The 56,963-nt window shown below is 75.8% G+C and carries 50 protein-coding genes and 1 riboswitch (1 of these 51 running past the window's edge); of the genes, 25 read left to right on the top strand and 25 right to left on the bottom strand.

Translation table 11 applies throughout. The annotated features are described in order from the left end of the window. A protein-coding gene (locus D0Z06_RS21535) for an alpha/beta fold hydrolase (RefSeq protein WP_233517877.1) crosses the window boundary here: on the top strand, window positions 1-2,388 show its 3' portion. 513 nt of this gene lie to the left of the window's left edge; 2,388 of the gene's 2,901 nt are visible here — the last part of the coding sequence; its start codon lies beyond the left edge, outside the window; it ends in the stop codon at window positions 2,386-2,388. After that, entirely contained in the window at window positions 2,385-3,257 is an 873-nt protein-coding gene (locus D0Z06_RS21530; protein WP_117379588.1) for an ABC transporter permease, read from the top strand. The genes D0Z06_RS21535 and D0Z06_RS21530 overlap by 4 nt, the downstream gene beginning before the upstream one ends. Window positions 3,258-3,318: 61 nt before the next feature. Here the strand turns inward: D0Z06_RS21530 and D0Z06_RS21525 are convergent, their stop codons facing one another. Next, window positions 3,319-4,140, bottom strand: coding sequence for an HAD family hydrolase (locus D0Z06_RS21525; protein WP_117379587.1), 822 nt, complete (start codon window positions 4,138-4,140; stop codon window positions 3,319-3,321). A 59-nt stretch (window positions 4,141-4,199) separates the two neighbouring features. Beyond that, window positions 4,200-4,316, top strand: a riboswitch (SAM riboswitch). 12 nt (window positions 4,317-4,328) lie between these two features. On the opposite strand from D0Z06_RS21525, the gene thrC reads away from it, so the two are divergent. The 3 genes from thrC to groL all read left to right on the top strand — a co-directional run bounded on the left by thrC (window position 4,329) and on the right by groL (window position 8,202). Then, a complete protein-coding gene (gene thrC / locus D0Z06_RS21520) occupies window positions 4,329-5,630 on the top strand; it encodes a threonine synthase (protein ID WP_199522465.1) in 1,302 nt (433 codons plus the stop codon). A 200-nt stretch (window positions 5,631-5,830) separates the two neighbouring features. Then, window positions 5,831-6,031, top strand: coding sequence for a cold-shock protein (locus D0Z06_RS21515; RefSeq protein ID WP_091218572.1), 201 nt, complete (start codon window positions 5,831-5,833; stop codon window positions 6,029-6,031). A 542-nt stretch (window positions 6,032-6,573) separates the two neighbouring features. Beyond that, on the top strand, window positions 6,574-8,202 hold the full coding sequence (gene groL, locus D0Z06_RS21510) for a chaperonin GroEL (protein WP_117379586.1): 1,629 nt from the start codon (window positions 6,574-6,576) through the stop codon (window positions 8,200-8,202). A gap of 221 nt (window positions 8,203-8,423) precedes the next feature. On the opposite strand, the gene D0Z06_RS21505 is transcribed toward groL, so the two are convergent. Both D0Z06_RS21505 and D0Z06_RS21500 read right to left on the bottom strand, forming a co-directional pair. After that, window positions 8,424-9,845 carry a glucose-6-phosphate dehydrogenase gene (locus D0Z06_RS21505; protein ID WP_117379585.1) on the bottom strand — a complete coding sequence of 474 codons (1,422 nt, stop codon included), beginning with the start codon at window positions 9,843-9,845 and terminating at the stop codon, window positions 8,424-8,426. A gap of 161 nt (window positions 9,846-10,006) precedes the next feature. Next, the gene (locus tag D0Z06_RS21500) at window positions 10,007-11,929 is read right to left on the bottom strand and encodes a fibronectin type III domain-containing protein (protein ID WP_147332102.1); all 1,923 of its coding nucleotides are present in this window, start codon (window positions 11,927-11,929) and stop codon (window positions 10,007-10,009) included. A gap of 188 nt (window positions 11,930-12,117) precedes the next feature. Between D0Z06_RS21500 and D0Z06_RS21495 the strand changes: the two genes are divergently transcribed. Next, entirely contained in the window at window positions 12,118-12,888 is a 771-nt protein-coding gene (locus tag D0Z06_RS21495; protein WP_117379583.1) for a DUF72 domain-containing protein, read from the top strand. Between the two features lies 1 nt (window position 12,889). Here D0Z06_RS21495 and D0Z06_RS21490 read toward each other — a convergent pair whose 3' ends face one another. Then, on the bottom strand, window positions 12,890-13,888 hold the full coding sequence (locus D0Z06_RS21490; RefSeq protein WP_117379582.1) for a Gfo/Idh/MocA family protein: 999 nt from the start codon (window positions 13,886-13,888) through the stop codon (window positions 12,890-12,892). A 37-nt stretch (window positions 13,889-13,925) separates the two neighbouring features. On the opposite strand from D0Z06_RS21490, the gene D0Z06_RS21485 reads away from it, so the two are divergent. Beyond that, complete coding sequence (locus tag D0Z06_RS21485; RefSeq protein WP_117379581.1) at window positions 13,926-14,216, top strand: DUF4031 domain-containing protein; 291 nt, start codon at window positions 13,926-13,928, stop codon at window positions 14,214-14,216. Here D0Z06_RS21485 and D0Z06_RS21480 read toward each other — a convergent pair. The 3 genes from D0Z06_RS21480 to D0Z06_RS21470 all read right to left on the bottom strand — a co-directional run bounded on the left by D0Z06_RS21480 (window position 14,167) and on the right by D0Z06_RS21470 (window position 16,576). Next, window positions 14,167-14,802, bottom strand: coding sequence for an HD domain-containing protein (locus D0Z06_RS21480; RefSeq protein ID WP_117379580.1), 636 nt, complete (start codon window positions 14,800-14,802; stop codon window positions 14,167-14,169). The genes D0Z06_RS21485 and D0Z06_RS21480 overlap by 50 nt on opposite strands. Then, window positions 14,799-16,070: an ArgE/DapE family deacylase gene (locus D0Z06_RS21475; protein WP_117379579.1), complete on the bottom strand. Its 1,272-nt coding sequence runs from the start codon at window positions 16,068-16,070 to the stop codon at window positions 14,799-14,801. Before D0Z06_RS21475 ends, D0Z06_RS21480 begins: the two co-directional genes overlap by 4 nt. 269 nt (window positions 16,071-16,339) lie before the next feature. After that, on the bottom strand, window positions 16,340-16,576 hold the full coding sequence (locus D0Z06_RS21470) for a DUF6458 family protein (protein WP_117379578.1): 237 nt from the start codon (window positions 16,574-16,576) through the stop codon (window positions 16,340-16,342). 255 nt (window positions 16,577-16,831) lie between these two features. Between D0Z06_RS21470 and D0Z06_RS26795 the strand changes: the two genes are divergently transcribed. Beyond that, on the top strand, window positions 16,832-16,960 hold the full coding sequence (locus D0Z06_RS26795) for a hypothetical protein (RefSeq protein ID WP_255419369.1): 129 nt from the start codon (window positions 16,832-16,834) through the stop codon (window positions 16,958-16,960). Between the two features lie 101 nt (window positions 16,961-17,061). Beyond that, the gene (locus tag D0Z06_RS21465) at window positions 17,062-20,040 is read left to right on the top strand and encodes a helix-turn-helix transcriptional regulator (RefSeq protein ID WP_117379605.1); all 2,979 of its coding nucleotides are present in this window, start codon (window positions 17,062-17,064) and stop codon (window positions 20,038-20,040) included. A 226-nt stretch (window positions 20,041-20,266) separates the two neighbouring features. On the opposite strand, the gene D0Z06_RS21460 is transcribed toward D0Z06_RS21465, so the two are convergent. Beyond that, window positions 20,267-22,048: a DEAD/DEAH box helicase gene (locus D0Z06_RS21460; RefSeq protein WP_117379604.1), complete on the bottom strand. Its 1,782-nt coding sequence runs from the start codon at window positions 22,046-22,048 to the stop codon at window positions 20,267-20,269. Between the two features lie 341 nt (window positions 22,049-22,389). Between D0Z06_RS21460 and D0Z06_RS21455 the strand changes: the two genes are divergently transcribed. Then, on the top strand, window positions 22,390-23,589 hold the full coding sequence (locus D0Z06_RS21455) for an aminotransferase-like domain-containing protein (protein WP_199522464.1): 1,200 nt from the start codon (window positions 22,390-22,392) through the stop codon (window positions 23,587-23,589). Between the two features lie 48 nt (window positions 23,590-23,637). Here the strand turns inward: D0Z06_RS21455 and D0Z06_RS21450 are convergent, their stop codons facing one another. Both D0Z06_RS21450 and D0Z06_RS21445 read right to left on the bottom strand, forming a co-directional pair. Continuing rightward, window positions 23,638-25,323, bottom strand: coding sequence for a DNA repair helicase XPB (locus D0Z06_RS21450; protein WP_117379576.1), 1,686 nt, complete (start codon window positions 25,321-25,323; stop codon window positions 23,638-23,640). A gap of 31 nt (window positions 25,324-25,354) precedes the next feature. Then, complete coding sequence (locus D0Z06_RS21445; RefSeq protein WP_117379575.1) at window positions 25,355-27,625, bottom strand: helicase C-terminal domain-containing protein; 2,271 nt, start codon at window positions 27,623-27,625, stop codon at window positions 25,355-25,357. Window positions 27,626-27,690: 65 nt separating this feature from the next. On the opposite strand from D0Z06_RS21445, the gene D0Z06_RS21440 reads away from it, so the two are divergent. From D0Z06_RS21440 to D0Z06_RS21430, 3 genes are all read left to right on the top strand, one after another. Next, on the top strand, window positions 27,691-28,227 hold the full coding sequence (locus tag D0Z06_RS21440) for a hypothetical protein (protein ID WP_117379574.1): 537 nt from the start codon (window positions 27,691-27,693) through the stop codon (window positions 28,225-28,227). Window positions 28,228-28,314: 87 nt separating this feature from the next. After that, entirely contained in the window at window positions 28,315-28,536 is a 222-nt protein-coding gene (locus D0Z06_RS21435) for a hypothetical protein (protein ID WP_117379573.1), read from the top strand. Continuing rightward, window positions 28,533-30,188, top strand: coding sequence for an AMP-binding protein (locus D0Z06_RS21430; RefSeq protein ID WP_117379572.1), 1,656 nt, complete (start codon window positions 28,533-28,535; stop codon window positions 30,186-30,188). Before D0Z06_RS21435 ends, D0Z06_RS21430 begins: the two co-directional genes overlap by 4 nt. A 21-nt stretch (window positions 30,189-30,209) precedes the next feature. On the opposite strand, the gene D0Z06_RS21425 is transcribed toward D0Z06_RS21430, so the two are convergent. Continuing rightward, window positions 30,210-31,028: an endonuclease/exonuclease/phosphatase family protein gene (locus D0Z06_RS21425; protein WP_233517876.1), complete on the bottom strand. Its 819-nt coding sequence runs from the start codon at window positions 31,026-31,028 to the stop codon at window positions 30,210-30,212. 5 nt (window positions 31,029-31,033) lie between these two features. Between D0Z06_RS21425 and D0Z06_RS21420 the strand changes: the two genes are divergently transcribed. Beyond that, window positions 31,034-31,627, top strand: coding sequence for a nucleotidyltransferase family protein (locus D0Z06_RS21420; RefSeq protein ID WP_117379570.1), 594 nt, complete (start codon window positions 31,034-31,036; stop codon window positions 31,625-31,627). 81 nt (window positions 31,628-31,708) lie between these two features. Then, window positions 31,709-32,104, top strand: a complete 396-nt coding sequence (locus D0Z06_RS27290; protein ID WP_117379569.1) for a cold-shock protein — start codon at window positions 31,709-31,711, stop codon at window positions 32,102-32,104. 199 nt (window positions 32,105-32,303) lie between these two features. On the opposite strand, the gene D0Z06_RS21410 is transcribed toward D0Z06_RS27290, so the two are convergent. Together D0Z06_RS21410 and D0Z06_RS21405 are read right to left on the bottom strand one after the other, a co-directional pair. Continuing rightward, window positions 32,304-32,786 (bottom strand): DUF2771 family protein, encoded by a 483-nt coding sequence (locus tag D0Z06_RS21410; protein ID WP_117379603.1) that lies wholly within the window; start codon window positions 32,784-32,786, stop codon window positions 32,304-32,306. Beyond that, window positions 32,783-34,171 carry an MFS transporter gene (locus D0Z06_RS21405; RefSeq protein ID WP_233517875.1) on the bottom strand — a complete coding sequence of 463 codons (1,389 nt, stop codon included), beginning with the start codon at window positions 34,169-34,171 and terminating at the stop codon, window positions 32,783-32,785. The genes D0Z06_RS21410 and D0Z06_RS21405 overlap by 4 nt, the downstream gene beginning before the upstream one ends. 339 nt (window positions 34,172-34,510) lie before the next feature. Between D0Z06_RS21405 and D0Z06_RS21400 the strand changes: the two genes are divergently transcribed. Further along, window positions 34,511-35,302: a DUF3027 domain-containing protein gene (locus D0Z06_RS21400; protein WP_117379568.1), complete on the top strand. Its 792-nt coding sequence runs from the start codon at window positions 34,511-34,513 to the stop codon at window positions 35,300-35,302. A gap of 403 nt (window positions 35,303-35,705) precedes the next feature. On the opposite strand, the gene D0Z06_RS21395 is transcribed toward D0Z06_RS21400, so the two are convergent. Beyond that, complete coding sequence (locus D0Z06_RS21395; RefSeq protein ID WP_117379567.1) at window positions 35,706-35,927, bottom strand: DUF2530 domain-containing protein; 222 nt, start codon at window positions 35,925-35,927, stop codon at window positions 35,706-35,708. A gap of 103 nt (window positions 35,928-36,030) precedes the next feature. Here D0Z06_RS21395 and D0Z06_RS21390 point away from each other — a divergent pair, with 103 nt between their 5' ends. From D0Z06_RS21390 to thpR, 5 genes are all read left to right on the top strand, one after another. Further along, entirely contained in the window at window positions 36,031-37,545 is a 1,515-nt protein-coding gene (locus D0Z06_RS21390) for an NCS2 family permease (RefSeq protein WP_117379566.1), read from the top strand. Window positions 37,546-37,582: 37 nt separating this feature from the next. Then, window positions 37,583-38,017, top strand: coding sequence for a MarR family winged helix-turn-helix transcriptional regulator (locus D0Z06_RS21385; RefSeq protein WP_117379565.1), 435 nt, complete (start codon window positions 37,583-37,585; stop codon window positions 38,015-38,017). After that, window positions 38,014-39,375, top strand: a complete 1,362-nt coding sequence (locus D0Z06_RS21380) for an MFS transporter (RefSeq protein WP_117379564.1) — start codon at window positions 38,014-38,016, stop codon at window positions 39,373-39,375. The genes D0Z06_RS21385 and D0Z06_RS21380 overlap by 4 nt, the downstream gene beginning before the upstream one ends. Window positions 39,376-39,450: 75 nt before the next feature. Beyond that, window positions 39,451-39,843 carry a hypothetical protein gene (locus D0Z06_RS21375; protein ID WP_117379563.1) on the top strand — a complete coding sequence of 131 codons (393 nt, stop codon included), beginning with the start codon at window positions 39,451-39,453 and terminating at the stop codon, window positions 39,841-39,843. Next, window positions 39,840-40,409 carry an RNA 2',3'-cyclic phosphodiesterase gene (gene thpR, locus D0Z06_RS21370; RefSeq protein ID WP_117379601.1) on the top strand — a complete coding sequence of 190 codons (570 nt, stop codon included), beginning with the start codon at window positions 39,840-39,842 and terminating at the stop codon, window positions 40,407-40,409. The genes D0Z06_RS21375 and thpR overlap by 4 nt, the downstream gene beginning before the upstream one ends. 7 nt (window positions 40,410-40,416) lie before the next feature. Here the strand turns inward: thpR and D0Z06_RS21365 are convergent, their stop codons facing one another. Both D0Z06_RS21365 and D0Z06_RS21360 read right to left on the bottom strand, forming a co-directional pair. Next, the gene (locus D0Z06_RS21365; RefSeq protein WP_117379562.1) at window positions 40,417-42,207 is read right to left on the bottom strand and encodes a peroxidase family protein; all 1,791 of its coding nucleotides are present in this window, start codon (window positions 42,205-42,207) and stop codon (window positions 40,417-40,419) included. Between the two features lie 178 nt (window positions 42,208-42,385). Next, complete coding sequence (locus tag D0Z06_RS21360; protein WP_117379561.1) at window positions 42,386-43,354, bottom strand: aldo/keto reductase; 969 nt, start codon at window positions 43,352-43,354, stop codon at window positions 42,386-42,388. Between the two features lie 28 nt (window positions 43,355-43,382). Between D0Z06_RS21360 and D0Z06_RS21355 the strand changes: the two genes are divergently transcribed. Next, complete coding sequence (locus D0Z06_RS21355) at window positions 43,383-44,243, top strand: thioesterase family protein (RefSeq protein ID WP_233517874.1); 861 nt, start codon at window positions 43,383-43,385, stop codon at window positions 44,241-44,243. Here the strand turns inward: D0Z06_RS21355 and D0Z06_RS21350 are convergent. The 4 genes from D0Z06_RS21350 to D0Z06_RS21335 form a co-directional block, all read right to left on the bottom strand. After that, the gene (locus tag D0Z06_RS21350; protein WP_117379559.1) at window positions 44,204-44,761 is read right to left on the bottom strand and encodes a TetR/AcrR family transcriptional regulator; all 558 of its coding nucleotides are present in this window, start codon (window positions 44,759-44,761) and stop codon (window positions 44,204-44,206) included. The two genes, D0Z06_RS21355 and D0Z06_RS21350, sit on opposite strands and share 40 nt — an antisense overlap. Window positions 44,762-44,820: 59 nt before the next feature. Continuing rightward, window positions 44,821-45,597, bottom strand: a complete 777-nt coding sequence (locus tag D0Z06_RS21345) for an ABC transporter permease (protein ID WP_233517873.1) — start codon at window positions 45,595-45,597, stop codon at window positions 44,821-44,823. Further along, window positions 45,594-46,397, bottom strand: a complete 804-nt coding sequence (locus tag D0Z06_RS21340; RefSeq protein ID WP_117379558.1) for an ABC transporter ATP-binding protein — start codon at window positions 46,395-46,397, stop codon at window positions 45,594-45,596. Before D0Z06_RS21340 ends, D0Z06_RS21345 begins: the two co-directional genes overlap by 4 nt. Window positions 46,398-46,499: 102 nt before the next feature. After that, on the bottom strand, window positions 46,500-47,426 hold the full coding sequence (locus D0Z06_RS21335) for an NAD(P)/FAD-dependent oxidoreductase (protein ID WP_117379557.1): 927 nt from the start codon (window positions 47,424-47,426) through the stop codon (window positions 46,500-46,502). Between the two features lie 81 nt (window positions 47,427-47,507). On the opposite strand from D0Z06_RS21335, the gene D0Z06_RS21330 reads away from it, so the two are divergent. Beyond that, entirely contained in the window at window positions 47,508-48,311 is an 804-nt protein-coding gene (locus D0Z06_RS21330; RefSeq protein ID WP_117379556.1) for a TrmH family RNA methyltransferase, read from the top strand. A 60-nt stretch (window positions 48,312-48,371) separates the two neighbouring features. Here the strand turns inward: D0Z06_RS21330 and D0Z06_RS21320 are convergent, their stop codons facing one another. From D0Z06_RS21320 to D0Z06_RS21300, 5 genes are all read right to left on the bottom strand, one after another. Further along, window positions 48,372-48,845, bottom strand: a complete 474-nt coding sequence (locus tag D0Z06_RS21320; protein WP_117379555.1) for a general stress protein — start codon at window positions 48,843-48,845, stop codon at window positions 48,372-48,374. Window positions 48,846-48,918: 73 nt separating this feature from the next. Beyond that, the gene (gene sepH, locus D0Z06_RS21315; RefSeq protein WP_117379554.1) at window positions 48,919-49,905 is read right to left on the bottom strand and encodes a septation protein SepH; all 987 of its coding nucleotides are present in this window, start codon (window positions 49,903-49,905) and stop codon (window positions 48,919-48,921) included. A 133-nt stretch (window positions 49,906-50,038) separates the two neighbouring features. Further along, window positions 50,039-51,490, bottom strand: coding sequence for a family 14 glycosylhydrolase (locus tag D0Z06_RS21310; protein WP_233517872.1), 1,452 nt, complete (start codon window positions 51,488-51,490; stop codon window positions 50,039-50,041). 262 nt (window positions 51,491-51,752) lie between these two features. Beyond that, the gene (gene serC / locus D0Z06_RS21305; RefSeq protein ID WP_117379553.1) at window positions 51,753-52,865 is read right to left on the bottom strand and encodes a phosphoserine transaminase; all 1,113 of its coding nucleotides are present in this window, start codon (window positions 52,863-52,865) and stop codon (window positions 51,753-51,755) included. Window positions 52,866-52,906: 41 nt separating this feature from the next. Next, entirely contained in the window at window positions 52,907-54,037 is a 1,131-nt protein-coding gene (locus D0Z06_RS21300) for a citrate synthase 2 (protein ID WP_117379552.1), read from the bottom strand. Between the two features lie 150 nt (window positions 54,038-54,187). Between D0Z06_RS21300 and pdxH the strand changes: the two genes are divergently transcribed. Both pdxH and D0Z06_RS21290 read left to right on the top strand, forming a co-directional pair. Continuing rightward, window positions 54,188-54,835, top strand: a complete 648-nt coding sequence (gene pdxH, locus D0Z06_RS21295) for a pyridoxamine 5'-phosphate oxidase (protein ID WP_117379551.1) — start codon at window positions 54,188-54,190, stop codon at window positions 54,833-54,835. A 28-nt stretch (window positions 54,836-54,863) separates the two neighbouring features. Next, window positions 54,864-56,180, top strand: a complete 1,317-nt coding sequence (locus tag D0Z06_RS21290; RefSeq protein ID WP_117379550.1) for an MFS transporter — start codon at window positions 54,864-54,866, stop codon at window positions 56,178-56,180. The last annotated feature ends 783 nt before the right edge of the window (window positions 56,181-56,963 follow it).

The raw sequence follows: 56,963 nt of genomic DNA, 5'->3' as shown, positions 1-56,963 counted from the left end.
CTGGCCCTGCTCGGTGCGGCCTACGACGACCGCGTGGACGCCATCGCGCCGCAGATCACCTGGAACTCGCTGACGACCGCCTTCTTCCCCTCCCGGGTGGGCGACGCGGAGCCCACCACGGTGGCCGCCGCGCCCGCGACGGGGGAGACCGGCGTCTTCAAGCAGGTGTGGGCCGGGCTGTTCTTCAGCATCGGCGGCGCGCCCACCGGGGGCCTGCTCGACGCGCTGGGCGGTGGGCCCGGGGCTCCCGGCGGCGGCCCCGGGGGTGCGGCTCCGGCCGTGGACCCGGCGTCCCTGGACCCCGCGACGGTGGAGCAGCTGCTGACCTGCGGCCGATTCCGCCCCGAGGTGTGCGCCGCCTACCAGGACGCCGCGACGACGGGCACGCTGACGCCGGAGATCGCCGCGGTGCTCGACCGGAGCAGCCCTGCCGGTGTGCTCGACCGCGTCGACGTGCCCACCCTGCTCGTGCAGGGCACCCAGGACTCGCTGTTCGGCCTCGACCAGGCCGACGCCAACGCCCGCGGCATCGCCGCCACCGGGGCCCCGGTGGCCGTCGTCTGGTACGAGGGCGGGCACGACGCCCAGGCCTCGGCCGAGACCACCGAGCGGCTGCGCGAGCGGGTCGCCGGCTGGTTCGACCGGTACCTGCGGGACGCCGGTGACCCCGCCCGGGCCGGCGACGGCGGCCCGGCCTTCGAGTTCCCCGCGCCCACCGGCGTCGCCAGCGGCCTGGCCGTGCAGGGCGGCGGCGGTCGCACCGTCACCGCCGACGCCTACCCCGGCCTGGACGGCACGGCCCCGGCCGACCGCGTCGCCGTCCCGCTGACCGGCGGCGTGCAGCCGGTCACCGCACCCGCCGGTGGCTCGCCGGCGGCGCTGACCACCTACCCGGGTCTCGGGGCGCTCACCGCGGCCCTGGGCGGCACGACGATCGAGATCCCCGGCCAGTCCGCCGCCTTCGAGAGCGCGCCGCTGGACCAGGCCGTCGAGGTCGTCGGCGCCGGCACCGTCGACCTCGCGGTCACCGCGCCCGGGGGCACCGCCACGCTGTTCGCCAAGCTCTACGACGTGGGCCCCGACGGGGTGACCACCCTGCCGGCCGGCCTGGTGGCACCGCTGGCGCTCACCGGGCTGTCGGCCGACCCCGCCGCCCCGACGACGGTGACGGTCACGCTGCCCGGCATCGTGCACCGGTTCGAGGCCGGCCACACGATGCGGGTCGTCGTCTCGACCACCGACCAGGCCTTCGCGCTGCCCGCCGAGCCCACCGTCTACGGCATCGCCCCCGTGGGGGACGGCGCCGTCCTCGCCGCCCCGCAGGTCCCCGGCGAGACGAGCGCCACCGCCGGGGTCGCCCGGTGGTGGGTGCTGCTCGGCGTCCTGGTGACGCTCGGCCTCCTCGGCTGGCTGGCGGCCGTGCTGTGGGGCCGCCGGCGCCGGCGCGTCGTCTCGCACGTCGAGCCCGACGGCGAGGACGTGCCGCTGCGCTTCACCGGCATCACCAAGGCATACAAGGACGGCTTCGTCGCCGTGCGCGACCTGTCCTTCGAGGTCCGGCGCGGCCAGGTGCTCGGGCTGCTCGGTCCCAACGGCGCGGGCAAGACCACGTCGCTGCGGATGCTCATGGGCCTGATCCGGCCGACCGAGGGGCGGATCAGCATCTTCGGGCACGCGGCCGGCCCCGGCGCCCCTGTGCTCTCCCGGCTCGGGTCGTTCGTGGAGGGCACCGGCCTGCAGCCGCACCTCTCCGGCCGGGACAACCTCCGGCTGTACTGGGCCGCGACCGGCCGCCCGGCCGAGGACGCGCACATGGAGGAGGCGATCGAGGTCGCCGGCCTCGGCGCGGCCATCGACCGGCCGGTCCGCCGCTACAGCCAGGGGATGCGGCAACGGGTCGCGATCGCGCAGGCGATGCTCGGCCTGCCCGACCTGCTGGTCCTCGACGAGCCGACCAACGGGCTGGACCCGCCGCAGATCCACGCGATGCGCGAGGTGCTGCGCTCCTACGCCGCGACCGGCCGCACCGTGATCGTCTCCAGCCACCTGCTCAGCGAGATCGAGCAGACCTGCAGCCACGTCGTCGTCATGGCCAAGGGCCAGAAGATCGCCCAGGGCACGGTGGAGGAGATCGTCGGCGCCGGGGGCGCGGTGCTCGTCGGGCTCGCCGACGGCGCCGACGCCGACCGGGCGGTCGCCGTCCTGGAGGGGCTGCCCGGCGTCGCCGCGGAGCGGACCGATGAGGGCGTCGTCGCCGAGCTGGACGGCACCAGCCGGGCGCGCGCGCTGCAGGCCCTGGTGGAGGCCGGGGTCGAGGTCGAGGCGTTCACGCCGCGCCGGCGGCTCGAGGACGCGTTCCTGGCGCTGGTGGGGGAGGAGACGCGATGACCGTGTCCGGGCACGTCCAGCCGACCGGCGCCGTCGCCGGGTACCGGCCCGAGCGCACGCTGCGGCTGTCGGTGGAGCTGCGCCGCCAGTTCAAGCGGCGGCGCACCCTCGGGGTCCTCGCGCTCATGGTGGCGCTGCCGCTCATCCTCATCGGCGCCCTCCAGCTGGGCGGCAGCGAGGAGGCGGCGGAGAACAGCCGGATCAACCTGGTCGACGTCGCCACGGCCAGCGGCCTGAACTTCACCCTGTTCGTGCTGTTCGCCACGACGTCGTTCTTCCTCGTCGTCGTGTACGCGCTGTTCTTCGGCGACACGGTGGCCGTCGAGGCGCAGTGGGGCTCGCTGAGGTACGCGCTGGCCACGCCGATCCCCAGGGCGCGCCTGCTGCGGCAGAAGTGGTACGCCGCGCTGGTGCTCTCGGTGGGGGCGCTGGTCACCCTCGTCGCCGTGGCGCTGGTGGCCGGCGGCCTCGCCTTCGGCTTCGGCGACCTGCGGACGCCGGTCGGGCTCTCCCTCGACCAGGGCGAGGCGCTGCTGCGGCTGGCCGGGATGGTCGGCTACCTCGCCGTCCACCTGCTCGTCGTCGGCACCCTGGCCTTCTGGCTCTCGACGATCACCGACGCGCCGCTGGCCGCGGTCGGCGGCGCGGTGTTCACGATGTTCGTGTTCGCCATCCTCGACCAGGTCGAGCAGCTGGGGTCGATCCGCGACTGGTTCCCCACCGCGGAGGAGTTCGCCTGGACCGACCTCCTGCAGACCCCCGTCGACTCCGGCGACCTCTTCCGCGGGGTGGTCCAGTCGCTGGTGTACGCGGCGGTGTTCACCGCGCTGGGCTTCCGCCACTTCGCCCGCCGCGACGTCACGTCGTGACCGGTTGACGGACCCCGTCCCCCCACCCCTCGCACGCTCGGGGCGGTGCCCTGGACGGGGCCTACAGGCTGGCGCGGACGGCCTGGGCCCAGCCCTCGCCCATCGCCGCGTCGGTCACGGTCGCGTTGGGGACGGCGGCGATCCGGTCGGCCATCCCGTCGACCACCGCCCCGTTCGCGGTGATGAACAGCCGGCCGACCGCCGGCGCCATCTCCAGGTCGCTGACGCTGTCGCCGATCGCCACCGCGTCCTCCGGGCCCAGGCCCCGCCGCGCCAGGTCCCAGGCGATCGCGGCGCCCTTCGAGATGCCGCGCGGCATCAGGTGGTAGACCCGCGGCGGCGCCGGGTCGGGGACCAGCGTCATGCGGGTGGTCGCCGTGATCGCCCCGTTGTCCTTGAGGGTCAGCCAGCCCAGCCCTCGGGCGGCCAGGTCGGCGTCCACGGCCAGCGGGTCCACCCGGCCGCGCAGCAGCGCGTCGGAGGTGTGCGTGGCGTGCCACGGCGCGTGCCACTCGAGCCGGCCGGGGTGCGCGGCCACCAGGTCCTCGACGACGCCGAGCTCGGCCATCACCTCCACGGGCGTGCGGCCGGCGTGCGCGGCCGGCAGCTCCCCGGCCATCCGGTGCACCCCGCGGCCGGCGTCCCAGCTGACCACCGAGCCCAGCTCGGCGATGGCGCCGTCCGCCGCGAAGATGCGCCCGGCCTCGACCACCTGCTCGAAGGTCCGGCCGCTGACCAGCACGAGGGCCACGCCGGCCCGGTGCAGGTCCAGCAGCGCCGCCGCGGGGTCGGCGGTCAGGTCGCGTCCCGCGGTGTGCCAGAACGACCCCCGCGGGCCGACCATCGTGCCGTCGAGGTCGGTGTAGACGATGCGCGCGCTCACGCGCCCATCCTCGCCGGGTCCGCGGGGACGCCGGCCGCCCGGGTAGACTCCGGCCGTTCCACTCATCCAGAGGGGCAGAGGGACACGGCCCGACGAAGCCCCGGCAACCGCCGCATCGCGGAAGGTGCCAATTCCGTCCCGCCCGGCTCGACGGCCCGGCGCGGGGAAGATGAGGAGGTAGTCGTCGCATGACCCTGACCGCTCCCGGTTCTGCCCAGGCGGACTCCAGCGCGGGTGGCCCCGTCCCCCCGTGTCCGGCCCGCGGGCTCGTCTGCCGCAACTGCGGCGCCACCTTCGGGCTGATCGCCGAGCACGCCTGCGCCGAGTGCTTCGGCCCGCTCGAGGTCGACTACGACCCCGACCTGCTCAAGGCGGTCACGCGGGAGCAGATCGAGGCCGGCCCGCAGAACATCTGGCGCTACGCGGCCCTCCTCCCGGTCGGGCAGCACCCCGCCGAGCGCGTCTCCCTCGACCCGGGCATGACGCCGCTGGTGCGCGCGGACCGGCTGGCCGCCGAGCTCGGTCTCACCGGCGGGCTGTGGGTCAAGGACGACTCCGCCAACCCCACCCACTCGTTCAAGGACCGCGTGGTCTCCCTGGCCGCCACCGCCGCCCGCCGCCTGGGGTACGCCAAGATCGCCGCGGCCTCGACCGGCAACCTGGCCAACTCGGTGGCCGCGCACGCCGCCCGGGTGGGGCTGCCCTCCTACGTCTTCATCCCCGCCGACCTGGAGCCGGGCAAGGTCGTCCAGTCGGCGGTCTACGGGCAGACGCTGGTCGCCGTCGACGGCTCCTACGACGACGTCAACCGGTTGACCAGCGAGCTCGCCGAGACCGACGAGTTCGAGGACACCGCCTTCGTCAACCAGAACGTCCGGCCCTACTACGCCGAGGGCTCCAAGACGATGGGCTACGAGATCGCCGAGCAGCTCGGCTGGCGGATCCCGGCCCAGGTCGTCATCCCGATGGCGTCGGGGTCGCTGCTGACCAAGGTGGACAAGGCGTTCCGCGAGCTCGCCGCGGCCGGCATCGTCGAGGCCACCGAGTGGCGGGTCTTCGGCGCCCAGTCGGCCGGCTGCGACCCGATCGCGACCGCCTTCGACAACGGGTGGGACGTCGTCAAGCCGGTGAAGCCGACCGGCATCGCGAAGTCGCTGAACATCGGCAACCCCGCTGACGGGCCCTACGCGCTCGACGCGGTCCGCCGCACCGGCGGCTCCGTCGGCCGGGTGGGCGACGACGAGATCGTCCGGGGCATCCGCGACCTCGCCCGCACCACCGGCGTCTTCGCCGAGACCGCCGGCGGCGTGACCGTGGCGGTGCTGCGGCAGCTGGTCGAGGACGGCCGGCTGGACCCCGCCCGGGAGACCGTCGTGCTCAACACCGGCGAGGGGCTCAAGACCCTCGACCCGCTGCAGCCGGTCGTCGGGCCCACGCACCGGGTGGAGCCGTCGCTGCGCTCGGTCCGGTCGGCGGGGCTCATCGGCTGATTGGTACAGTCGGACCCGTTCCGGAAGGGTGCCGCCTACCCCTCCGGTGTGACTCCTGCGTGAGGTCTCTCTCACCTGCGCTCCCGTGCTGTACCGTCTCGCGCGGTTCGAGTTCCACGTTCGTGTCCGACGGGCGGGAGAGCGAGTAACCCGGCCCCGGTCAGCGGGGTTCGTCCGCACGCACGAATGCAGGAGCGCACGTGGCACAGGGCACCGTGAAGTGGTTCAACGCCGAGAAGGGCTTCGGCTTCATCGCCGTCGACGGCGGTCAGGACGTCTTCGTCCACTACTCGGCCATCCAGATGGACGGCTACAAGAGCCTCGACGAGGGCCAGCGGGTCACCTTCGAGGTCGTCCAGGGCGAGAAGGGGCCGCAGGCGGACGCCGTCCGCGTCGCCTGAGCCACCCAGGTCCTCACCGAGGCCCGGTCCCCTGCAGGGGGCCGGGCCTCCGTGCTGTGCTGTGCTCTCTGTCGGCCTACCGGCCTCCACCCGCGGCCAGGTGCCGTCCCCCACCGCCGCGGAGCCGTGCGGCCGCGTCCCTCCTCGGGGACCCTCGGGCCCCGCTCGTCGGTCGCCCACCGCGGCCACGTGCCGTCCCCCTGTCGGGCGGAGCCGTGCGGCCGCTCGCCGTCCCCGTACCCGCCGTTCCGGTGGGGTGGGTGTCCGGCAGGGGGACGGCGATGGCTGGTGGGAGCCCGCCGCGCGCCGCGTGCGAGCCCGGTCACGCCGGCCGGGAACAGGCGCCGGTCACCCCCCGTTCTTGCACTCGGCAGGGTCGAGTGCCAAACTCTCGGTTGGCACTCGACAGTGCCGAGTGCCAACCAGGTCGGAACGGTGAGGCACTGGTGCGCGGACCGACGGAGCGTCCGCGGCGCCGGTGTCGTCCGTCGCGGGCGCCGGTCCCGGCCGTGCAGCGATCCATGCATGGAGGACATCACCACATGGCCAAGATGATCGCCTTCGAGGAAGAGGCTCGCCGCGGTCTCGAGCGGGGCATGAACACCCTCGCCGACGCCGTCAAGGTGACCCTCGGTCCGAAGGGCCGCAACGTCGTGCTCGAGAAGAAGTGGGGCGCTCCCACCATCACCAACGACGGTGTGAGCATCGCCAAGGAGATCGAGCTCGAGGACCCTTGGGAGAAGATCGGCGCCGAGCTCGTCAAGGAGGTCGCGAAGAAGACCGACGACGTCGCGGGTGACGGCACCACCACCGCCACCGTGCTGGCCCAGGCGCTCGTCCGCGAGGGTCTGCGCAACGTCGCCGCCGGCGCCAACCCGATGGCTCTGAAGAAGGGCATCGAGAAGGCCGTCGAGTCGGTCACCGAGTACCTCCTCTCGACCGCGAAGGACGTCGAGACCAAGGAGCAGATCGCCGCCACCGCGTCGATCTCCGCCGCCGACGCCGCCATCGGTGAGCTCATCGCCGAGGCGATGGACAAGGTCGGCAAGGAAGGCGTCATCACCGTCGAGGAGAGCAACACCTTCGGCCTCGAGCTCGAGCTCACCGAGGGCATGCGCTTCGACAAGGGCTACATCTCGCCCTACTTCGTCACCGACGCCGAGCGCATGGAGGCCGTCCTCGACGACCCGTACGTGCTCGTCGTCAACTCCAAGATCAGCTCGGTCAAGGACCTGCTCCCGCTGCTGGAGAAGGTCATGCAGTCGGGCAAGCCGCTGGCCATCATCGCCGAGGACGTCGAGGGCGAGGCCCTCGCGACCCTGGTCGTGAACAAGATCCGCGGCACCTTCAAGTCCGTCGCCGTCAAGGCCCCGGGCTTCGGTGACCGGCGCAAGGCCATGCTGACCGACATCGCCATCCTCACCGGTGGCCAGGTCATCAGCGAGGAGGTCGGCCTCAAGCTGGAGAACGCCGGTCTCGAGCTGCTCGGCCGGGCCCGCAAGGTCGTCGTCACCAAGGACGAGACGACGATCGTCGAGGGCGCCGGGGACACCGACCAGATCCAGGGCCGGGTCAACCAGATCCGCGCCGAGATCGACAAGTCGGACTCCGACTACGACCGCGAGAAGCTGCAGGAGCGCCTGGCCAAGCTGGCCGGTGGCGTCGCCGTCATCAAGGCCGGCGCCGCGACCGAGGTCGAGCTCAAGGAGCGCAAGCACCGCATCGAGGACGCGGTGCGCAACGCCAAGGCCGCCGTCGAGGAGGGCATCGTCGCCGGTGGTGGCGTCGCCCTGGCGCAGGCCACCACCGTCGCGTTCGAGAAGCTCGAGCTCGAGGGTGACGAGGCCACCGGCGCCAACATCGTGCGCGTCGCGCTCGAGGCGCCGCTGAAGCAGATCGCCGTCAACGCCGGCCTTGAGGGCGGCGTCGTGGCGGAGAAGGTCCGCGGGCTCGACACCGGCCACGGCCTCAACGCCGCGTCCGGCGAGTACGTGAACCTGGTCGAGGCCGGCATCATCGACCCGGCCAAGGTCACCCGCTCGGCGCTGCAGAACGCCGCCTCCATCGCGGCGCTGTTCCTCACCACCGAGGCCGTCATCGCCGACAAGCCGGAGAAGGCCGCCCCGGCCATGCCCGGTGGCGACGGCGGCATGGGCGGCATGGACTTCTGAGTCCACCGCTGCCGCACCGGTAGCACCAGCACCACCCAGCAGGGGCGGTCCCGCAGCGCGGGGCCGCCCCTGTCGGCGTCCGCGGGGTCCGACGTCCCCGGGGCGACCGTCGGAGGTGCCGGAGGTACAGGAGGCTTTCCCCCGTGCTGAGCGCCAGGACGGGGGGAAAGCCTCCTGTACCCATGACGGGGCCGACCGTCGGGCCGCGGCCGCCGCGGAGGTCAGCCCCGCCCGTCGCCGAGCAGCCACCCGCAGGGCTCGGCCAGCGCCTCGGCCTCGGCCGGTCCCCAGGAGCCGGGGGCGTAGCCGTGCACCGCGGGCGGGTCCTCCTGCAGCGGGGCGAACGCCCGCCAGGCCTGCGCGAGCCCGTCGCCGCTGGTGAACAGCGACCGGTCGCCGACCAGGACGTCGTGCAGCAGCGAGGCGTAGGGCGGCAGCGGCGTCCCGCCCGGGACGTCGGCCAACTCCAGCGTCGCGGTCGCCCGGGCCAGCGCGAGGTCCGGGCCGGGCTGCTTGGCCACCAGCGCCAGGTCCACCGCCCCGGAGCCGGACAGCGACAGCGACAGCACGTTGCCGTGGCCGGGCGGGTCGGTGACCGGCCCCTCCGGGACGCGCATCAGCAGGCTGACCCGCTGCTCGCTCGCGGCCATGCGCTTCCCGGTGCGCAGCACGAACGGCACGTCCCGCCACCGGTCGGTGTCCACCCAGAGCCGGGCGGCGACGTAGGTGTCGGTCCGTGAGTCGTCGGCCACGCCGTCGATGCCGGTGTAGCCGTCGAACTGGCCGAGCACCACCTCGCCGGTGTCGAGCGGCCGGAAGCAGGACAGCACGGCCTCGCGCGCCCGCCGCAGGTCGTCGGGGGCGAAGCTGGCCGGGGGCTCCATCGCCACCTCGGCGGCCAGCTGGAACAGGTGGGTGACCAGCATGTCGAGGCCGGCGCCGGTGGCGTCGTAGAACGCCGCCCGCTGGGCGACGTCGAGCTCCTCGGGCACGTCGATCTGCACCTGCGCGACGTGCTCGCGGCTCCACAGGTGCTCGAACATGCCGTTGGCGAACCGCAGCACGTGCAGGTCCTGGGTGCCCTCCTTGCCGAGGAAGTGGTCGATCCGGAAGACCTGCTCCTCGTCGAGCACGGAGAGGACCAGGTCGTCGAGCTCCCGGAAGGTCTCCGGCGAGGTCCCGTAGGGCTTCTCGTAGACGACCCGCGCCCCCTCGGCGAGGCCGTGCCGCTGCAGGCCGCGGGTGATGTCGTCGAAGGCCTCGGGGGGGACGGCGAGGTAGTGGACCAGCTGCACGTCCCCGCCGAGGTCGCCGCGGACCCCCTCCAGGACGTCGCGCAGGGTGCCGGGGTCCTCCGCGGAGAACCCGCCGCCGGCGAAGCGCAACCGGCCGGCGAAGTCCGCCCAGAGGCGCTCGGCGTCCCCGTCGCCGTCCCCCAGCGGCCCGAACTCCTCCAGCGCGGCGCGGGCGAGGTCGGTGAACTCCTCGTCCGACCGCTCGCCCCGTCCGCTGCCGATCAACCGCCAGTCCGCGGGCAGCAGGCCCTGGCCGGCGAGGTCGAAGAAGGCCGGGAGCACCATGCGCCGGGAGAGGTCCCCGGTGGCGCCGAACAGGACGAAGGCGGTGGCGGGCAGGTCGGTCACGGCGCTCCCTCGGCGGTCGGGCTGCGGTCACCGTCCCCGGTGCCCCGGCCGGCCGCCGGTCACTCGCCGCCCGGCGCGCGGACGTGCCGAGGGCCCGCCACCGACCGGTGACGGGCCCTCGGGTCGCGGTGGTCACCCACCGCCGTCCGCGCTGCGGGGGGTCAGCGCGACCGGGTCATCGCCGCGACCAGGCCGGCGCCCGAGTCGGAGACGACGGTGAACCGGTTGTCGGAGGGCAGGACCGGCCCGTTCCGGAGGTCGACCGACCAGGTGCCGTCGGCGTTGACCGGGACGTTGAGCTGGATGACCGAGCCCGAACCGGGGACGGTGCCCACCCGCAGGTGCACCCGGTTACCGGTCGTGTCGGCCGCGGTGCCCTGGATCCGGTACTCGCGCTTGTCGGCGCGGTACTGGGCCCGCGTGATCGTGACCACGTCGTTGGGCGTGACCTCCGCGCTGACCCCGTTCGCCGCGGTGCCGCCGGTGCGCAGCTCGCCGGCGAGGGCGAACACCGCGACGGTGTAGCCGGTGCCGTTGGTCAGGCCGGGGACCGTGCCGGAGGTGGCCGTCGCCGCGACCTGCGCGGTGACGGTCGGGGCCGCCGTGCCGTCCGCGGGCGCGGGGCCCGTGGCGACGATCTCGTAGCCGGTGACCGGGCTGGTGGCGCTGCCCGGCTGCGCCGCCGTCCACTCGACGGTGACCGACTCGTGGCCGGCGAGGACGCGGGTCATCGAGAAGGCCGACGGCGCGACGGCGACCGGCTCCTCCGTGCCCGGGTCGGTGGTGCCGTCACCCGGGTCGGTCGTGCCCCCACCGCCGGTGCCGCCCCCGGTGTCGGGGTTGGTCGGGTCGACCCAGGGCGTCAGGGTGCCGTCGGCGCCGAGCGTGCCGAGCTGCACGACCGGGCTCCACTGGCCGTTGGTGGCCTCGAGGATCAGCGGGTAGGCCTGGTCGGCCACCAGCCCGTGGATGATGGCGGAGTTCTCGCCGGGGTTGGCCGGCTGCCGGACCGCGATCTCCTGGCCGGTGACGGTGTCGACCGCGGCCACCCGGTACTGGGCGATCGGGTTGGCGTCGGCCGGCTGCGCCGGGGTGCTCCAGGTCAGCGTGATGTCGGTACCGCTGCGGACCGCGGCCACGCTGGTGGGGGGCACCGGGGCCTGGGACGCCGGGCCGGCCGGGCAGCCACCGAAGCCGGGGCCGTCGGCCTCCCCGAACTCGTAGAGCGAGTTGCCGAGGGCCAGCTCGCCGGCGTCGGCCATCCACGAGGTGACGACGTGCTCCCCGTCGAGCACGCGCTCGGCGTCCGCGGCCGAGTACATGCTGAAGGTGACGGAGAACTCGCCGTTCTCGGCCGTGCCGGTGACCTCGTAGCCCGGGCCGCCGTTCGGCTCGGCCGGATCCACGACCGGCGTCCAGCCGATCGCGCGCTCACCGATCAGGGTGGGCGGCGTGGAGGGGTCGGGCCGGCGCATCTCGGGGTTGACCACCTCGACGACGAACCGGTCGAGGCTGAACCGGGTGCCGAAGTCGTCACCGTAGGTGCCGCTGATGGTGACCGTGCCCTCGACGTCGCCCTCGACGTCGGTCGCCGCGAAGTCGCTGTGGGTGACCTCGGTGATCGCCGCGGAGCTGACGTAGGCGCCGTCGGTGAAGGCGGTCTCGCTGAAGCGGACCTCGACGAGGTCCCCGCCCTGGATGTTGGGCGTGACACCGGTCCAGCAGGAGCCGCCGGGGTGGTTGAACTCCAGGAAGCCGGTCGCGTCGATGACGCCCTCGCCGATGCCGACCTGCTGGCCGTTGCGGCTGACCGTCACGGTGGCCGTCTCGCCCGCCTGGTCGGCGTAGCCCTCCAGGGCCACCATGTCGCGCTTCGGGAAGATCTCGATGTTGCCGGGCCCCAGCGGGGGGTTCCCGGCCTGGGCGATGCCGGTGAGGGTCACCAGCGCCCCGGTCGCGGTGGCGGCCGCCAGGCCCCCGGCGAGGATGCGTCGGGTACGGCGCGACGGTCGCGACGCGGAGGGGTCGGTGGGTCCCGTCCCGCCCCCGCGACCGCCCGAGCCGGTCGGTCGTGTGCTCGTCATGGTCATCTCCGCGGTCGCGCCGGCCCACGTCCCTCGGTGGGCCGGACTGGTGCCGGACACGGTCGCGCCGGGGGACCGCCGCGGGGCAGCCGAGCGGAGGGGGACCGCCGTCCCCCCAATGGGGGGGCCGGGGCATGCGGGCGTCGGCCCGGGGGCTGCACCGCGCGGTGCGCGGGTAGCGGCACGGCATGGCGGTGGTGGTGGGGACGTCGGGCTGGCAGTACCGGGACTGGCGCGGCCGCTTCTACCCGCCCGGCCTGCCGCAGCGGCTGGAGCTCGAGCACCACGCGGCGCACTTCGCCACGGTGGAGAGCAACGCGGCCTTCTACCGCCTCCCGGAGCGGGCCACCTTCGAGCGCTGGCGGGCGCGCACGCCCCCGGACTACCGGTGGGCGGTCAAGGCCAGCCGGTTCCTCACGCACGTCCGGCGGCTGCGTGACCCGGCCGAGCCGGTGGCCCGGCTGGTGGAGCGCGCCGCCGGGCTGGGCGACCGGCTGGCCGCCGTCCTGCTGCAGCTGCCGCCGACGCTGCGGGCCGACGCCGGGCTGCTGCGCGACTGCCTGCAGCAGTTCCCGCCCGGGCTCCGTGTGGCCGTCGAGCCCCGGCACGAGACCTGGTGGACCGACGAGGTCCGCGACCTGCTCGAGCGGCACGGCGCCGCGCTGTGCTGGGCCGACCGAGCCGAGCAGCCGGTGACGCCGCTGTGGCGGACCGCCGGGTGGGGGTACCTGCGGCTGCACACCGGGGCGGAGCGCTGGGGGTACCCGCCGGCGGTGTTGCACCGCTGGGCCGAGCGGCTGGCCGGGGCCTACGGCCCCGACGAGCACGTGCTGGTCTACCTGAACAACGACCCGGGCGGGGCGGCGGTGGTCGACGCCGTCGTCCTCGCCGAGGCGGTCCGGGGCACCGGCCGCCCGGTGACCCGCGTGCCCACGCTCGCGCAGGCGACCGGCGGGTAGCTCAGCCGAGGCCGTCCGGGTCCTCGGCGTGCCGGATCCCCAGCCGGTCGGCGGCCTGGCCGAGCACCGCCTGGACGGCGAGGGTGTCGGCCAGCGGCATGACCGCGCTCTCGGTGCGCCCGGCCTGCAGGCAGGCGGTCACCTCGGCGAGCTCGTGCGCGTAGCCGGTGCCGGTCTGCGGCCTGGTGATCGTCTCGGGGTCGGCGCCGGTGCGGTGCAGCACGATGGTCTCGGGGTGGTGGAAGCGGGGGAGGACGTCGATCCAGCCCCCGGTGCCGAACACCCGCGCCTGCCCGGGGGTCGGGTAGCGCAGCGAGGTGGTGAGCGTCGCCGACCGCCCGTCCGCCCAGCCCAGCAGGACGGCCGCCTCCGCGTCGGCGCCCGTGGGGAACAGCGAGCCGGCGGTGGTCACCGTGTCCGGGGCGCCGAGCAGCATCTGGGCGAACGAGACGACGTAGACGCCGAGGTCGAGCAGCGCGCCGCCGCCGAGCCCGAGGGCGAACAGCCGGTCGGCGGGGTCGTAGGTCCGCGACACCCCGAGGTCGGCCTGCACCGAGCGGACCTCCCCGATCGCGCCGTCGGCCACCCGCTCGCGCAGGGCCACGACGGCGGGCTGGAAGCGGGTCCACATCGCCTCCATGACGAACAGCCGCCGCTCCCGCGCCCGCTCGACGACCTCGACGGCCCCCGCGGTGGTCGCGGTGAACGCCTTCTCCACCAGCAGCGCCTTCCCGGCGTCGAGGGCGGCCAGCGCGATGGCGTGGTGCTGCGGGTGCGGGGTGGCGACGTAGAGGACGTCGACGTCCGGGTCGGCGAGGATGTCCCGGTAGGAGCCGTGGGCCCGCTCGAGCCCGTGCCGGGCGGCGAAGGCGGCCGCCCGGTCGGCCGAGCGGGAGGCGACCGCGACCGGCCGGGCCCCGGGGACGTGCGCGAAGTCGGCCATCAGGTTCTCGGCGATGCGGCCCGGCCCGACGACGCCCCAGCGGATCTCACGGTTCACCCGGGCGACGCTAGCCGCCGGCGGGGAGACTGCCGACGTGGCCCTGCTCATCGACACCCCCGTGTGGCCCTGGCGCGGCCGGTTGTGGTCCCACCTGGTCAGCGACGCGTCCTACGAGGAGCTGCACGCCTTCGTCGCCGCCGAGCTGGGCATCCCGCGGCGGGCGTTCCAGGGCGACCACTACGACGTCCCGGCCGAGCTGTTCGAGGTGGCCGTGGCCGCGGGCGCCGAGGCGGTGACCTGCCGCGTGCTGCTGGCCCGGCTGCAGGCGGCCGGGCTCAGGCGCCGGAAGCCGCGCGCGAGCGCAGCAGCGCCAGTTCCGCGCTGAGGTTGGCCCGGGCCCGCGGGGTCCAGGCCGCCGCGACGGCGGGCAGCCGGTAGAGCGCGGGCAGCGCCAGCAGGTGCTCGAGGACGGCGATCCGCCCGGCGGTGAACTCCTCGTCGGTCAGGTGCCCGTACTCCTCGCGCACGGCCGACGCGTAGCCGGCGTAGGCCTCCGGCGGCCCGGCCAGGACGGCGAGGTCGGCGTCGCAGAGCACCGCGCCGTTCGCGTCGCCGGGCTCCGGGTCGTGGCCGGCGGTCAGCAGCACCAGCCGCACGACCTCCTCGACCCGCGCCTCGGGCACCAGCCCGCGCAGCCCGGCCCGGGCCCGCTGCGCGCTGACCTGCTCGTTGTCGCCGCGACGCGGGTCGTAGACCACGTCGTGGTACCAGGCGGCCAGCCGGACGGCGGCGGGGTCGGCGGCGGCTGCGCCGAGCTCGCCGACCAGGCCGAGGACGGCGGCCAGGTGGGTGAGGTCATGGTAGCGGCGGTGCGGCTGCGACCAGGCGGCCACCACCGCCGCCCACTCGGTCCGCGAGGTGGCGGAGTCGCCGGCGAGCGCGGCCCAGGCCTCGAAGCCGACGAGGGTCATGCCACCCCGCAGGTGCGCAGGGTGAGCAGGGCGAGGGCGCGGGCGGCGGTGACCAGCTCGTCGACCGGCACCCGCTCCAGCGGGCCGTGCGCCAGGTGCAGGTCGCCCGGGCCGTAGTGCAGCGTCGGGATCCCCGCCGCGGCGTACAGGCGCAGGTCGCTGCCGGCGGGGATGGCCCGCTCGGGCGGCGGCGTCCCCCCGGCGTCGGTGACCGCGCCGCGGACGGCGGGCAGCAGCGGGTGTCCCGCGGGCAGGGTGCCGCTGGCGAACGCGCCGCCGGTCCAGGTCACTCGCACCGGGTGGTCGGCCAGCCAGGGGTCGGCGGCGCAGATCGCGGCCAGCCGCTCCTCGAGGGCCGCCCGCGCCCCCTCCACGGGCTCGCCGATGCGGACGCCGTAGCGGCCGTCGGCCACCAGCAGGTCGGGCACGGAGCTGGCCCAGTCGCCGGCCCGCACCCGGCCGATGCTGATCCCGTACGGGTAGCGGGCGGCGCCGAAGCGCGGGTCGGCGCCGGCCTGCCGCTCGGCCTCGAACTCCCGCAGCCCGGCGTGCACGACGGCGAACAGCTCCACCGCGCTCACCCCCCGGTCGCGGTGGGCGGCGTGCGCGGCGTGGCCGGTCACCTCCAGCCGGAAGGTCAGCGCCCCGGCGTTGGCGGTGACCACCGCCCCGGCGGTCGGCTCCGGGATGACGCACAGGTCGCCCGCGTGCCCGCGCCGGAGCGTGGCCCACGCGCCGAGGCCGCCGTCCTCCTCGCCGACGACGGCGTGCACGGCCAGCGGCCGGGCCAGGCGCACCCCCGCCGTCCGCACCGCGGCGAGCGCGGCCAGGGCGGCGACCAGGCCGGCCTTCATGTCGCACGCGCCCCGGCCGTGCACCGCGCCGCCCTCGACCCGCGGGTCGAAGGGGTCCCCGGGCCAGCGGTCGCGGTCGCCGGCGGGGACGACGTCGGTGTGCCCGGAGAGGACGAGCGCCGGGACGCCGCCCTCGGCCGCCGCGCTCGTGCCGACGCAGCCCCACGCCTCCGTGCGCTGCACCTCCTGGCCGGGGGCGTCGGGGGCGGCGGCGGCCTCGGCCAGGTCGATCGGCCAGCGGTCCACCGCGCAGCCCAGCGTCCCCAGGACGTCGCCGACCCGGTGCTGGACCTCGCTCTCGGCGGCCGTGCCCCCGACCGAGGGGACGGCGACCAGCTCCCGCAGCAGACCGACGGCCCACCGATCGTCGACGGCGTCGAGGACCCGGGCCTCCACGTCGCTCAGGTGCGCCACGCCGCGGAGTCTGGCACGCGGTCGCGAGCGGCCGGGTCCCCGCCGGCCCGTGTGGCCGGCGGCGGGCGGGGGTAGCCTGGGAGGCGTCCGGGCCGGGCCATCTGTGTCCCCGGGTGCCAATTGGATACCGCCTTCGCGGAATACCGCTCCGACCTCGGTCGGGGGTCCGGAGCCGCGTCGTGCCACTCGCCGCGAGGCGACCAGAGCCCGGTCCGGACCCACCCGTGCGAGAGCTCCCGACCACCGCGGTCGGGGGCTCTCGCGCGTGGTCAGTACGCCTCGTCGGTGGTGGTCCGCCGCCGGCCCGCCGGGTCGGCGTGCGTGGTGGTGCGCACCTCCCGCCGCCGGGGTGCCCACACGGCCAGCTCCAGGACGATGCCCAGCGCGCCGGCCGCCATGAGGATCCACCCGACGACCTGCAGGTCCACGCCGGAGACGTCGACGCGCAGGGCGAAGGTCAGGACCGCACCGAGCGCCAGCAGGACGATGGCCGTACCGAGCCGCATCGCGGGCTCCTTCCTCGCGGGTCGCCGTGCCGGCGCACGCCGGGCGGCGGCGGCGGGCGCCGCGGCCGTGCGGTTCCCCGCCCGCGGCCGGGCACTGCACCGCACCGGCCGCGCTCACCCCATCGTGTGGCCCCTCAGCGGGGACCTCAGACGGTGACCCGGACGCCGCACCCCGGACTGCCCGACCTCCCGATGCCCGCGGCCGGGCCTCAGCACGACCGTCGACCTCGTCCACGACGACGAGAGGAAGCGGTCATGGCGACCTACCCGAACCCCGGCCTGGAGGCCGAGCTGGCCTACCGGCGCGAGGTGCTGCAGCGGATCGGCCGGGGCACCCGGGGCGGGCGCCCCTGGCCCCTCCGGCGGACGCGGCGCCCGCGCTGAGCGGGGTCACCCTCCTCCGCCCGCCGCGCCGGCCCGGGGCGGTGCTCTGGTGGGAGCGGCCCGGCGCCGTCCCGTCGGGGGCCCGTGCCACCATCCCGGGCGTGCCGCAGTGGGACGACCGCCCGTTGGTGGGCCGCGACGAGGAGCTGGCCCGGCTGCTGGCCGCCGTCGACCGGGCCGGCCAGGGGCGCGGGGCGGCGGTCCTGCTGGCGGGGGACGCCGGGGTGGGCAAGACCCGGCTCCTCGACGAGTTGGCCGCGCGCGCGACCGCCCGCGGGGTGCGGGTGCTCACCGGGCACTGTGTCGACCTCGGGGACGTCGGCCTGCCGTACCTGCCCTTCGTCGACCTGCTGCGGCCGGTCACCGGGGACCCTGCCGACGGCGCGGCTCGCGCGCTGCCCGCCGGCCTGCTCGCCGGGCCGGTCCCCGGCGGCGACGGCGCGCCGGCGGGGGAGGCCGCCGACCTCGGCGGTCCGCTCCGGCACCCGGGCGCCCGCGCGCGCCTGGACGACGGCCGGCTGCAGCTGTTCGAGTCGGTCGCGGGGCTGCTGACCGGGCTGGCCGCGGAGGCGCCCGTGCTCGCCGTCCTCGAGGACGTGCACTGGGCCGACCGGTCCAGCCGCGACCTGCTGCGGTACCTGCTCGCGCGGCTGGGCGACGCACCCGTGGCCCTGGTGGTCTCCTACCGCTCCGACGACCTGCACCGCCGCCACCCGCTGCGCCCGCTGCTCGCCGAGCTGGTCCGGGTGCCCGGGGTGGAGCGGGTGGAGCTGGGGCCGCTGCCGGACGCCGCCGTGGGCGAGCTGGTCCGCGGGCTGGCCGCGGGGGTCGCCGACACCACCGTGGAGGACGTCGTCGCCCGCGCCGAGGGCAACGCCTTCTACGCCGAGGAGCTCCTGGCCGCCGGCCTGGCCGGGCAGGAGCTGCCGCTGGCGCTCACCGACCTGCTCCTCACCCGGGTCGAGCAGCTCGGCGAGGCCGCGCAGCGGGTGCTGCGGGTGGCCGCCGTCGCCGGGCGGCAGGTCCGGCACGACCTGCTCGCCGCCGTCGCCGGCCCCGACGCCGCGGAGCTCGACGCCGCGCTCGTCGAGGCCGTGCACCGGCACCTCCTGGTCGTCTCGCCCGACGGCCGCTACCGCTTCCGGCACGCGCTGCTGCGCGAGGCGGTGCTGGCCGACCTGCTGCCCGGCGAGCGGGTGCGGTTGCACGCGGCCATCGCCGGGTGGCTGGCCGGGAGCCCGGCGGCGGGCACCGCGGCGGAGCGGGCGCACCACGCGCGCGGCAGCCACGACCTGCCCGGGGCGTTCTCCGCGTCGCTGGAGGCCGCGACCGAGGCGTGCGAGGTGGGGGCCCCGGCCGAGCAGCTGCAGCACCTGGAGGCGGCGCTGGAGCTGTGGGGTGCGGTTCCCGACGCCGCCGAGCGGGCCGGCCGCGGCCACGCCGAGCTGCTGCTGGACACGGCCGCGGCGGCGCGGACGGCGGGGGAGCCGCACCGCGCGGTGGCGCTCATGCGAGCGGCGCTGGAGCTGCTGGGCACCGCGGGCGACCCGGTGCTGCGGGCCCGGCTGCACTACCGGCTGGCGCAGACGCTGGCGCGGGTCGAGGACCAGGCCGCCGCGCAGCGGGAGAGCGCCGCGGCGATGGCGCTGGTGCCGGCCGACCCGCCCTCGGCGGTGCGCACGTGGGCCGCCGCCACGCACGCCCGCACCAGCTACGACGTGGGCCGCCGCGAGGAGGGCGACGCGGCGGCCGCCGAGGCGCTCGCCGCCGCCGACGCCCTCGGGCTCGACAGCGCCTGGGCCGACACCGCGGTGTCGCTGGCGCGGGTCGGCGGGGTGGAGGACCTGCCGGTGGTGACCGCGCGGCTGGAGGAGGCGCTGGCCCGGGCGCGCCGGTCCGGCGACACCGACGTCGAGATGCGGGTGCTGTTCAACCTCGCGGTCGTGCCCTACGACACCGGTGACGTCGACACGGCCCGCCGCTGGGTCGACACCGGCCTGGCCCGGGCCGCCGAGCTCGGCGTCGAGTGGTCGTTCTACGCCACGGAGCTGCGGCACCTGGGGGTGGCCACGCGGTACGTGGCGGGCGACTGGGACGGCAGCCTGGTCCTGGCGGAGGGGCTGGCGCGGGTGCCCGCGATGGCGGGGCACGTGCGCGCCGCCGGCCTGCTGGTGCTGGTCGGCCGCGGGGACGCCGCGGTGGGCGAGCGGCTGGCCCGGGCGCGGGGTCTGGCCGACCGGATGGAGGCGCACGTCCTGCTGCGGATCGCCACGGCCGGCGCCGAGGCCGACGCCGCGGCCTGGGCCGGGGACGCCGACGCCGCGGTGGCCGCCGTCCGCACCGCCGTCCGGCACGTGCAGGCGCTGTGGGGCGACGACCGGCTGGCCGTCGTCCGGCTGACCGCCACGGCCCTCGCCGCGGTCGGCGACGCGGCCGCCGAGGCCCGGCTGCGGGGCGACGACGCGGCGCTCGCCGGGCGGCTGGCGGAGGGGGAGGAGCTGGCCGCGACGGCCCGCGACGCGATCCGCGACCACCTGCGCGCCTTCGGCCCGTTCGGGGTCGAGGCCGCCGCCTGGCAGGCCCGGGTGGAGGCCGAGCGCGCGCGGGTGGCGGGCCGCGCGGACGTCGGGCTGTGGCGGGCTGCGGTCGACGCGTTCGGCTACGGGCACGTCTACGAGCAGGCGCGGTCGCGGTGGCGGCTGGCCGAGGCCCTGCTGGCCGGGGACGACCGCGCCGCGGCGGCCGGGGAGCTGCGGGCGGCGGTGGCCGTGGCCGGCCGGCTGGGCGCCGTCCCGCTGCGCGAGGCGGTGGTCGCCCTGGCGCGGCGGGCGCGGCTGCCCCTGGAGGCGGCGGGACGGGTGGTGGCGCCGGACGCGGTGTTCACCCCCCGCGAGTCGGAGGTGCTCGGGCTGCTGGCCCGGGGCCGCACCAACCGCCAGATCGGCGCCGAGCTCTACATCAGCGAGAAGACCGCCAGCGTGCACGTGAGCAACATCCTGGCCAAGCTCGGCGCCGGCAGCCGCACCGAGGCCGTCGCGGTCGCCGCCGCGCGCGGCCTGCTGCCGGCCGCCCGCGGCTGAACCCGGGCGACCCACGACGGCCCCGGGCTCGGGCCGCTCCGGTTCACCCGTCGCGGGCTGCGGCCTCGCCCACACGAGGCACAGGAAGCTGTTCCCCCGTCAGCAGCCCCTGGACGTGGGTAGTGCCTCCTGTGCCTGAGGGCGCCGCCTGTGCCTGCGGGGCGCCGCCTGTGCCTGGGGGGCGCCGCCTGTGCCCAGGGTGGCGCCTCGGCCACGGGTCGCACGGTCAGAGCATCGTGCGGAGGCGTTCCCGGCGGGCCCGCAGCACGTCGACCGACGCCGACGCCGAGGGCGGGCCGGGCACCGACTTGCGCAGCTCGGTGTGCACCACCGCGTGCGGCGTCGAGGTCTTCGCCGACACCCGGGACACCAGCCGGTTGATCTCGCGGCGCAGCTCGGCGGCGTCCCGCCACGAGCGGCCGGCGTCGTCCTCGTCGGGGTGGTCCTCGACGATCGGCAGCTCGCCGGTGTCCTCGTGCTGCCGCTGGGCGATGCGCAGCCGCAGCTCGTCGTCCCGCTTGGCCAGCAGCTCGGCGGTCTGCTCGGCGGTCAGCAGGCCGGGGATGCCGAGGAAGTCCTCGTCCTCGGCGGCCACCACGACGGCCCCCGAGCCCGCCCCGGTGTGCGCGGTCCCCCCGTGGAGCACGTGCGCGAAGCGGGCGTCGGCCTCCAGCGCCTCGAACTGCTTGACCCCGTCGACCTCCCGCTCCTTGGGCGGCAGCGGCTCGAGGTCGAGCTCGTCGCCCTGCACGGTCTTCGGCGGGGGCATGACGTGGTTGCGCTGCTCCTCCATCGACGCGGCGAGGGACAGCAGCGGCCGCACGGCGGGCAGGAACACCGTCGCCGACTCGTGCGCCGCCCGCGCGCGGACGACGCGGCCGACGGCCTGCGCGAAGAACAGCGGCGTCCGGTACGAGGTCATCCAGGCGAGGACGGCGGCCCGGGGGACGTCGACGCCCTCGGAGATCATCCGCACGCAGACCGCGATCCGCGCCGACCCGGTGGCGAACCGCTCGATCTTCTTCGACGCCTTCGGGTCGTCGGAGAGGATCAGCTCCGGGGCCTTGCCCGTCACCCGGCGGACGATCTTCGCGTAGTCGCGGGCGTCGTCCTGGTCGCTGGCCAGCACCAGCCCGGCGGCGTCGGGCATGCCGTTCTCGCGCAGGTGGGTGATGCGGTCGTCCATCGCGGCGATGACGTGCGGCACCCACTGGCCCTTGGGGTCCAGCGCCGTCCGCCAGGCCTGCATCTCCACCGACCGGGTGCCGGCCTCCGAGAGGGAGGCCGCGACCACCTCGCCGGCGGAGTTCCGCCACCGGGAGGTCCCGGTGTAGGCGGCGAAGACGACCGGGCGGACGACGTTGTCGGCCAGGGCCTCCTTGTAGCCGTAGGTGTAGTCGGCGCGGCTGACCAGGCCGACCTCGCCGCCGAGGTCCCCCTCGAAGCCGTCCTCCTCGTAGCGCACGAACGGGATGCGCTCGTCGGGCTTGGTGCGGAACGGCGTCCCGGTCAGGCACAGCCGGCGGGCGGCGAAGCCGTAGGCCTCCTCGATCGCCTCGCCCCAGGAGAGGCCGTCACCGGCGTGGTGCACCTCGTCGAGGACGACGAGCGTCTTCACCGCGGTGGAGCGCGCGGCGTGCAGCATCGGCTTGCCCGCGACCTGCGCGTACGTGGTCACGTACCCCTGCGTCCCGGCCCGGACCGGCCCGACGGCGTTGGTCAGGTTCGGGTCGAGGACGATGCCCAGCCGGTCCGCGGCCTCGGCCCACTGCAGCCGCAGGTGGTCGGTCGGGCAGACCACGACCACGCGGGCGACCTCGCGACGCTGCAGCAGCCGGGAGGCCAGGGTCAGGGCGAACGTCGTCTTGCCCGCGCCCGGGGTCGCGGTGACCAGGAAGTCCTTGGGGGAGGCCTGCTCGTACTTCTCCAGGGCGGCCTGCTGCCAGGCCCGGAGCGGCCGGCTCGTCGTCTGCGGGCTCGCGGCCACCGCTCGTGCTGCACTCGCCATGTCGGGCGCCATTGTGGTCGGGGGATCCGGGACACGCCCAACCGGGCACCTCCCGCGCGCCCCGCCCGGGACGACGTATGGACGCCGGTTGCGCCGCCCTGACCTGCGCCGATGCCGCGGGCCGGGCCTGGTTGTGGCGCTCCTCTCGTGCCCCGGTGGGCCGGCCGCGCCCCGCGGGCCACGCCGTCCCCACGGGTGCGCCGCACGGGCCGCACGGGGGCCACGTATTCTTGGCGACGGCTCCTCGACCAGGAAGCCCGACCGGCGCGGACGGCAGCGGGACACCCCCCGCACTCCAGCGCCGTCCCCCACCCCCCTGGTACGTCCGTCCTGGAGCACCCGTGTCGTCCGCACTCCTCAGCACGCCCGTCCCCGCCGTCGCCGAGCGCCTGGCCGGGGTGGCCGGCTCGCCGGTGCGCGAGCTGCTCGCCCTCCTCGACCGGCCCGAGGTCATCTCCTTCGCCGGCGGCCTGCCCGCGCCGGAGCTGTTCGACCTCGACGGCGTGCGCGCCGCCTACGACCGCGTGCTGTGGGGCCCGCACGCCCGCCGCGCGTTGCAGTACGCCCCCAGCGAGGGCGACCGCGAGCTGCGTGCCCGCGTCGCCGCCCGGCTCACCGCCCGCGGCCTGCTGACCAGCGGCGGCGACCTGCTGGTGACCTCCGGGTCGCAGCAGGGGCTCTCGCTGGTCGCCACGGCGCTGCTGGACCCCGGGGCCACCGTGCTGGTCGAGGACCCGACCTACCTCGCCGCGCTGCAGTGCTTCCAGCTCGCCGGCGCCCGCGTCGTGCCCGTGCCCACCGACGAGCACGGCATGGACCCCGACGCGCTGGCCGACGCGCTGCGCCGGGAGCGGCCCGCGCTGGTCTACCTGGTGCCGACCTTCGCCAACCCGACCGGGCGCACCATGCCGTCGCACCGGCGGGCGGAGGTCGTCGAGCTGACCGCCCGGCACGGGGTCTGGCTGGTCGAGGACGACCCCTACGCCGATCTGCGCTACCGCGGCGCCCCCGTGCCGGCGCTGGCCGCGCACCCCGGCGCCGACGACCACGTCGTCTACCTGGGCAGCTTCTCGAAGGTGGCCGCGCCCGGGTTGCGGCTGGGCTGGCTGCGGGCCCCGTCGTCCCTGCTGCCGGCGCTGACGCTGGCCAAGCAGGCCGCCGACCTGCACACCTCCACGGTCGACCAGGCGGCCGCGGCGGCCTGGTTCGCCGCGGCCGACGTCGAGTCGCACGTGCTGCGGCTGTGCTCGGCCTACCGGGAGCGGCGGGACGCCATGGTCGAGGCGCTGCCGGCCGCCCTCCCGGCGGGCAGCACCTGGACCGAGCCGGACGGCGGGATGTTCGTGTGGGTCCGACTGCCCGGCGACGTCGACACCGCGGAGCTGCTGCCGGCCGCGCTGCGGCACGACGTGGCCTTCGTGCCGGGCGCGGCGTTCTTCGCCGGGCGGCCGGACCGCGCCACGCTGCGCCTGTCGTTCACCGCCTACGGGCCCGCGCGGCTCGCCGAGGGCATGGCGCGGCTGGCCGCGGCGCTGAGCTGACGCGGAGTCCGGTGTGCGGGAAAAGCTCGCACACCGGACTCCGCCCGATCAGTCGGCGGGCTCGTCCACCCGGTCGGGGCCGTTGACCTCACCGGGGCCGGCCAGGTCGTCGGCGTCGACGATCGTGTAGGCGTAGCCCTGCTCGGCGAGGAAGCGCTGCCGGTGCGCGGCGTACTCGGCGTCCAGGGTGTCGCGGCTGACCACGGTGTAGAAGTGCGCCTGCCGGCCGTCGGCCTTGGGCCGCAGCACCCGGCCCAGCCGCTGGGCCTCCTCCTGCCGGGAGCCGAAGGTCCCCGACACCTGGACGGCGACGGCGGCCTCGGGCAGGTCGATGGAGAAGTTGGCGACCTTGGACACCACGAGCGTGCGGATGTCGCCGGCGCGGAAGGCGTCGAAGAGCTTCTCCCGCTCGCGGTTGGTGGTCGAGCCCTGGATCACCGGGGCGTCGAGGGCCGTCCCGAGCTCCTCGAGCTGGTCGAGGTAGGCGCCGATGACCAGCTTCTGCTCGCCGGGGTGCCGCTCGAGCACCCGCCGGATCACCGGCAGCTTCGAGGACGCCGTCGCGGCGATCCGGTACCGCTCCTCGGGCTCGGCGACCGCGTAGGTCATCCGCTCCTCGTCGTCGAGGGACACCCGCACCTCGATGCACTCGGCCGGCGCGATGTAGCCCTGCGACTCGATGTCCCGCCACGGGGCGTCGTAGCGCTTGGGCCCGATGAGGGAGAACACGTCGTCCTCCCGGCCGTCCTCGCGCACCAGCGTGGCGGTCAGCCCCAGCCGGCGGCGGGACTGCAGGTCGGCGGTGAGCCGGAAGATCGGGGCGGGCAGCAGGTGCACCTCGTCGTAGACGATCAGGCCCCAGTCCTGGGCGTCGAAGAGGTCCAGGTGCCGGTACTCGCCCTTCCGCCGGGTGGTGATCACCTGGTAGGTGGCGATGGTGACCGGCCGGATCTCCTTGCGCTCGCCGGAGTACTCGCCGATCTCCTCCTCGGTCAGCGAGGTGCGGGCGATCAGCTCGCGCTTCCACTGCCGGCCGGCCACCGTGTTGGTGACCAGGATCAGCGTGGTCGCCCGGGCCTCGGCCATGGCCGCGGCGCCGACCAGGGTCTTCCCCGCCCCGCACGGCAGGACGACGACGCCCGAGCCGCCCGACCAGAAGCCGTCGACCGCCTCGCGCTGGTAGTCGCGCAGCGACCAGCCCTCCTCGGCCAGCTCGATCGGGTGCGCCTGCCCGTCGACGTAGCCGGCGAGGTCCTCGGCCGGCCAGCCGATCTTCAGCAGCGCCTGCTTGAGCCGGCCGCGCTCGGAGGGGTGGACGACGACGGTGTCGTCGTCGATGCGCTGGCCCAGCATCGGCGCCACCCGCTTCGAGCGGACGACCTCCTCGAGCACCGCCCGGTCGGAGGTGGTGAGCACCAGCCCGTGCACCGGGTTGTTGGCCAGGGTCAGCCGGCCGAAGCGGTCCATGGTGTCGGCGACGTCGACCAGGAGCGCGTGCGGCACGGGGTAGCGCGAGAAGCGCACCAGCGCGTCGACGACCTGCTCGGCGTCGTGCCCGGCGGCGCGGGCGTTCCACAGCGCCAGCGGCGTGACCCGGTAGGTGTGCACGTGCTCGGGGGAGCGCTCGAGCTCGGCGAACGGGGCGATCGCCGCCCGGCAGTCGCGCGCGGCCGGGTGGTCGACCTCGAGCAGCAGGGTCTTGTCCGACTGGACGATCAGGGGGCCGTCGTTCACGGGGTGGGGCGCCTCTCGACTGGGGCGGGCATCACGGGGTCCAACGGTCCTCGGCGGCGGGGGCTTCCTCCTCCACCAGCGCCACCGAGGTGATGCGGTGCACGGCGAAGGTGCGCGCCTCGCCGCGCCGGTCGTCGTACCCCTGCAGGAAACCACCGGCCAGGGACACCGGGCGGACCACGCGCTGGCTGCCGCTGCCCTGGGCGTCGACGTAGCCCAGCCACACCGGGGTCCCCTCGCGCACCGCGCGGGAGAGCAGCTCGAGCGTGCCGGCGGTGGTCACGCCGGGCACCTGCCGCACCGGCTCGGTGCGGCGGGCCGAGAGCGCGGCGTCCCCGGCGCGGACCTCGCGCACCGTCGCGGCCAGCTCGTCGGGGGTCAGCGGCCGCGGGGCCACCGGGCCGGGGGCGCCCGGCCGGCGGCCCGCGGCGCGCGGCCGGGCCGGCGGCCGGGTCAGGACGGCGCCGCCCGGGGACTCACCGGCCGGGGCGTACCCGGCCTCGCGCAGCACGGTGAGCACCTCGTCGGCGCCCAGGCCGCTGACCAGCACCCCGGGCGCCAGCCGGCGCAGCTCGGCGGCCGCGGTGCGGCGGTCGCCGAGCACCTGGGACAGCAGCCCGTGGTCGTCGGAGCGCACGTAGCTCTCGATCGCGCCCACCCGCAGCCGGCCGTGCTGGCGGGCGACGTCGTCCACCAGGTAGTCCAGGGCCTGCGGCACCGGGGTGCGGGAGGCCCGGGCGAGGAACTCGTGCAGGTCGGTGGCCGACCACCCGGCGTCCAGCGCGCGCCGCACGCTGCCGTCGGACACCCGGTAGACCGTGGCGCCGCCCGAGGACTCGACGTCGGCCACGACGGCGAGGGTGTCGGCCAGCTCGGCGACCAGCGGCCCGGGCGCGACCAGCGAGAGGTCGGGCTGGGCGAGCACGTGGTCGACCGGCTCGGGCAGCAGCCCGCGCATGCCGTCGGCGGCACCGTCCGGACCGCCGGCCAGCAGGCCGCGCCCGGCCGTGGACAGCACCCCGCCGACGACGACGCCCAGCCGCGCGGCCTCGGCCAGCACGTCGGGCACGGGGGCCAGCCGGTCGGCCCGCCGCGGGCTGCGCCAGCGCAGCAACTCCACCAGGTCGTCCGGTGCCGGCCCCGACCCGGGCGGGTACCCGGCCAGGGCGTCCAGCGCCGCCCGGCGGACGGCGGGGGCGGTGTGCCGCACGAGGTCGGGGGACAGCGCGTTGACCGCCTTGCCGCTCACGTCCCGCTGGCCGGCCAGCGAGGGCAACCGGACGGCGTCCAGCCACCCGGCGGCCAGGGTCGCCCAGCGGTCGGGGAGGTCCTGCTCGCGCCACAGGTCGAAGGCCCGGGTGGGCAGCCACTCGTCGCGGTGCGGGCCGCCGACGTCGAGCAGCCCGGCGACCGAGGCCAGCTCCAGCAGCCAGGCGGCCTCCGGTTCGGTCACGTGCAGGGCGCGGGCCAGCCGCTTCTGGTCGCGGACGCCGATCCCGCCGCTGCGCAGCAGCCCGGCCGGCTCGTCCTCGAGCAGCCCCAGCAGCTCGCCGACCCGGCCCACCGACTCCAGGGCGGCCCCGGCGGCCTGCCGGTCGAGGACGGCCGGGTCGCGGCTGACCACCGCCGGCTCCGGCTGCAGCCGCGGCGGGCCGTGGGGGCGGTCCCCGCGCAGCAGCAGGCCGACCTCGCGGGGCAGTTCGACGGTGAGGGCGTCGACGCGGGCCAGCAGGCCGCGCTGCAGGAGGCGCCGGGCCGGGCTGGGGCTGCCGTTGGGGGTCTCGGGCAGGTGCCCGACGGGGCGGTCGCCGGCCAGCCGCTGCAGCACGTCGCGCTCGTCGGCCGGCAGCTCGCCGACCGCCGCGGCGAGGTCGGCGGGCAGCGACAGGCGCAGCTCCGCGGCCCGCCGTCCCAGCCCGGCCGGGTGGCGGACCGCCCGGCGCACCGGCTCCGGGGCGCGCAGCCGGTCGTCCCCCCACAGCAGGGCACGGGTGGTCAGCCGCTCGACCGCGGCCTCGCGCACCGCGTCGGGCAGCTCCGGCAGCGCACCCACCAGGTCGGCCGGGTCGACGCCGTCGGTGTCGGCGAGCAGGACGGCGTCGAGGACCTGCAGCGTCCCGGCGTCCAGCTCGTCGAGCGCGCGGTCGACCGAGACCGGCACGGCCAGGCGGCTGGCCAGGGCGACGACGTCGGAGGGCGCGGGGCGGGCGACGTCGGGCCGCGCCGCCAGGAGCGCGCCGAGCTGCTCGTCGCTGCGGGTGCGCAGCCACGCGGAGAGCGTGACCGGACTGTCGGCAGGCATCCGCTCCACGTTACGCCCGCCGCCTGGGCCGACGTCCCGGCCGCGGGGTGCGTCAGCATGGGGCCGTGCACCCGGCCGCCGACGACCCGACGACCCGCACCGCGCTCGACGGTTACCGGGCGGGCGCGCTGCGCTGGCTGGCCGGCGGCCTGATCGGCGTCGTCCTCGGGTTCCTGCTCGGGGTGGTGGCCGTGGAGATCGCCCAGGACTCCGGCCGGCGGCTGCCGGCGGTGGGCCTGCTGGTCATCGCCCTCGTGGGCGCGGGCGCCGCCGCCGCGCTGGCCGGCACGGGGGCGCTGGTGCGCCACCAGCGGTGGCGGCGCGGCCTGGCGGCCGTGCCCTGGCAGACCGGGGTGCTGCGGATCGCCGGCCCGGCCGTGATCGCCTTCGAGCCGGCCGGCTTCGACGACGCCGACCCGCTCGCCGAGCCGGTCCGGCTGCGGCTGGAGAGCACCTCGGTCTGGCGGACGCGGGCCGTCCAGCGGCTCGACGGCGCGGTGGTGCGGGCCGCGCCGGTGGGGCGCCGCGAGTGGGTCCTGGCCTCCGAGGAGGAGCCGACCGTGTACGGGGCCCGCGCGGTCGGGGGACGCCGGGGCGGGTAGTAGGTGCATCGGGGGTACCCCGTCGGAGAAGATGGCAGACCAGCGCCGATCACGGCGGTCCCGGCACGACGGAGGCGACGAGGCGAGATGGCCAAGCGGAAGACGAAGCACGCGCACCTGGTGGAGCCCACCTGGGGCCAGTCCGACGACGGCGGCGCCCCGGTGACCGAGCTCACGGCCGAGGCGGCCGGTCCGCTGTCGCCGTTCGGCGAGGACCACGGCTTCCCGCTCCCGCCCGAGGCCCTCCGCTACGCCCACCCCACCGACCGCCCCAACCGGGCGGGCGACAACCGGACGGTCCGGCGGTGACCGCGCCCGCGCTGCCGTCCTACAGCAGCGGGACCTCGACCGTCCCGCTGCTCGGCGACACCATCGGGGCCAACCTCGACCGGACGGCGGCGCGGGTGGGCGACCGGGAGGCGCTGGTCGAGTGCGCCACCGGCCGCCGGTTCACCTACCCGCAGTTCGTCGCCGAGGTCGACGCCGTCGCCCTCGGGCTCGACGCGCTCGGCGTCGCGAAGGGCGACCGGGTGGGCATCTGGGCGCCCAACTGCGCGGAGTGGGCGTTCGTGCAGTTCGCCACCGCCAAGCTCGGCGCGATCCTGGTCAACATCAACCCGGCCTACCGCACCCACGAGCTGGCCTACGTCCTGAAGCAGGCCGGCATCTCGGTTCTGGTCAGCGCTCCTGAGTTCAAGACCAGCGACTACCGCGCGATGGTGGGCGAGGTCCGCGGTGAGTGCCCGGAGCTGCGCGAGGTGCTCTTCCTCGGCTCCCCGGAGTGGGAGCGGCTGGTGGCCACCGGCCGGGGCGGCGACCGCGAGCTGCTGGTGCGGCGCGAGGCCGAGCTGTCGGCCGACGACCCGATCAACATCCAGTACACGTCCGGGACGACGGGCTTCCCCAAGGGCGCCACGCTCACCCACCACAACCTGCTCAACAACGGGTTCTTCGTGGGGGAGGGCTGCGGCTACACCGAGGAGGACCGGATCTGCATCCCGGTGCCCTACTACCACTGCTTCGGCATGGGGATGGGCAACCTGGCGGCCACCTCCCACGGGGCGACGATGGTCATCCCGGCGCCCGGCTTCGACCCGGCGCTGACGCTGAAGGCCGTCCAGGACGAGCGGTGCACCTCGCTGTACGGCGTCCCGACGATGTTCATCGCCGAGCTGGCGCTGCCCGACTTCGGCTCCTACGACCTGTCCAGCCTGCGCACCGGGATCATGGCGGGCTCGCCGTGCCCGGTCGAGGTCATGAAGCGGGTCGTCACCGAGATGGGCATGACCGAGGTGACGATCTGCTACGGGATGACCGAGACCTCGCCGGTCTCCACGCAGACCGGTGCCGACGACGACCTCGACCGGCGGACCTCGACCGTCGGCCGGGTGCACCCGCACCTGGAGGTCAAGGTCGTCGACCCCGACACCGGGCTGACCGTGCCGCGCGGCACCCCCGGGGAGTTCTGCACCCGCGGCTACTCGGTGATGCTCGGCTACTGGGACGAGCCGGAGAAGACGGCCGAGGTGATCGACCGGGCCCGCTGGATGCACACCGGCGACCTCGCCGTCATGGACACCGAGGGGTACCTCAACATCGTCGGCCGGATCAAGGACATGGTGATCCGCGGCGGCGAGAACGTGTACCCGCGCGAGATCGAGGAGTTCCTGTACACCCACCCGGACGTCGTCGACGCCCAGGTGATCGGGGTCCCCGACGAGCGGTACGGCGAGGAGCTCATGGCCTGGGTGCGGCTGCGCGAGGGCGCCGAGCCGATGACCCCCGAGAGCCTGCGGGAGTACTGCACCGGCAAGCTGGCCCACTACAAGATCCCGCGGTACGTGAAGGTCGTCGAGTCCTTCCCGATGACCGTCACCGGCAAGATCCGCAAGGTGGAGATGCGCCAGGTCTCGGTCGAGGAGCTGGGCCTGCAGTCGGCGGCCTCGGTCAAGAACGCCTGAGGTGGCGTGGATCCGTCGGCGTCACGCCGACGGATCCACGCCGCTCGGGGCGCAGGGGACGACGAGGGCCCGGTGGTCGGAGAGCGGCAGCCGCACGGCCTCGGCCGGCCCGCTCGCGACCAGCGGGCCCCGGGCCAGCACGTGGTCGAGCTGCTGGGTCGGCGCGTCCAGCGGGAAGGTCGGCGTGCTGGCCAGCGACCGCATCCCGCTCACGCGCCACGCCTGGCCGGACCCCATGTTGAGGTCCCCCATGAGCACCAGCGGCTCGCGGGTCCCGGTGAGGGAGCGCACCAGCTTGGAGAGCTGCAGCGCCCCCCAGCCCGGCACGAACGACAGGTGGGTGTTGGCCACGGTGAACTGCCCGGCCGGCCCGTCGAGGACGGCGGCGACCGCCACCCGCGGCTCGTCGCCGACCAGCTTGGGCCGCGGGGCGCCGCGGAACCACACCGGCACCCGGGTGCGCAGCGCCGGCAGCCGCACCACCCGCCAGGAGACCGCCGGGTAGCGGGAGAGCAGCGCGATGCCGTAGCTGGCCGAGCCCGGCTGCTCCTCCCCGGTCGCCGCCATCCAGGTGCCCCCCGGGGTGCCGGCGAGGGCGGCGACGAACTGGGAGTCGACGGCGCCCATCGCCTCGGCGGCCACCGCGGTCAGGTCGGCGTTCATCGACCGCGGCTGGTCCCGGTCCACCTCCTGCAGCCCCAGGACGTCGGCGTCGAGGCGCTTCACCGCGTCGGCCAGGCGCTCCACGTCCACGCGGTCGTCGTCGGGGGAACGGCCGTGGAGGATGTTGAAGGTCGCGATGCGCACGAGGTTGCAGTGCCCGGGCGGGGGTACCGGCACGCACCGTGCAGCCCTCGGACCGGGACGAGATCCGCGACCTCCTCAAGCGCACCGCCGTGGCGCTGAAGCAGGCCGACGTGCCCTTCGCCCTGTGCGGCGGCTACGCGGCCTGGGTGCGCGGCGCCCCGGAGCCCGACCACGACGCTGACTTCCTCGTCCCCGCCGCGGAGGCCGAGCGGACGGCGAAGGTGCTCGCCGACGCCGGCCTGCAGGTCACGGACCCGCCCGAGGACTGGCTGACCAAGGTGGTGCAGGGCGGGTCGTTCGTCGACGTCCTGTGGCGCACCTGCGGTCACCCGGTGGAGCAGGAGCTCATCGACCGGGCCGAGGTGATGCCGGTGCTGTCGGTGCACATGCCCGTCCTCGAGGCCACCGACATCCTGGTCACCAAGCTGATGACCCTCGACGAGCACTACTGCGACCTCGCGCGGCTGCTGCCCGTCGCCCGGGCGCTGCGCGAGCAGGTCGACTGGGAGCAGGTCGCCCGCGAGGTCGCGGCCAACGACTTCGCCGTCGTCTTCCTCGAGCTGCTGCACCGGCTGGGGGTGGTGGAGCGGCCGGCGGGCATCCCGCCGTCCGGGGACCCCGCGGGCGACTAACCTGGCGCTCGGCGGCGGGTGTGCCGCGACCGTCCCCCGGCTGGCGCCGGGCCCACCTGGAAGAGCGACCGAGGGAACATCGTGCCCACCGGCAGAGTCAAGTGGTTCAACCCGGACAAGGGGTTCGGCTTCCTCTCGCGCGAGGACGGCCCCGACGTCTTCGTGCACAAGGACGCCCTGCCGGCCGGCACCACGGAGCTCAAGCCCGGGCAGCGCGTGGAGTTCGGCATCGTCGCGGGGCGCCGCGGTGACCAGGCGCTGCAGGTCCGCGTCCTGGACCCCCTGCCGTCGGTCACGGCCGCGCACGCCGAGCGGACCCGCAAGAAGCCCGACGAGCTGGTCCCGATCATCGAGGACCTCATCAAGCTCCTGGACGACGTCTCGAACGGCCTGCGTCGTGGCCGGCACCCCGACAAGGCGGTGGCCCGCAAGGTCGCCTCGGTGCTGCGGGCCGTCGCGACCGACCTCGAGCACTAGAAGGACCCCGTCCTCCTCACCGCTCGCGAGCTCGCGGTGAGCCTCTGGACGGGGCCGCCCTTCCCCCCACGCCTCGCACGCTCGGCGCGGGCCCCTGAAGGGCGGCCGTTCCAGGCCCTCACCTGCTCGGCGCGGGGCCCTGCAGGGGGGCCGTTCCAGGCAGTCACCTCTTCGGCGCGGGACGGCGACGCGGTCCGGCTCAGCCGGCGGGGGTGGCGGTGCCCCCGGTGTCGCCCCCGGCACGCAGGAACCCGACCGGCCAGGCACCGCTGAGGCCCGAGCACCCCTCGCCGGAGTCCTCGACGACGACCAGGTGGTAGGCGGCCGGCACGACGTCGGAGCTGTTGATGCCGTCGTAGACGGTGGTGCCCGCGGGCACGTCCACCTCGCCCAGCTGCTCGACGAGCTGGTCGTCGAACACCTGCACGCTCCAGCCGCGCTCGGCGACCGACTCGGGCACCTCCAGGCGGATCGTCGTGGCGGGCGAGACCTCGACGACCGGGGGCCGGATCCCGTAGCGCTGCCCCTCGCCGTCCAGGCAGTACTGGCTGGCCGGGACGGGCACCTCCTGCGGACCGGCCCGCACGGTGACCTGCGGCGGGGTGTCCGGCTCGCCCGCGCCGCAGCCGGGCGTCGCCGCCAGCAGCACGAGGGCCAGGACGGCGGGCGCGCGGCGGGTCACGCCGACCACCCGGCCGGCCCGGACCCGGTGCCGGGCAGCGGCCCGCCGGCCGGGTCGGTGGGCGCGTCCACCGGCACGGGGTCGCGCCGCCGGCGCGGGCCCCACAGCACCAGGCCCACGGCGAGCACGAGCAGGGCCGCGGCGACGGTGAAGCCGATCCAGCCCGTCGGGGGCAGCGCGATGCCCAGCGCGCCGCCGACCACCCAGGCGAGCTGCAGCAGGGTCTCCGACCGCGCGAACGCCGAGGCGCGCAGCTCCTCGGCCACCTCCCGCTGGATGATCGCGTCGAGCGAGACCTTCCCGAGGGCGTTGGTGATCGCGGCCACGCCGGCGACCAGCGCGGCCATCGGCAGGCTGTAGAAGACGGCGGCCACGACCGTGACCGCCGCGGCGGAGCCGGCCGACCAGAGCACCACCCGGTCGGGGTCCACCCGGTGCAGTCGCGAGCCGACCGCGGTGCCCACGACGCTGCCCGCGCCGGCGGCGACCGCGATGGCCCCCAGCGCCGCGGTGGCCTGCCACCCGCCGGTCACCGTGGCCTCGACCAGGAACGCGGAGAAGATGGTGAGGAAGCCGCCGAGCCCGCGCAGCGCGGCGTTCGCGCGCAGCGCGACGACCACCCGCGGGCCGACCGGCCGCCGCCTCCCGCGGCCGGTGACCACCTGATGCGGTGCCGTCGAGAACACGTCGGCCGGCTGCTCCCCGGTGGGGACGTCGACGTGCCGGGGCAGCCGGAGCGCCAGGACGGCCCCGGCGGCGAACACCACCGCGGTCACCCACAGCTCGGGCGGGAAGCCGAACAGCGACGCCAGCCCCGCGCCGAAGGCGCCGAAGACGGCGGCGGTCAGCAGGCCGAACACCGACGTCCGGGCGTTGGCCGAGGTCAGGGACATGGGAGCCGGTAGCACCCGGGGTATCACCGCGGCGCGCAGCACGTTGTGCGCCTTGGAGAGCACCAGGACGCCGAGGGCGGCGGGGTAGAGCCAGAGGTCGTCGTGGTGGGCGGCCATCACCAGGGCCAGGACGGCCCGGCCCAGCAGGCTGGTCGCCATCGCCCACCGGCGCCCGCGCTGCAGCCGGTCGAGCAGCGGGCCGATGACCGGGGCGACCACGGCGAACGGGGCCATGGTGACGAGCAGGTAGAGGGCCACGTTGCTGCGCTGGGCGTCGCTCGCGGCGGCGAAGAAGAGGGTGCCGGCCAGGGAGACGGCGACCATCGCGTCACCGGCCATGTGCAGCGCGTTGACCCACAGCACCTGGGTCAGGCCGCTCTCGCCCGCACCGTGCGCCCGGCTGGCCGTCTGCACCCGCCGCACCGCCGCGCCGGTCAGCTCGCGGGACCGTGCCGCGGCGACCCGGGTGACGGTGACCTTGCGCGGCGGCACCGGGGGTGTGGCAGGGCCCTGCGGGTAGGGAGCGGGCGGGGGAGGCTGTGGCCCGCCCCAGCCGGGGGGCGGCGGCCGCCAGCCCCCGGGCAGCGTGGCCGGGCGGTGGACCGGCGGCGGGCCGACCGCCGGGGGCTGCAGGGGCGCGGTCTCGACCGGCGGGGCATCCAGCCGCTCGGTCGGGGTCTGCTCCGCCCGCCGGCGCAGGACACGCCGTCGTGCACGGGGAGGACGGGAGCTGGACACGACCCCATCGTGCCGCACCTGCCCGGGAGGGCGACGCGGCCGCCGGGCGGGCCGGTACGGCGGGGCGCGACCCCGGTCAGCGACAATGGGCACGTGGCCCCCACTCCCGACCCCGGAACCCCGGTGACCGACGTCCTGGCCGGGGCGGTGGAGCAGGCCCGCGCCGCCGCCGTCGACACCGCCGGCGCGGCGGACCTGGTCGGCGCGCACCTCGGCTCGACCGCCGAGACCGGGCCGGGGGACGCCGCCGTCCTCGGCGAGGTCGTCACCCACTCCTTCGCCAGCCACCTGCCCGGCTACGCCGGCTGGTACTGGGCGGTGACCCTGGCCCGCGTGCCGGGGGAGGAGACGGTGACCGTCGACGAGGTCGTCCTGCTACCCGGCGACTCCGCGCTGCTGGCCCCCGCCTGGGTGCCCTGGCACGAGCGGTTGCGGCCCGGGGACCTCTCGGTGGGCGACGTCCTGCCGGCGACCGAGGACGACCCGCGCCTGGTCCCCTCCTACACGGTGGACGACGACGCGGCCGACGACCCCGAGGCCGCGGCGCTCGCCGCCGAGATCGGTCTCGGGCGCGAGCGGGTGCTCTCCCGCGAGGGGCGCGCCGAGGCCGCCGCACGGTGGAGCGCCGGCGACTTCGGCCCGAGGGCGGCGATGGCCCGCCACGCCCCCGGCCCCTGCGGCACGTGCGGCTTCCTGCTCCCGCTGGCCGGTTCGCTGCGCAGCAGCTTCGGGGTCTGCGCCAACACCTACTCACCGGCCGACGGCCACGTGGTCACCATCGACCACGGCTGCGGCGCGCACAGCCAGGCGAGCCTCCCGGCCGACGACGCCACGGAGGTCGTCACCTCACCCCGCTACGACACGGGCACCTACGACGTGCTGTGACATCGGTCGGCCTACCGGCCTCCGACCGCGGCCACGGGCCGTTCCCGGCTGCCGCTGAGCCGCTGCGGTCGCGGTCCTCCTCGGGGACCCTGCGGGCCCCGCTCGTCGGCCGCCGACCGCGGCCACGGGCCGTTCCCGGCTGCCGCTGAGCCGCTGCGGTCGCGGTCCTCCTCGGGGGACCCTGCGGGCCCCGCTCGTCGGCCGCCGACCGCGGCCACGGGCCGTTCCCGGCTGCCGCTGAGCCGCTGCGGTCGCAGGGCCCCTCGGCAGGGCCGTGTCCGGGTGGTGGGTGGTTTCCCCCTCTGGGTCCTCCGTCTGTGAGTGCACGGTGCACTCACAGACGTAGGACCCGGAGGGGGTGGTGAGTCCCGCGGCGGACGCCGTCCCGAGCGGCGCGGCCGGGCTACCGGTCGCGGTGCAGCTGCCCCTGCCAGCGCATGATGCCGAGGCCGATGCCGGCCAGCGCGATGCCGGCGACGCACGTCCAGGTCCACACCCGGTCCACCCGGTCCCCGAGCAGCAGCAGCACGACGAGGGCCGCCACCCACAGCGCGGTCCCGGCGAGGACGACGCGAAGGGTGTCCACCCGCAGCGGTGGCGGGGCCTGCTTCTCCGGACGCGGCACGTGTGAACCCTAGGTGTCGCGCCGCGCGGCCCGCGTCAGGTGCCCGACGCACGTGTGGCACGCTGGCGCCGCTCGTCGCAGGACCGCCGCACCAGGAGACGTGATGCCCGAGAAGTTCGCCCCGACGAGTTCCGGCGGCACCCCCGCGGACGTCTCGGCCGGCACTCCGCCCACCACCCCCCGCCGCAGCGAGGGCCCGCGGGTCCGGCCGCGCAACGGGGTGGACCGCTACTTCGGCATCAGCGCCCGGCGCTCCACGGTCGCCCGGGAGCTGCGCGGCGGGCTGACCACCTTCTTCACGATGGCCTACATCGTGGTGCTCAACCCGATCATCCTGTCGGGGGTCGACATCACCGGCACCGCGCTGCCCTTCGGCTCGATCGCCGCCGTCACCGCGCTGCTGGCCGGCGTCCTGACCATCCTGATGGGCGTCGTCGGGCGCTACCCGTTCGCGGTGGCCACCGGCCTCGGCATCAACGCGATCGTGGCCGTCTTCGCCGCCACCCAGCTGGCCTGGCCCGAGGTCATGGGGCTGGTCGTCCTCGAGGGCCTGCTCATCACGGTCCTGGTCCTGACCGGGTTCCGCCGGGCGGTGTTCGAGGCCATCCCGGCGCAGCTGAAGACGGCCATCGCGGTGGGGATCGGGTTCTTCCTCACCATCATCGGGCTGGCCGACGCGGGCATCATCCGGCCGGGCAACCCGCTGATCAGCTTCGGCATCGGTGGTCAGCTCGCCGGCTGGCCCAACCTGGTCTTCGTCGTCGGCCTGCTGCTGAGCGCCGTCCTGGTGGTCCGCCGGGTGCGGGGTGCGCTGCTCATCGGCATCGTCGTGACGACGGTGCTGGCGATCGTGGTGGAGGCGATCGCCGAGATCGGCCCCCGGTTCGGGACCGACGGCACGGAGAACGCGCGCGGCTGGGCGCTGCAGGTGCCGAGCCTGCCCGAGGACGTCGTCGGCCTGCCCGATCTCTCCCTGCTCGGCAACTTCTCGCTGCTCGGCGGCTTCGAGCGGATCGGCGTCATCGCCGCGCTGCTGATCGTCTTCTCCATCATGATCGCCGACTTCTTCGACACGGTCGGCACGGTCACCGCCGTCGGTGCCGAGGGCGACCTGCTCGACGAGGACCGCAACCTGCCGCGCTCCCAGCCGGTGCTGCTCGTCGACTCGATCGCCGCCGCGGCCGGGGGCGCCGGCAGCGTCAGCTCGAACACCACCTACATCGAGAGCGCGTCCGGCGTGGCCGACGGCGCCCGCACCGGGCTGGCCAGCGTGGTCACCGGCACCCTGTTCCTGCTGGCCACGCTGTTCACCCCGCTGGTGGCGGTGGTGCCGTCGGAGGCCGCGGCCCCGGCCCTCGTCATCGTCGGCGCGCTGATGATCAGCCAGATCCGGCACCTCGAGTGGGACGACATGTCCCTGGTGATCCCGGCGTTCCTGACGATCGCGCTCATGCCGTTCACCTACTCGATCACCAACGGCATCGGCGCCGGGGTCATCACCTTCGTCCTGCTGCGCGCCGTCACCGGGCGGGTGCGCACCGTCCACCCGCTCATGTGGGTCATCGCGGTGCTCTTCCTCGTCTACTTCGCGCTCGAGCCGCTCCAGCAGCTGTTCTGAGCGGTCGGCCGGCGGTTGATTAGCTAGGCTGACGATCGTGAGCCGGACGACGCTGGACACCGCGGCCCTGGCCCACGACCTGCGCCTGGCGGTCATGCGCTTCTCGCGGCGGCTGCGCAGCCAACGCGTCGACCGGTCGGTCACGCTGACCCACCTGGCCGCTCTCTCCACGCTCAAGCGGTACGGCCCGATGAGCCCCGGCGAGCTGGCCGGCCACGAACGGGTGCAGCCCCCGTCGATGACCCGCGTGGTCGTCGCGCTCGAGGGGATGGGCCTGGTCACCCGCAGCCCGCACCCGACCGACGGCCGGCAGGTGGTCATCGACCTGACCCCGGCCGCGGAGGACCTGCTCGACGCCGAGGCCCGCGCACGCGAGGCGTGGCTGGCCGGCCGGCTGCAGGAGCTCACGCCCGAGGAGCGTGAGGTGCTCCGCGAGGCAGCGGAGATCATGGACAAGCTGGCGAGTGGGTGAGCGCCGGCACCTCCTCCACCGGTGCGTTCCGCTCCCTGCGGGTGCGCAACTACCGGGTGTACGCCTCGGCCAACCTGGTCAGCCTCACCGGCACCTGGGTGCAGCGGATCGGTCAGGACTGGCTGGTGCTCCAGCTCTCCGGCGGCAGCGGGGTGGCGCTGGGGCTGGTCACGGCCCTCCAGTTCGCTCCCACGCTGCTGCTGTCGATGTACGGCGGGGTGCTCGCCGACCGGTACGACAAGCGGCGGATGCTCATCGCCACGCAGGGGCTCATGGGGCTGCTGGCGCTGGTGCTCGCCGTCCTGGTCGCCACCGACGCCGTCGCCCTCTGGCACGTCTTCGCCCTGGCCGGCTCGCTGGGGGCGGTCGCCGCGGTCGACGCCCCCGTGCGGCAGGCGTTCGTCTCCGAGCTGGTCGGGCCCGAGCTGCTGACCAACGCCGTCAGCCTGAACTCCAGCATCTTCAACGGCGCCCGGTTGGTGGGCCCCTCGCTCGCCGGCCTGCTCATCGGTGCCTCGGGCGGTGACACCGCCCCGGCGTTCGCCCTCAACGCGGCCAGCTTCGCCTGCACCATCGCGGCCCTCGCCGTCATGCGGCCGGAGGAGCTGCGGCGCAGCACCCCGGTCGCCCGCGCCCGCGGCCAGCTGCGCGCCGGGCTGGCCTACACCTGGGCGCACCCCGACCTCGTGCTGGCGATGGCGCTGGCGTTCGTCATCGGCACCTTCGCGTTCAACTACCAGGTCACGATCGCGCTGATGGCCCGCGAGGTCTTCGGCCTGGGCGCCCAGGCCTTCGGCCTGCTCTCCACCTGCTTCGCCGTCGGCTCGCTCTCCGGGGCGCTGCTCTCCACCCGGCGCAGCGCCCGGCCCCGGCAGCGGTTCCTCGTGGTCTCCGTCGTCGTCTTCGGCCTGCTCACCATCGCCTGCGGCCTCATGCCGGGCCACGTGTCCTTCGCCGTCGTGCTGGTGCCCGCCGGCGCCGCCGCCCTGGTGTTCAGCGTGGCCAACAACAGCTTCGTCCAGCTCGGGGCCGACCCCAGCATGCGCGGGCGGGTGATGGCCCTGTACTTCGTCTGCTTCATGGGCGGCACGCCGCTCGGTGCGCCGCTCATCGGCTGGGTCGCCGAGCACCTCGGTGCCCCTTGGGGCTTCGTCATCGGCGGCTCGATCGCGGTGCTCGCCGGCCTGGTGGCGGCGGCCTGGCTGGCCCGCCGGCACCGGGTCCGGCTGGAAGCCGGGCTCGCCCCGCCGCGGCTGAGGATGCGCATCGCGCCCCGGGCGGTGCCCCCGGTGCCGGTGCGGGCGGCCGCGGAGGCGGCCGCCGGGCAGGCGCCCGGCCAGCAGGTCGCCGGCCGCTGACCGGCGGGGGCGGCACGACGGCGCGGGCCGACGTACTGTGGCGCTCAGCACACCCGAGTCGTCCGCGGAGGCGACATGGCCACCTCACTCCTCGGCCTGGGGGCCCTCATCGGCGGGGTCGTCGGCGCGGTCGCCCTGATGGGCTGGCTCGCGCGCTGGTTCTGCGGGCTGACCCGGTTCCCGATCCACCGCCGGGCGCGCCCGACGGTCCCCGTCCACCGCCCGGTGGAGCGCGTCGCGGCCGACCTGCGCCGCCTCGACCGGCAGCTCTCCTCGGTGCCCGCGGGGGCGCCGATGGCCCGCCGGCGCGGGCTGCAGGCCGCCTACGACGACGTGCTCGTCGAGGCCGCGGAGCTGCTCGAGGTCGAGCACGGGCTCGCCGACCTGCCGCCGGGGATGGCGCGGGACGTCGAGCGGCTGCGGGTGCAGGCGGCGCTCTCCGACACGGGCATGGTGGTGCGCGGCTGACCGTTCCCGCCCGGCCGCAGCGGCTGTTCCTCGCCGTCGTCCCGAGCCCGGAGGCGCGGGACGACCTGGCCCGCGCGCTGGCCCCCCTGCGCGACGCGCCCGGGGGGCCGCGCTGGACCGACCCCGGGCGCTGGCACCTGACCCTGCTGTTCCTGGGCGCGGTGCCGGCCGACCGCACCCCCGGCCTCGTCGCCGCCACCGGCCCGCTCGTCGCCGCCACCCCGCCGTTCACCCTGCGGCTGTCCGGCGCCGGCCGGTTCGGCTCCCGCCGGCGGCCGCAGGTGTGCTGGGTGGGGGTGGACGGCGACACCGCCGTCCTGGCCGGCCTCGCCGGGCGGCTCGCCACCGCGGCGCGGCGGCTGCGCCTCCCCGTGGAGGACCGCCCCTACCGGGCCCACCTCACCCTGGGCCGGTGGCGGCCCGGCGCCCCGGCGGACGGCGACCTGCCGGCGTGCCTGGCCGGGTACCGCGGCCCGGACTGGGTGGTGACCGCGGTGGACCTCGTCGAGAGCCGGCTGGGCCCCGCGCCGACCCACGAGCGCCTGGTGTCCTGGCCGGTGGGGTGAGCCGGCGTCAGACGACCACCGGGCCCTCGACGGGCGACACCGCCGCCGGGTCCACCTCCTCACCCGGTTCGAGCAGCTCGGGCCCCTCGTCCTCGGGGTGCTCGTCCTCCGGCTCCTCGTCGTCCGGGAGCTCCTCCTCGGGCAGCTCCTCGTCCTCGGGTCCCTCGGAGGCCCGCGGGTCGATGACGTCGGCCCACCGCAGGAAGTCGCCCATCGCGTACCCGGGGCCGGGGGAGAAGCCGGGGTCGGTGGTGAAGTAGGACGTCCGGTCGCACGCCATCAGGCCGAGGACCACCTCGGCGACGATCGTGCCGCCGACCGGCCCCAGCCGGGTGCCGCCGAGCAGCTCGGCCTCCTTGAGCACGTAGAACCACAGCGGCGCCTTGCCCAGCCGCCGCCACGTCGGGCCGGTCAACCCCAGCTCGGCGTTCGACAGGGGGCGCAGCCCCATGGCGGCCGCGACGTCCTGGCCGGCCGGCAGGCCGAGCCGCTTGCCGCGCAGCAGGTTGCGCTCGGCCAGCGCGGTGATCGCCCCCGCGGTCGGCGCGACGACGGTGGGCGGGAGCGTGGCCAGGGGCAGCGAGAGCTGGGTGTCGATGCGGCGGGACATGTTGCGGTCGTCCGGCGTGCTCATGCCGGGGATGTCGAAGAAGTAGTTCCAGTCGATCCAGAGGTCGGCCGGCACCGGGCGGCTGCCGCGCAGGTCCTGGTACCCCTCGCGGGCGAACAGCGGCACGGTGTGGCCGTCCTGCACCTCGTACTCGGCCCGGATCATGCTGTGCCCGAACCGGAAGGCGGCACCGGAGTACTCGACCGGCATGTAGGGCCGGCGCGGGTCCCGCGGCCGGTAGAAGCGCCCGGTGAACTCGATGGGCCCGGAGCCGCGGCGGCGGAGCAGCCGGTCGACCACCTCGCGCCCCACGATGCGCGGCAGGTAGTCGTTGACGATCAACCACTGGTAGTGGGTGCGCACCAGGTGGTAGGCCTGCTGGAAGGTCCGCCCCTCGTCGCGCAGCCGGTTGTGCAGCCGGAGGAACGCCGCGTGCAGCTGGGCCACGATGATGTTCTCGTCGTTGCGCGGATCGCCCAGGAAGGCCACGCCGACGTCGTCGCGGGGCAGGTCGTGCAGGCCGTCGTGGTCGTTGGTGCGCAGGTATCCGGGTCGGGCGGGGTCGTAGAGCTCCGGGCTGCCGTCCGGCCCCTTGCCGTACACGCTGCCCAGGTCGAAGCGGGGGGTGTCGTAGTTGGTCATGGCCAGCGGATCCTGCTGCTGGTCCGACAACGGCGTGGTGTCCAGCGTCATGTCGTGGTCGATGAACTGGCCCAGGTAGATGTAGCCGGCGGGGATGCCCGGGTTGTCGAACTCCACGTCGGAGTCCTTGACGTCCGAGAGCGGCGCCTTGCCGTCGTTCATCGTGGCGGCCAGCTCGGTCAGCAGCGCGTCGGGCGCGGCGAACGCCGGGAGCTGCTTGAACATCAGCCCGAAGCGCGCCTCCTTCTCCCGGCCGGCCCGGACCGCGATGGCGCTCCCGCGCGGCGCCCCCACGGCGTGCGCGCCGCGCACGGCCCTGCGCGGTGCCGGCGCGGGGGCCGGTGCTGGTGGCGGCGCGGTGGGGGGCCGGCGACCGCCGGGCGCGGCGGCCGCGGTCCCGCCCAGGACCGGGACGGCGGCCAGCGCCACCAGCCCGGTCAGCACCGAGCGCCGGGTGACGTGCCCGGAGCGCGCACCGGCGTCCCCGGCCGGTCCGCTGCTCCCGGTGAACGGGCAGGTCCCGCCCTCGTCCGCTGCACCCCGCATCGCGCATCGCCCCCCGGCGCCGCCGGGCGACCCCCGTCGCCCTCGTGGCGTGGAGGGTGCGCCGGCCGCGGAGCCCCGGGGACTCGCTGCCGAGGGGGTGCCGACTCCCCAGACATGGGGGCCCGGTGGCCGGTGTGTCGCGCTGCGCGGTCAGTCGATCACGGAGCGTGCGCGAGTGTCACCACGCGTACTCCTCCGGTGCCGTGCGGTAGCCGGGGAAGACCTCGTCGAGGCGGTCGAGCTGCGCTTGGTCGAGGTGGACGTCGAGCGCCCCGAGGGCCCCCTCCAGCTGCTCGGCGGTCCGCGGCCCGACGATCGGGGCGGTCACCCCCGGTCGGTGCAGCAGCCAGGCCAGGCCGACGTCCGCCGGGGCCAGGCCCCAGTCGCGGCAGGCGGCCTCGTAGGCCTCCAGCGCCGGGCGGTGCCGCTCGATCCGCTCGCGGTTGCGCTCGGCGTGCCGGCGGTCGCCCTCCTGGTCGCCGAGGACGCCGGCCAGCAGGCCCTGCGCCAGCGGGCTCCACGGGATGACCCCGACGCCCAGGTGCCGGGCGGCGGGCAGCACCTCCAGCTCCACGTGCCGGGTGAGCAGGTTGTAGTGCGACTGCTCGCTGACCAGGCCGAGGAAGTGCCGGCGGGCCGCCGCCTCGTTGGCCACCACCAGCTGCCAGGCCGCGTGGTTGGACGAGCCGACGTAGAGGACCTTGCCCTGGGCGACGAGGGTCTCGCAGGCCTGCCAGACCTCCTCCCACGGCGTGGCCAGGTCGACGTGGTGGAACTGGTAGAGGTCCACCCAGTCGGTGCGCATCCGGCGCAGGGAGGCCTCGCAGGCGCGGACGATGTTGCGGGCGGAGAGGAACGTGTCGTTGGGCCAGTCGGTCATCGACCCGTACACCTTGGTCGCCAGCACGGTGCGCTCGCGGCGCTCGCCGCCCCGGGCGAACCAGCTGCCGAGCACCTCCTCGCTGCGGCCCTTGCCCGCGTCGAAGCCGTAGACGTTGGCGGTGTCGACGAAGTTGACCCCGGCCTCCAGGGCGCGGTCCAGGATCGCGTGCGCGTCGGGCTCCGCCGTCCGCCAGCCGAAGTTCATCGTGCCCAGGCAGAGCCGGGAGACCGACAGGCCGCTGCGGCCGAGGTGGGTGTACTCCATGTCCGCCGAGCCTGGCAGTCTCGCGGCCGTGCCGCAGACCGACCGCCCCGACCGATCCGCCTTCGACGCCGCGACCGCCGTGACCCGGGCCGAGGGCGGCGGCCTGGTGGCGACGCTGGACCCGGGCTGGGACGTCGGCCCGGGGGTGCTCAACGGCGGCTACCTGCTGGCCGTCGTGGCGCGCGCCGCGCTGGCGGGGAGCCCGCACCCCCACCCGGTCGCGGTGTCGGCGTCCTTCCTGCGGGCGACCGGGCCGGGGCCGGCGTCGCTCGCGGTCACCCCGGGGACGGGCGGGCGCACGCTGGCGCACGGCTCGGTGCTCCTCGGGACGGCGGAGGGCCCGTCGATCGCCGCGCAGGTGACCACGGCGACGCTCGGGGCAGAGGAGCCGGTCTACTCCGCCGACCCCGCGCCCGAGGCGGCGCCGGTCGAGGAGTGCGTGCCCGCCGGGGACGCCGCGCTGGCCCACCCGCTGCCGGCCGTGGGGCTGCGCACCCGGGTGGAGACCCGGCTGGACCCGGCGACGGCCGGGTGGGCCCGCGGGGAGCCGGGCACCGAGCGGGTGGTGCGCGGCTGGGTGCGGCTGGCCGACGGCCGCGCCCCCGACCCGCTGGCGCTGCTGCTGTTCGCCGACGTGCTGCCCCCGACCGGCTGGGCGGTGGGCGAGTTCGGCTGGGCGCCGACCGTGCAGCTGCAGGTCCTGGTGCGCGGCCTGCCGGCCCCGGGCTGGTGCCTGGTGGAGTCGCGCGCCGGGGAGGTCGCCGGCGGCTGGCTGGACGAGGACTACCGGATCTGGGACGCCGGCGGCCGGCTGGTCGCCCGCAGCCGGCAGCTGGCCCGGCTGCCGCGTCAGGCCCCGCCGGGCAGCTCGACGTCGCCGGTGAGGTAGCGCTGGATCGTCGGGCCGAGGGCGGCGACGACCGTCTCGGGGTCGGCCGAGGCCAGCGGTTCGAGTCGCAGCACGTAACGGGCCATGACCAGCCCCATCACCTGGGAGGCCACCAGCGCGCCGCGGGCGTCGCGCTCCTCGACCGGCATGCCGGGGGAGCCGAGCACGCGGCGGATGACCCGGGCCAGGACGAACTCGCGCAGCAGGTTGGCCGACCACTCGTGGTTCACCGCCGACCGGACCAGCGCCAGGATGGCCGGCCGGGTCGGTCCGTCCCACACCTGCAGCACCATCCGGACCAGCGCCGGCCCCCGCCCCTCCAGCGGTACGGCGAGCACCTCGGGGAGGAGGTCGGCGGGGTCGGCCGGGGCCTGGACGGCGGCGAGGAACAGCTTGTCCTTGGTGCCGAAGTAGTGGTGCACCAGGGCTGGGTCGACGCCCGCGGCGGTGGCGATGCCCCGGATGGAGGCGCCGTCGAACCCGCGCTCGGCGAAGGCGGTGCGGGCCGCGGCCAGCACCGCCTCCCGCGTGTCCGGGTTGCCGGGGCGCCGGCCGGTCGGCCGGCGCCGGGGTGCGCTCAGCTGGTCCTCCTCCGCAGCGTCGCCGCCGCGAGGGCGAGGGCGACCAGGGCGGCGCCGGCCACGACGGCGACGTCCACCCACATCCTGCCGGTCGGCTCGGCCGAGCGCCCGAGCTCCTGCAGCCCGTCGACGGCGTAGGTGAGGGGCAGGACGTCGCTGACCGCCTGCAGCCAGCCGGGCATCTGCTCGCGCGGCACCAGCAGCCCGCACAGGAAGAACTGGGGCAGGACGACGACCGGCATGAACTGCACCGCCTGGAACTCGGTCCGGGCGAACGCGCTGGCCAGCAGCCCGAGCGCCACCCCGAGCACGGCGTTCACCACGGCGATGAGCACGACCGCCCACGGCGGGCCGGCCACGTCGAGGTCGTAGAGCGTGGTGGCCACGGTGACGGTGACGGTGGCCTGCAGCGCCGCGGCCAGCCCGAAGGCGGTGCCGTAGCCCAGGAGCAGGTCCGGCCGCGACAGCGGCGTGGTGAGCAGCCGCTCGAGCGTGCCCGAGGTCCGCTCGCGCAGCATCGCGATGCTGGTGACGAGGAACATCACGACGAACGGCAGGATGCCGAGCATCGTCAGCCCGACGCGGTCGAACGTCGACGGCTGGCCGGGCGGGGCCGGCAGGTCCGACCAGATCAGGTACAGCAGCCCGAGCAGCAGGCTCGGCAGCACGAGGAGCATCGCCATCGTGCGGTGGTCGTGCCGCAACTGGCGCAGCACGCGGCCGGTGGTCGCCGCGGTCAGCGCGGGGCTCAGGTGGGTGGTCGGGGCGGTCACGCTCGGCTCACCTGCTCGCTCCCGTGGGGCGCTCCGCTCCTCGCTCGTCCCTCGCTGCGATGCCCATGCCCCTGCTCGTTCGCGTCCGCCTCCTCGGAGGAGCGGATCAGCCGGAGGAAGGCCTCCTCCAGGTCGTCGGTGCCCGACTCGGCGCGCAGCCGGGCCGGCGTGGAGTCGGTGAGCAGCCGCCCCTCGCGGAGCAGCAGCAGCCGGTCGCAGCGGGCGGCCTCGTCCATCACGTGGCTGGAGACCAGCAGGGTGGTGCCGGCCGCGGCGAGGGCGTGGAAGCGCGCCCAGAGCTCGGCGCGCAGGACCGGGTCGAGCCCGACGGTCGGCTCGTCGAGCACCAGCAGGTCGGGGGCGGCCACCAGCGCGCAGGCCAGGGACACCCGCCCCTGCTGGCCGCCGGAGAGGTCGCGGACCAGCCTGCCGGCGGCGTCGAGGAGGCCCACGTCGGCCAGGGCGGCGTCGGACTCGCGGGCACCCATGCCGTGGAGGGCGCCGAAGTGGCGCACGTTCTCCCGGACGGTCAGGTCGGCGTACACGCTCGGCGCCTGGGTGACGTAGCCGACGCGGGCCCGCAGCGACGGGCAACCGGCCGGCCGGCCGAGCACGGCGACCGCGCCCCCGGCCGTGCGCTGCACCCCGACGACCGCGCGCATCAGCGTGGTCTTCCCGCTGCCGCTGGGCCCCAGCAGGCCGGTGACCTGGCCGGCCGGGACGGAGAACGACAGCCCGTGCAGCACCCGGCGGGTGCCGCGGTCGACGGCCAGGTCGGTGACGGTGACGGCGTCGGTCATGACGACCTCCCGGAGAGGAACTCAACGCCCGATGAACTCAACGGTAGATGAGTTCATCGGGCGCCGTCAACGGGTGGGAGGGGGAGTTCCGCTCGCCCGGGGTCAGGCCAGGGCGCGCCCCAGCGCCGTCCCGGAGGTCCAGGCGCTCTGCACGCGGGAGGGCGCCGACCAGCCGTCCCCGCAGGCGCCGATGCCGTCGACCAGCCCGAACGGCTCCTCGCGCGGCCGGGCCGGGCGGGCGAAGGTCCAGCGGTGCACGGCCGTCCAGGCCGGCGGGCCGTCGATGCCCAGCGCGCGGGTGACCGCGGCGGCGACCGGGCCCGCGGCCGCGCCGGGGTCCTCGAGGTGGGCGGCGGCGAGGTCCGGGGTGCTGTGGGCGACCAGCACCGGGGCGCCGTCCCCGCGCCGGTCGCCGTCGTCGGCGACCCACTCGACGGCGGGGTCGTCGTGGACGAACGCGCCGTGCAGGTCGGCCGGCCAGCGGCGGGTCTCCCACCCGAGGACGACGGCCAGGGCGGGCAGCCACGGCCGGTCGTCGAGCAGCGCCGCCGCGGTCGGCGGGTCGAGCAGCCGGCGGGCCTGCGGGTCGGGCATCGCCAGCACGACGGCGGGGGCCGGCTCGCCGTCCAGGCGCGGGCCCGGGGCGACGTCCTCGACGGTGCGGCCCTGCTCGACCTCCAGGCCGTCGGCGAGGTCGGCGACCAGGGAGCGCAGCCCGCCGGGCGCCCCGTAGCGCAGCGGGCCGCGCCGGGTCCCGCGCACACCGTCCGGGCCGGCCACGGCGAAGGTGTCGGTCCAGGGCCGGGCCAGCCCGCGGCCGACCCAGCCGGCCACCACCTCGGCGAAGGGGGAGCCCTCCTCGGCGGTCAGGTAGCTGGCGCCGAGGTCGACGACCCGGTCGTGGAGGGTCCGGGACGCCATCCGGCCACCGGGCCGCCGGCCGCGGTCGAGGACGCGGACGGGCCGCCCGGCAGCGGCCAGGGCGCGGGCGCAGGCGACCCCGGCGATGCCGCCGCCGACGACGGGCACGGGGGGAGGGGAGGGCACGCCGTCGATCCTGCGGGCTGTCCCGGCGCGGCGCCCGGCGGGCGCGCTGGCACGATCGCCGCCGTGCCCCCCGTGACCGTCACCGACCCGCGCGACGAGCGCCTGGCCGACTTCTTCGACCTCACGGCCGGGGACCGTCGCCCGGGGACGGAGCGGGGTACCGGCCCCGTGATCGTCGAGGGCGTGCCCGCGGTGCGCCGGCTGCTGGCCTCGCCGTACCGGGTGCGCGCGGTGCTCGGCGTCCCCGGCCGGGTGGCCGCGCTGGACCTGCCGCCCGGGACGCCGGCCTACGAGGCGGACAGGTGGGTGCTCTCCGAGGTCATCGGCTTCCGGCTCACCCGTGGCGTGCTCGCCTCGGCCGACCGCCGCCCGCCCGCGGACCTCGAGGCCCTGCTGCGCGGGCCGGATCCCGCGGCGCCGCGCCGGCTGGCCGTGCTGGAGGCGCTCAACGACGCCGAGAACCTGGGCTCGATCGCGCGCTCGGCGGTGGCCCTCGGCGTCGACGGCCTGCTGCTGGACCCGCGCTGCGCCGACCCGCTCTACCGACGCTCGGTCCGGGTCTCCATGGGGCACGTGCTGGCGCTGCCGTTCGCCACCCTCGCCGACTGGCCGGGTGGGCTGGTGCGGCTGCACGACGCCGGCTACCTGACGGTGGCGCTCACCCCGGCCCCGGACGCGGTCGACCTGGCCGGGGTGGACCCCCGCGCCCACCCCCGGACCGCGCTGCTGCTCGGGGCCGAGGGGCCGGGGCTCAGCCCCGAGGCGCAGGCGGCGGCCCGGGTGCGGGCACGGATCCCGATGCGCGCCGGGGTGGACTCCCTCGGGGTGGCCGCCGCGGCCGCGGTCGCCTTCGCCGCGCTGCGCTGAAGGAGGACCCCGTCCTCCTCCCCGCTCGCGAGCTCGCGGCGAGCCCCTGGACGGGGCCGTTCAGCCGCGCAGCGAGAAGCGGGCGAGCATGGCCCGGGCCTCCTCGGCGTGCGCGGGGTTGCACATGACGTCGTAGCGGCCGGCGACGATGGTGCTGGTGCTGGTGAAGTCCCGCCGGCCGCGGGTCGCGGCGTACCCCATGGCGCCGAAGAGCGCACCGAAGGCCAGGCCGATGAGCAGTCCGGTGAGCACCGACCCCACCCAGCTGCTGCCGTCGGGGGCGAAGATGCCGAGTAGCAGCCCCACGAACAGGCCCCACCAGGCGCCGGCGGCGGCGCCGGCGGCGAGGGCCCGGCCCCAGGACAGCCGGCCGGTCACCCGCTCCACCTGCTTGAGGTCCGAGCCGATGATCGTCACGTTCTCGACCGGGAAGCGCTCGTCGGACAGGTAGTCGACGGCGGCCTGGGCCTGGGCGTAGCTGTCGTAGGACCCGACCTGCACGCCGCCGAGGGGCATGGACACCGACGCAGACATGACCACCTCCTACCCCGGGGTCAACGGCGGACACGCCGGGCCGGTTCCGGGAGACGGAGGTCACCCGGACGGGTCAGCGCTGCCGGCGCACCCCGAAGACGATGTCCTCCCAGGCCGGGATCCGGGCGCGGGGGTCCTCGTCCTCGCCCTCGCCGCCGGGGCGGCCGAGGACGACGGTGTCGTGCTCGGCGATGTCGTCGATGTCGACCGGCTCGTCGTCCCGCCGCTCCCGGCCGCGTCCGCCGGCCCGGTCGCGGTCCGGTCCGGTCAGCGGGCGGGCGTCGTCGGCCGCCGTGCCCCCGGGCGGGGTGGTGCCGCCGGTCGTCGTCCCGTCGGCCTCCGCGGGGCCGGCCTGCCCGGTGCTGGCCCCGGGCTCCGCGGGCGGCTCCTCGTCGGCGACCACGGCGACGGGACGGGTGCGCACCGGCGGCACGGGGACGCCGGCCGGTACGTGGGGGACCACCCGCACCAGGCGGGTGCCCTCGGCGAAGTCGGTGGTGGCCGCGTCGAGCGGGGTGACGGTGCGCGAGGGGACGTCGTAGGCCCACCGGGTGACGCCCTCGTCGTCCCCGGCCTGCCACGCGGCGGTGACCTGCCAGGTGCCGTCGGCGGTCCGGGCGGCGTCCCACCGGACGGCGTCGAGGTCGCTGCCGAGCACGCGGAGGCGCTCGGACATGAACTGCTGCAGGGGGACGGCGGGGCTGCCGTCGGAGAGCCGCACCCGGGCCTCGCGGGCCTGCTCGGCCACCCGGCCGCGCTCCTGGAGCACCGGGTGGGCGAAGCGCATGACCCGCTCGACGGGGATCCCCGAGGCCTCGGCGACCTGCTCGGGGGTCTCGCCGGCGCGGATGCGGGCCTGGATCACGCGGGGCGGCAGCGTGGCGCCGATCTCGACCTCGATCTGACCGAGCCGGCGGGTGTCGCCCCGCGCCGCCGCCCGGACCCGGTCGTCGACGACCAGCTCGAAGCGCTCGCCCTCCTCGCCCGGCTCGACGGGGTCGGCGGCCAGGACCATCCGCGACCCGTCCTCGGAGAGCGCCACGAGGCGCAGCGTGCGCATGGGCACCTCCCGGAACCGGTCGTCGAGGCGGACGGCCCGAGGGACGGTCCGGCCCCCGAGGCTATCCGTGCCGGGCCGAGCGTGTCGGCAGGCCGCCCGGCGTGGCGGGGTGCGGCACCGGGGTCGGGCGGGGTCAGACGTCGGGGTCGTAGGTCTTGATGAACTGCGCGTACCGGTCCGCCCCCGTGCCCTCCGCGACGTCGTCCATGCGGAGCACGGTCAGGCCCAGGTACCCCCACATCTCGAAGGCCTCCTCGATGTTGTCCCAGCCCTCGTCGGTCCGCACCCCGCCGGCGAGCGCGTTCTCGCCCTTGAGCTCGACGCCGGCCCGGTGGGCGTAGTCGCCGATCCAGCCGACCAGCGTCTGGGCCAGGGAGTAGGCGGGCTCTCCGGGGTTGTCGTCCATCTCCAGCGCGGTGAAGTGCATGACCACCTCCCGCGGTCCCCCGTCGAACCGGTTGGCCAGCTCGACGACCCGGGCGTACCCGTGGCCGGTCGCCCACGAGTCGAGGTCGACGCTGGTCTGGACGAGCCCGGTGGTCACCTCGGTGGCCCGCGGGTGGACGGGGTGGGTCATCGACCAGTGGATGCCCGGCACCTTGTAGCCGATGTCGGCGGCCGGGAAGTCCTCGCCGAGGGCGTCGATGACCGTCCACAGCACTCGCTCGCCGTGCTCGACCAGCGAGCCGTTGTACCAGTCGACGAAGTCGCGGCCGTACTGGGTGTCCAGGTAGTCCCGGCCGGCGAAGAACGCGTCGGCGTCCTCGGGCGGGCCGATCTCCTGCACCGACGCGAGGTCGGTCCCCCAGGCCTCGTTGATCCGCTCGAGGGACCCGTACCGGTGCAGGACCTCGCTCCGGAGGTCCTGCACGGCCAGCGGGGAGTAGGACTGCAGCGCCCCCCGGGTCGGGTACCCGGTGCCCTCGTCGTGCTGGTTGTACGACGGGTAGCGCAGCTCACCGGACGGGCCGAGCGAGACGTTGACCTCCACCACGTCCTGGGCGTAGCGGTCGCCGTACTGCTCGGTGAAGGCCCGGGTGAAGTCGCGGTACTCGCCCATCACCACCTGGTCGGCCCAGCCCTGCACGCTCTCGGCGCTGTGGTTGCCCTGCTCGCTGCGGTGCTGCAGCCCGGTGGGGCCGAGCACGATGCCGCGGTAGGAGACCGCCGCGTACTTCTCCCACAGCCACGACGGCAGCAGGCTGGTGTAGTCGTCCCCGACGTTCCCGCCGGCCTGGTGGAACGACAGGATCGGCGCGAGGTCCAGGCCCTCGGCCGTGATGAGCTCGAAGACGCGGTCGTAGTAGCCCCAGTCGAACTCGTTGTCGGCCGCGCCCTCGACGTCGCCCCACCACACGTCGACGCTGACCGCCTGCACGCCGTAGGCGGCCACCGCCTCGAGGTCGGCCTCGAAGTCCGCCCAGTCGGTCACCTTCAGCGGTGCCATCACGTTGGCGGTGAACTCCGGGTTGTCCAGCGCCACGGGGCCGGGCGGCACCGGGCCGTCGGCGGGAGCAGCGGAGGCCACCCCGGGGGCGGCGGCGAGGACGCCGAGGGCGGCCAGGGCGACTGTGACGCGTCTCACGGCCGGGATGCTGCCACGCGGTCGCGATGGGGTCACGGCCGGTGGTGGACCGTTCCGTCCGCCCCCGGCGTGTCCCGCCCGACACCCCGAGCACGCGGCCGGAGCACCCGGGCCCCCTGCAGGGTCCCGCCGCGAGCGTGCGAGTGCTGGGGCAGGGTGGCCCCCTGCAGGGTCCCGCCGCGAGCGTGCGAGTGCTGGGGCAGGGTGGCCCCCTGCAGGGTCCCGCCGCGAGCGTGCGAGCGGTGGGGGGCAGGGGGTCCTTCTACAGCTTCTCGACGACGAAGTCGATGCAGGCGGTCAGCGCGCTGACGTCGTCGGGGTCCACGGCGGGGAACATCCCCACCCGCAGCTGGTTGCGGCCGAGCTTGCGGTACGGCTCGACGTCGACCACGCCGTTGGCCCGCAGCACTGTCGCCACCTGGGCCGCGTCGACCGACTCGTCGAGGTCGACGGTGCCGACCACGTAGGAGCGCTGCTCGGGGTCGGCCACGAACGGGGTGGCGTAGGAGGAGCGCTCGGCCCAGCCGTAGAGCCGGCTCGACGACTCCTGGGTGCGCGCCACGGCCCCGGAGAGGCCGCCCAGCGACAGCAGCCAGCGGATCTGGTCGGCGAGCAGGAAGAGGGTCGCCACCGCGGGGGTGTTGTACGTCTGGTCCTTGGTGGAGTTGTCGAGGGCGATCGACAGGTCCAGGAAGCCGGGCACCCAGCGGCCCGAGCCCTTGATCTCGGCGATCCGCTCCAGGGCGTCGCCCGACATCAGCGCCACCCACAGGCCGCCGTCACTGGCGAAGCACTTCTGGGGGGCGAAGTAGTAGACGTCGGTCTGCGAGACGTCGACCGGGAGCCCGCCGGCGCCGCTGGTCGCGTCGATGAGCACGAGCGCGTCCTCGGTGCCGTACGGCCGCTCGACCGGGGCCATCACGCCGGTGGAGGTCTCGTTGTGCGCCCAGGCGTAGACGTCGACGCCCTCGGACGCGGTCGGCAGCGCCAGCGACCCCGGGGCGGCCTTCGCGATCACCGGGTCGGCGAGGAACGGCGCCTCGGCCACGCCGGAGGCGAACTTGGCGGAGAACTCGCCGTAGCTGCCGTGCGCGCTGCGCTCCCGGATCAGCCCGAAGACCGCGGCGTCCCAGAAGGCCGTCGTCCCCCCGTTGCCCAGGACGACCTCGTAGCCGTCGGGGAGGTCGAACAGCTGCGCCAGGCCCTCGCGCACCTGCCGCACCAGGCCCTTGACCGGTGCCTGCCGGTGCGAGGTCCCCATGATCGCGGCGCCGTCGGTGGCCAGGGCCTGCAGCGCCTCCGGGCGGACCTTGGACGGGCCGCACCCGAAGCGGCCGTCGGCGGGCAGCAGGTCGGCGGGGATGGACATGGTCATCCGGGGAGTGCCTCTCGGTCGGGAGGGGAGGGAGGTCCCTGCTAGGCGGGCGCGACCTCGTCGACGGCCTTGGTCTGGATGGTGTCCCAGCCCGCGACCTCGTCGGGCTTGCGCGGCGGCGGACCGATGTAGCGCGCCGAGGGGCGCACCAGGCGGCCGGTCTGCTTCTGCTCGAGGATGTGCGCGCACCAGCCGGCGGTGCGGGCGCAGGTGAACATCGAGGTGAACATGTGGCTGGGGACCTCGGCGAAGTCCAGGACGATCGCCGCCCAGAACTCCACGTTCGTCTCGATGGGGCGGTCCGGGCGCCGCTCGCGCAGCTCGCGGAGCGCGGCCTGCTCCAGCGCCAGCGCGGCCTCGAACCGCGGGGCGCCGAGCTCCTGGGCGGCCTTGCGGAGCACGCGGGCGCGCGGGTCCTCGGCCCGGTACACCCGGTGCCCGAAGCCCATGAGCCGCTCCTTGCGGTCCAGCAGGTCCTGCACGTAGCGGTCGGCGTCCCCGGCCTGCTCCACGCCGTCGAGCATGTGCAGCACCCGCGAGGGCGCCCCGCCGTGCAGCGGCCCGGACATCGCGCCGATCGCCCCGGACAGCGACGCGGCCACGTCGGCGCCGGTGGAGGCGATCACCCGCGCGGTGAAGGTGGAGGCGTTCATGCCGTGCTCGGCGGCCGACGTCCAGTAGGCGTCGACGGCGGCGACGTGGCGGGGGTCGGGCTCGCCGCGCCAGCGGACCATGAACCGCTCGACGATCGTCGCGGCCTCGTCGACCCGCGACTGCGGCACGGCCGGGACGCCGATGCCGCGCGCGGACTGCGCGACGTAGGACAGCGCCATCACCGCCGCGCGGGCCAGCTGGTCGCGGGCCTCCTCGTCGGAGATGTCCAGCAGCGGGCGGTAGCCCCAGAACGGCGCCAGCATCGCCAGCGCGGCCTGCACGTCGACGCGGACGTCACCGCTGTGCACCGGGATGGGGAACGGCTCGGCGGGCGGCAGGCCCGGGCCGAACTTGCCGTCGACCAGCAGCGCCCACACGTTGCCGAAGGTGACCTTGCCGACGAGGTCCTCGATGTCGACCCCGCGGTACCGGAGGGCGCCGCCGTCCTTGTCCGGTTCGGCGATCTCGGTCTCGAAGGCGATGACGCCTTCCAGCCCGGGGGTGAAGTCGTCGGCCATCTCGCATGCTCCTCTGCGCGCGGGACACGTGCGGCCACGGGGGGCATGGCGCACGACTGCGCCTGCGACCCTAGGCGGTGGCGGACCCCCCGGCGCACGCGGGGCGCGGCCCACTCGGGGCGTGCAGCGGCGCGGTGACAGCATGGTCGCGTGCCCGACCTCTCCCGCATGCGCAGGGACTACGACCGCCAGGGGCTGCGCGAGGAGGACCTCGCGCCGACCTGGGTGGAGCAGTTCGACCGCTGGTTCGGCGACGCCGTGGCCGCCGGCCTCCCCGAGCCGAACGCGGTGGTCGTCGCGACCGCGGACGCCGACGGTGCACCCGACGCCCGCATCGTGCTCGTGAAGGGCTACGACGAGTACGGCTTCGTGTTCGGCACCAGCTACGCCTCGGCGAAGGGCGCCCAGCTCGCCGTCAACCCGCGGGCGGCCCTGGTCTTCCCGTGGCACGCCCAGCAGCGCCAGGTGCGGGTGACCGGCCGGGTGGAGCGGGTCGGCGACCGCGCCTCCGACGACCTGTGGGACCCCCGCCCCCGCGGCGCGCAGCTCGCCGCCGCGGCCAGCCTCCAGTCCACGGTCGTCGACTCCCGCGACGAGCTGGTCGCGCGGCTGCGCCGGCTGGACGCCGACACCCCCGACGGCAAGCTGCCGCGGCCGGAGGTCTGGGGCGGCTACCGGGTGCTGCCCGACGTCGTCGAGTTCTGGCAGGGCGGTGCCGACCGGCTGCACGACCGGCTGCGCTTCGTGCGCGACGACGCGGAGGGCGGCGGCTGGGTGGTCCAGCGGCTCGCCCCGTGAGGGGGTCCGCGCCCGCCGGGACGAGGACGTGACCTCGCCGGTCGACCCCGTCGAGGGGGCCGGCGGCGTCGAGCAGCCGGTGCCCGAGCAGGTGCGCCGCCGCGGGTGGGCCATCGACACCACCCCGCTGCGCAACCCGCACTACCGCCGGCTGTTCTGGGGCGTCGCGGCGACGATGCTCGGCCAGCAGATGACGCTGGTCGCCGTCCCGTACCAGGTCTACGCGCTCACCGGCTCCTCCCTGCTCGTCGGCGTGACGTCGGTCGTCGCGCTCGTGCCCCTGGTCGTCTTCGGCCTGCTCGGCGGGGCGATCGCCGACTCGATGGACCGGCGCCGCCTCATGCTGGTGACCGGTGCCGGGTCGGCGGTCACCAGCGCGCTGCTCGCGGTACAGGCGCTGCTGCCCGGCGGGGGGAACCTGTGGCTGCTGTGGGCGCTCACCGCCGCCGTCTCCGGGTTCAGCGCCGTCAACCAGCCCACCCGCAGCGCGGTCATCCCGGCGATCGTGGGCGCCGGGGGCGTCCCGGCGGCCAACGCGCTGGCGATGACCGTCCGGCAGGTGGGGGTGATCGTCGGGCCGCTGCTGGCCGGCGTCCTCATCGGCCTCGGCGACCTGTTCGTCACCTACGCCGTCGACGCGCTCGGTTTCCTCGTCGCCGTCCTGCTGCTGCGGGGCCTGCCCGCCCTGCCCCCGGGCCGGGACGCCGCGCCGCTGCGGCTCGGCGCCGCGGTGCGCGGGGTGGGGGAGGGTTTCGGCTTCCTGCGCACCCAGCCGGTGCTGCTCATGACGTTCGTCGTCGACGTCATCGCGATGCTCTTCGCCTGGCCGCAGGCGGTGTTCCCCGAGCTGTCCGAGGGCCGCTACGCCGGTTCGCCCAACAGCCTCGGCTGGCTGTTCGCCGGCATCTCGATCGGCGCGCTGGTCATGGGGCTGACCTCGGGCTGGGTCTCCCGGGTGGACCGGCAGGGCGCCGTCGTCCTGGCGGCGATCGCCGTGTGGGGCGTGGCGATCATCGGCTTCGGTCTCGCCCCGACCCTGTGGCTGGCCGTGCTCTGCCTCGCCGTCGCGGGCGCGGGTGACATGGTCAGCGCGGTGCTGCGCTCCTCGATGCTCCAGCTGGCCGCACCGGAGGAGATGCGCGGGCGCATGCAGGGCGTCTTCCTCGTCGTGGTCGCCGGCGGGCCGCGGCTGGGCGACCTGCGCGCCGGCGCGATCGCCAGCACCGCCGGGGTCGGCGTGGCGATGGTCTCCGGCGGCGTGGTGGTCGTCGTGGCGATGGCCGTGGTCGCGGTCGCGGTGCCGTCGTTCTGGGCGTTCCGCGCCTCGCGGTCGGCGCTGCCCTGAGCCCGGCGTTCCTCGACGGAGGTCGCCGCTGGCGCCTCGTCGGGGTGTCGCTGAAGGCGGCCTATGAGACACCTACGCACGTACGCCTGTTGGGTGATGTCGGTGGTGGTCGGCTCCCGACCTCGGCAGGCTGTCGGGGTGCCGTCGAACAAGGTCCAGATTGCCGTCGTCGTGGGTGTGGCGGTCCTGCTGGCCGTGTTGGACTGGGTTATCAACGACACTCCGCGGACGGCAATCGCCGTCACTGTGGGTGCGGCGGTCGGTCTTGTAGTGCTGTTCGTGCGGAAGGCCCGCCGAGGATAAGACCGCTCCTGACCACCCCGGGCATCACCGCTGGGTGTCCCAGAGTGGGCCGCTCAGCGACACCTGGGCTGGCCACTCATGTGGCGTGTCACGGCTGACGTCTGCGCCTCGGTGGCAGGGCAGGCAGAAGGGCCGCAGGCACGGCTCCCGCCAGTGCGAGACCGACGGCCCTTCCCAGGTCGTCAAGCCACCAAGTCGCGAGAAGCAGGAGGATCAGCCCGTAGGCCAGCGCCCACGGGAGACGCTGTAGCACGCCTCGCCAGTAGCCGCCCTCCAGTCGCATGTGCGCGACGATGCCATGACCTGCCTGCGCAGACCGCGACCTCGTCCGAGGTCACCCGATCGAAGTCGCCCTAAGAGTCCCCGCCAGTAGGCGTGATCGTCGCCTTCGGCGTGGCTGATCGTTGGGGGCAGGCACGAGGGCCACGCTCGCGAAGGTGCTAACGCTCCGTGAGATGTGGACCGCTCGTGCCTGCCGTC

Source organism: Geodermatophilus marinus (assembly GCF_003428645.1).
Taxonomy (GTDB): Bacteria; Actinomycetota; Actinomycetes; order Mycobacteriales; family Geodermatophilaceae; genus Geodermatophilus.
This window is presented reverse-complemented; position numbering and strand designations above follow the sequence as displayed.

Excerpts from the sequence above, each read along its gene's own strand:
- D0Z06_RS21340 (WP_117379558.1), bottom strand. The coding sequence starts at position 46,397 with ATGACCGACGCCGTCACCGTCACCGACCTGGCCGTCGACCGCGGCACC.
- D0Z06_RS21390 (WP_117379566.1), top strand. The coding sequence starts at position 36,031 with ATGCCCGAGAAGTTCGCCCCGACGAGTTCCGGCGGCACCCCCGCGGAC.
- D0Z06_RS21435 (WP_117379573.1), top strand. The coding sequence starts at position 28,315 with ATGGCCAAGCGGAAGACGAAGCACGCGCACCTGGTGGAGCCCACCTGG.
- D0Z06_RS21500 (WP_147332102.1), bottom strand. The coding sequence starts at position 11,929 with ATGACGAGCACACGACCGACCGGCTCGGGCGGTCGCGGGGGCGGGACG.
- D0Z06_RS21470 (WP_117379578.1), bottom strand. The coding sequence starts at position 16,576 with ATGCGGCTCGGTACGGCCATCGTCCTGCTGGCGCTCGGTGCGGTCCTG.
- D0Z06_RS21365 (WP_117379562.1), bottom strand. The coding sequence starts at position 42,207 with ATGCGGGGTGCAGCGGACGAGGGCGGGACCTGCCCGTTCACCGGGAGC.
- D0Z06_RS21445 (WP_117379575.1), bottom strand. The coding sequence starts at position 27,625 with ATGCCTGCCGACAGTCCGGTCACGCTCTCCGCGTGGCTGCGCACCCGC.
- groL (WP_117379586.1), top strand. The coding sequence starts at position 6,574 with ATGGCCAAGATGATCGCCTTCGAGGAAGAGGCTCGCCGCGGTCTCGAG.
- D0Z06_RS21480 (WP_117379580.1), bottom strand. The coding sequence starts at position 14,802 with ATGACCCTCGTCGGCTTCGAGGCCTGGGCCGCGCTCGCCGGCGACTCC.
- D0Z06_RS26795 (WP_255419369.1), top strand. The coding sequence starts at position 16,832 with ATGGCGACCTACCCGAACCCCGGCCTGGAGGCCGAGCTGGCCTACCGG.
- thrC (WP_199522465.1), top strand. The coding sequence starts at position 4,329 with ATGACCCTGACCGCTCCCGGTTCTGCCCAGGCGGACTCCAGCGCGGGT.
- D0Z06_RS21375 (WP_117379563.1), top strand. The coding sequence starts at position 39,451 with ATGGCCACCTCACTCCTCGGCCTGGGGGCCCTCATCGGCGGGGTCGTC.
- D0Z06_RS21460 (WP_117379604.1), bottom strand. The coding sequence starts at position 22,048 with ATGGCGAGTGCAGCACGAGCGGTGGCCGCGAGCCCGCAGACGACGAGC.
- D0Z06_RS21495 (WP_117379583.1), top strand. The coding sequence starts at position 12,118 with ATGGCGGTGGTGGTGGGGACGTCGGGCTGGCAGTACCGGGACTGGCGC.
- D0Z06_RS21320 (WP_117379555.1), bottom strand. The coding sequence starts at position 48,845 with ATGTCTGCGTCGGTGTCCATGCCCCTCGGCGGCGTGCAGGTCGGGTCC.
- D0Z06_RS21360 (WP_117379561.1), bottom strand. The coding sequence starts at position 43,354 with ATGGAGTACACCCACCTCGGCCGCAGCGGCCTGTCGGTCTCCCGGCTC.
- serC (WP_117379553.1), bottom strand. The coding sequence starts at position 52,865 with ATGACCATGTCCATCCCCGCCGACCTGCTGCCCGCCGACGGCCGCTTC.
- sepH (WP_117379554.1), bottom strand. The coding sequence starts at position 49,905 with ATGCGCACGCTGCGCCTCGTGGCGCTCTCCGAGGACGGGTCGCGGATG.
- D0Z06_RS21300 (WP_117379552.1), bottom strand. The coding sequence starts at position 54,037 with ATGGCCGACGACTTCACCCCCGGGCTGGAAGGCGTCATCGCCTTCGAG.
- D0Z06_RS21530 (WP_117379588.1), top strand. The coding sequence starts at position 2,385 with ATGACCGTGTCCGGGCACGTCCAGCCGACCGGCGCCGTCGCCGGGTAC.